Annotated in this window: 46 protein-coding genes and 1 pseudogene (1 of these 47 only partly in view); 28 read left to right on the top strand and 19 right to left on the bottom strand. The window is 44.9% G+C overall.

What is annotated here, in order from left to right; all coding sequences use genetic code 11:
• The 6 genes from QT992_RS00485 to QT992_RS00465 all read left to right on the top strand — a co-directional run.
• Positions 1 to 167: the final stretch of a 2OG-Fe(II) oxygenase gene (locus QT992_RS00485; protein WP_333340390.1), read on the top strand. 436 nt of this gene lie to the left of the window's left edge; the window shows 167 of its 603 coding nt (coding positions 437-603); its start codon lies off the left edge, out of view; it ends in the stop codon at positions 165 to 167.
• 216 nt (positions 168 to 383) lie between these two features.
• The gene (locus QT992_RS33470) at positions 384 to 827 is read left to right on the top strand and encodes a deaminase domain-containing protein (protein WP_445305788.1); all 444 of its coding nucleotides are present in this window, start codon (positions 384 to 386) and stop codon (positions 825 to 827) included.
• Between the two features lie 17 nt (positions 828 to 844).
• A complete protein-coding gene (locus QT992_RS00480) occupies positions 845 to 1714 on the top strand; it encodes a hypothetical protein (protein ID WP_333315075.1) in 870 nt (289 codons plus the stop codon).
• A gap of 68 nt (positions 1715 to 1782) precedes the next feature.
• Positions 1783 to 2172 (top strand): hypothetical protein, encoded by a 390-nt coding sequence (locus tag QT992_RS00475; RefSeq protein ID WP_333315077.1) that lies wholly within the window; start codon positions 1783 to 1785, stop codon positions 2170 to 2172.
• A gap of 138 nt (positions 2173 to 2310) precedes the next feature.
• The gene (locus tag QT992_RS00470; protein WP_333315079.1) at positions 2311 to 2445 is read left to right on the top strand and encodes a hypothetical protein; all 135 of its coding nucleotides are present in this window, start codon (positions 2311 to 2313) and stop codon (positions 2443 to 2445) included.
• Between the two features lie 221 nt (positions 2446 to 2666).
• Positions 2667 to 3941: an alpha/beta hydrolase gene (locus QT992_RS00465; RefSeq protein WP_333315080.1), complete on the top strand. Its 1275-nt coding sequence runs from the start codon at positions 2667 to 2669 to the stop codon at positions 3939 to 3941.
• An 87-nt stretch (positions 3942 to 4028) separates the two neighbouring features.
• Here the strand turns inward: QT992_RS00465 and QT992_RS00460 are convergent, their stop codons facing one another.
• The 4 genes from QT992_RS00460 to QT992_RS00445 form a co-directional block, all read right to left on the bottom strand.
• The gene (locus QT992_RS00460; RefSeq protein ID WP_333340395.1) at positions 4029 to 7058 is read right to left on the bottom strand and encodes a CHAT domain-containing protein; all 3030 of its coding nucleotides are present in this window, start codon (positions 7056 to 7058) and stop codon (positions 4029 to 4031) included.
• A 58-nt stretch (positions 7059 to 7116) separates the two neighbouring features.
• On the bottom strand, positions 7117 to 7878 hold the full coding sequence (locus QT992_RS00455) for a DUF1822 family protein (RefSeq protein WP_333340397.1): 762 nt from the start codon (positions 7876 to 7878) through the stop codon (positions 7117 to 7119).
• On the bottom strand, positions 7875 to 8570 hold the full coding sequence (locus QT992_RS00450; RefSeq protein ID WP_333340400.1) for a hypothetical protein: 696 nt from the start codon (positions 8568 to 8570) through the stop codon (positions 7875 to 7877). The genes QT992_RS00455 and QT992_RS00450 overlap by 4 nt, the downstream gene beginning before the upstream one ends.
• Positions 8571 to 8704: 134 nt before the next feature.
• Positions 8705 to 8968 carry an HNH endonuclease gene (locus QT992_RS00445; RefSeq protein WP_333314590.1) on the bottom strand — a complete coding sequence of 88 codons (264 nt, stop codon included), beginning with the start codon at positions 8966 to 8968 and terminating at the stop codon, positions 8705 to 8707.
• 1052 nt (positions 8969 to 10020) lie between these two features.
• Between QT992_RS00445 and QT992_RS00440 the strand changes: the two genes are divergently transcribed.
• The 5 genes from QT992_RS00440 (at position 10021) to QT992_RS00420 (ending at position 18124) form a co-directional block, all read left to right on the top strand.
• Entirely contained in the window at positions 10021 to 12195 is a 2175-nt protein-coding gene (locus QT992_RS00440; RefSeq protein WP_333340403.1) for a glutamine synthetase III, read from the top strand.
• Between the two features lie 771 nt (positions 12196 to 12966).
• Entirely contained in the window at positions 12967 to 14664 is a 1698-nt protein-coding gene (gene kaiC / locus QT992_RS00435) for a circadian clock protein KaiC (protein ID WP_333342848.1), read from the top strand.
• A gap of 90 nt (positions 14665 to 14754) precedes the next feature.
• Positions 14755 to 15027, top strand: a complete 273-nt coding sequence (locus tag QT992_RS00430; RefSeq protein ID WP_333342847.1) for a circadian clock KaiB family protein — start codon at positions 14755 to 14757, stop codon at positions 15025 to 15027.
• A 24-nt stretch (positions 15028 to 15051) separates the two neighbouring features.
• Positions 15052 to 15444 carry a circadian clock KaiB family protein gene (locus tag QT992_RS00425; protein ID WP_333342846.1) on the top strand — a complete coding sequence of 131 codons (393 nt, stop codon included), beginning with the start codon at positions 15052 to 15054 and terminating at the stop codon, positions 15442 to 15444.
• Positions 15404 to 18124 (top strand): PAS domain S-box protein, encoded by a 2721-nt coding sequence (locus QT992_RS00420; RefSeq protein WP_333376302.1) that lies wholly within the window; start codon positions 15404 to 15406, stop codon positions 18122 to 18124. Before QT992_RS00425 ends, QT992_RS00420 begins: the two co-directional genes overlap by 41 nt.
• A 250-nt stretch (positions 18125 to 18374) precedes the next feature.
• Here QT992_RS00420 and QT992_RS00415 read toward each other — a convergent pair whose 3' ends face one another.
• The 6 genes from QT992_RS00415 to QT992_RS00390 form a co-directional block, all read right to left on the bottom strand.
• Positions 18375 to 19784: a cation:proton antiporter gene (locus QT992_RS00415; RefSeq protein ID WP_333342844.1), complete on the bottom strand. Its 1410-nt coding sequence runs from the start codon at positions 19782 to 19784 to the stop codon at positions 18375 to 18377.
• Between the two features lie 343 nt (positions 19785 to 20127).
• Positions 20128 to 20901: a 1-(5-phosphoribosyl)-5-[(5-phosphoribosylamino)methylideneamino]imidazole-4-carboxamide isomerase gene (gene hisA, locus QT992_RS00410; RefSeq protein WP_333314581.1), complete on the bottom strand. Its 774-nt coding sequence runs from the start codon at positions 20899 to 20901 to the stop codon at positions 20128 to 20130.
• 146 nt (positions 20902 to 21047) lie between these two features.
• A complete protein-coding gene (locus QT992_RS00405) occupies positions 21048 to 21725 on the bottom strand; it encodes a TIGR02117 family protein (protein WP_333376300.1) in 678 nt (225 codons plus the stop codon).
• 143 nt (positions 21726 to 21868) lie between these two features.
• Positions 21869 to 23071 carry a glycoside hydrolase family 10 protein gene (locus QT992_RS00400; RefSeq protein WP_333376298.1) on the bottom strand — a complete coding sequence of 401 codons (1203 nt, stop codon included), beginning with the start codon at positions 23069 to 23071 and terminating at the stop codon, positions 21869 to 21871.
• A gap of 131 nt (positions 23072 to 23202) precedes the next feature.
• A complete protein-coding gene (locus QT992_RS00395) occupies positions 23203 to 24342 on the bottom strand; it encodes a serpin family protein (RefSeq protein WP_333376296.1) in 1140 nt (379 codons plus the stop codon).
• 113 nt (positions 24343 to 24455) lie between these two features.
• Positions 24456 to 25865, bottom strand: a complete 1410-nt coding sequence (locus tag QT992_RS00390) for an amidohydrolase (protein WP_333376295.1) — start codon at positions 25863 to 25865, stop codon at positions 24456 to 24458.
• A 209-nt stretch (positions 25866 to 26074) separates the two neighbouring features.
• Between QT992_RS00390 and QT992_RS00385 the strand changes: the two genes are divergently transcribed.
• The 4 genes from QT992_RS00385 to QT992_RS00370 all read left to right on the top strand — a co-directional run bounded on the left by QT992_RS00385 (position 26075) and on the right by QT992_RS00370 (position 29811).
• Positions 26075 to 26845, top strand: coding sequence for a cysteine hydrolase family protein (locus tag QT992_RS00385; protein ID WP_333376293.1), 771 nt, complete (start codon positions 26075 to 26077; stop codon positions 26843 to 26845).
• A gap of 160 nt (positions 26846 to 27005) precedes the next feature.
• Entirely contained in the window at positions 27006 to 27458 is a 453-nt protein-coding gene (locus QT992_RS00380; protein ID WP_333336373.1) for a cupin domain-containing protein, read from the top strand.
• Positions 27459 to 27851: 393 nt separating this feature from the next.
• Entirely contained in the window at positions 27852 to 29444 is a 1593-nt protein-coding gene (locus QT992_RS00375) for a CocE/NonD family hydrolase (RefSeq protein ID WP_333376290.1), read from the top strand.
• Between the two features lie 19 nt (positions 29445 to 29463).
• Positions 29464 to 29811 carry a DUF952 domain-containing protein gene (locus tag QT992_RS00370; RefSeq protein WP_333336368.1) on the top strand — a complete coding sequence of 116 codons (348 nt, stop codon included), beginning with the start codon at positions 29464 to 29466 and terminating at the stop codon, positions 29809 to 29811.
• 189 nt (positions 29812 to 30000) lie between these two features.
• Here the strand turns inward: QT992_RS00370 and QT992_RS00365 are convergent, their stop codons facing one another.
• A complete protein-coding gene (locus tag QT992_RS00365) occupies positions 30001 to 31251 on the bottom strand; it encodes a CCA tRNA nucleotidyltransferase (RefSeq protein WP_333376409.1) in 1251 nt (416 codons plus the stop codon).
• 107 nt (positions 31252 to 31358) lie between these two features.
• On the opposite strand from QT992_RS00365, the gene QT992_RS00360 reads away from it, so the two are divergent.
• From QT992_RS00360 to tsaB, 3 genes are all read left to right on the top strand, one after another.
• On the top strand, positions 31359 to 31607 hold the full coding sequence (locus QT992_RS00360; protein WP_333314568.1) for a Ycf34 family protein: 249 nt from the start codon (positions 31359 to 31361) through the stop codon (positions 31605 to 31607).
• Between the two features lie 287 nt (positions 31608 to 31894).
• Entirely contained in the window at positions 31895 to 33607 is a 1713-nt protein-coding gene (locus tag QT992_RS00355; RefSeq protein ID WP_333336365.1) for a serine/threonine-protein kinase, read from the top strand.
• Between the two features lie 2 nt (positions 33608 to 33609).
• Positions 33610 to 34368, top strand: coding sequence for a tRNA (adenosine(37)-N6)-threonylcarbamoyltransferase complex dimerization subunit type 1 TsaB (gene tsaB / locus QT992_RS00350; protein ID WP_333336362.1), 759 nt, complete (start codon positions 33610 to 33612; stop codon positions 34366 to 34368).
• A gap of 43 nt (positions 34369 to 34411) precedes the next feature.
• Here tsaB and QT992_RS00345 read toward each other — a convergent pair whose 3' ends face one another.
• Positions 34412 to 34741 (bottom strand): hypothetical protein, encoded by a 330-nt coding sequence (locus tag QT992_RS00345; protein ID WP_333314562.1) that lies wholly within the window; start codon positions 34739 to 34741, stop codon positions 34412 to 34414.
• Positions 34742 to 34825: 84 nt separating this feature from the next.
• Here QT992_RS00345 and QT992_RS00340 point away from each other — a divergent pair, with 84 nt between their 5' ends.
• Positions 34826 to 37648 carry a CHAT domain-containing tetratricopeptide repeat protein gene (locus QT992_RS00340; protein WP_333314559.1) on the top strand — a complete coding sequence of 941 codons (2823 nt, stop codon included), beginning with the start codon at positions 34826 to 34828 and terminating at the stop codon, positions 37646 to 37648.
• Positions 37649 to 38206: 558 nt separating this feature from the next.
• Here the strand turns inward: QT992_RS00340 and QT992_RS00335 are convergent.
• Together QT992_RS00335 and QT992_RS00330 are read right to left on the bottom strand one after the other, a co-directional pair.
• Positions 38207 to 39028, bottom strand: coding sequence for an SDR family NAD(P)-dependent oxidoreductase (locus tag QT992_RS00335; RefSeq protein WP_333314558.1), 822 nt, complete (start codon positions 39026 to 39028; stop codon positions 38207 to 38209).
• A gap of 697 nt (positions 39029 to 39725) precedes the next feature.
• Positions 39726 to 41159: a carotenoid oxygenase family protein gene (locus tag QT992_RS00330; RefSeq protein ID WP_333336358.1), complete on the bottom strand. Its 1434-nt coding sequence runs from the start codon at positions 41157 to 41159 to the stop codon at positions 39726 to 39728.
• Between the two features lie 73 nt (positions 41160 to 41232).
• Here QT992_RS00330 and QT992_RS00325 point away from each other — a divergent pair, with 73 nt between their 5' ends.
• From QT992_RS00325 to QT992_RS00290, 8 genes and pseudogenes are all read left to right on the top strand, one after another.
• Entirely contained in the window at positions 41233 to 42246 is a 1014-nt protein-coding gene (locus tag QT992_RS00325) for an LD-carboxypeptidase (RefSeq protein ID WP_333336390.1), read from the top strand.
• A gap of 104 nt (positions 42247 to 42350) precedes the next feature.
• Positions 42351 to 43109 carry a class I SAM-dependent methyltransferase gene (locus QT992_RS00320; RefSeq protein ID WP_333336355.1) on the top strand — a complete coding sequence of 253 codons (759 nt, stop codon included), beginning with the start codon at positions 42351 to 42353 and terminating at the stop codon, positions 43107 to 43109.
• Positions 43110 to 43330: 221 nt separating this feature from the next.
• On the top strand, positions 43331 to 44332 hold the full coding sequence (locus QT992_RS00315) for a cytochrome c oxidase subunit II (protein ID WP_333336352.1): 1002 nt from the start codon (positions 43331 to 43333) through the stop codon (positions 44330 to 44332).
• Between the two features lie 78 nt (positions 44333 to 44410).
• Positions 44411 to 46216, top strand: a complete 1806-nt coding sequence (gene ctaD, locus QT992_RS00310; protein WP_333314548.1) for a cytochrome c oxidase subunit I — start codon at positions 44411 to 44413, stop codon at positions 46214 to 46216.
• Between the two features lie 290 nt (positions 46217 to 46506).
• Positions 46507 to 47130 carry a heme-copper oxidase subunit III gene (locus QT992_RS00305; protein ID WP_333314546.1) on the top strand — a complete coding sequence of 208 codons (624 nt, stop codon included), beginning with the start codon at positions 46507 to 46509 and terminating at the stop codon, positions 47128 to 47130.
• A gap of 193 nt (positions 47131 to 47323) precedes the next feature.
• Positions 47324 to 47704 carry an HNH endonuclease gene (locus QT992_RS00300; RefSeq protein WP_333102328.1) on the top strand — a complete coding sequence of 127 codons (381 nt, stop codon included), beginning with the start codon at positions 47324 to 47326 and terminating at the stop codon, positions 47702 to 47704.
• Between the two features lie 233 nt (positions 47705 to 47937).
• Positions 47938 to 49216: pseudogene (locus tag QT992_RS00295) on the top strand (RNA-guided endonuclease InsQ/TnpB family protein).
• Positions 49217 to 49278: 62 nt separating this feature from the next.
• Positions 49279 to 50511 carry a hypothetical protein gene (locus QT992_RS00290; RefSeq protein WP_333336346.1) on the top strand — a complete coding sequence of 411 codons (1233 nt, stop codon included), beginning with the start codon at positions 49279 to 49281 and terminating at the stop codon, positions 50509 to 50511.
• Positions 50512 to 50525: 14 nt separating this feature from the next.
• Here the strand turns inward: QT992_RS00290 and QT992_RS00285 are convergent, their stop codons facing one another.
• The 4 genes from QT992_RS00285 to QT992_RS00270 form a co-directional block, all read right to left on the bottom strand.
• Entirely contained in the window at positions 50526 to 50825 is a 300-nt protein-coding gene (locus tag QT992_RS00285; RefSeq protein WP_333314541.1) for a (2Fe-2S) ferredoxin domain-containing protein, read from the bottom strand.
• Between the two features lie 123 nt (positions 50826 to 50948).
• Entirely contained in the window at positions 50949 to 51923 is a 975-nt protein-coding gene (locus QT992_RS00280; RefSeq protein WP_333146687.1) for a cysteine synthase A, read from the bottom strand.
• 65 nt (positions 51924 to 51988) lie between these two features.
• Positions 51989 to 52570 carry a Uma2 family endonuclease gene (locus QT992_RS00275; RefSeq protein WP_333314538.1) on the bottom strand — a complete coding sequence of 194 codons (582 nt, stop codon included), beginning with the start codon at positions 52568 to 52570 and terminating at the stop codon, positions 51989 to 51991.
• Positions 52571 to 52870: 300 nt separating this feature from the next.
• Positions 52871 to 53509 (bottom strand): peroxiredoxin, encoded by a 639-nt coding sequence (locus tag QT992_RS00270; protein WP_006632618.1) that lies wholly within the window; start codon positions 53507 to 53509, stop codon positions 52871 to 52873.
• A gap of 160 nt (positions 53510 to 53669) precedes the next feature.
• Between QT992_RS00270 and QT992_RS00265 the strand changes: the two genes are divergently transcribed.
• The gene (locus tag QT992_RS00265; protein WP_333145777.1) at positions 53670 to 53945 is read left to right on the top strand and encodes a hypothetical protein; all 276 of its coding nucleotides are present in this window, start codon (positions 53670 to 53672) and stop codon (positions 53943 to 53945) included.
• A gap of 201 nt (positions 53946 to 54146) precedes the next feature.
• Here QT992_RS00265 and QT992_RS00260 read toward each other — a convergent pair whose 3' ends face one another.
• On the bottom strand, positions 54147 to 57242 hold the full coding sequence (locus QT992_RS00260) for an esterase-like activity of phytase family protein (protein WP_333336342.1): 3096 nt from the start codon (positions 57240 to 57242) through the stop codon (positions 54147 to 54149).
• Positions 57243 to 57671: the final 429 nt, after the last annotated feature.

Here is a 57671-nt window from a genome sequence, read left to right as displayed (position 1 = left end):
CGCTGATCTATTTTCAAGGAGATTTGACTCACTCTGTCAACGCCGTTAAAAGTACCGGAACTCGTTTGAGTTTGGTTTGCGAACAGTACAGTTTGAGCGAAACAGAACTGCAAGATATTCCAGGATTCACAGTGGAATCTAGGGCCGTGAAAGCAAAAATTAAGTAAGGTTTATTCGAGCCTGGGAGGATGATAAATTCAGGACACGCTTAACCAGCCACTTGCATCAAGGGTTCCATAACCGCCAACTTATGTGCTGGGAGATTATCCATAACCACTACTGCGACCCGAGTGGGTTAAGACCGAGCATTATGGGCGAAAGCCTTGAAGGAAAAAAAGAATGATGCTAGCTTTATAAATATAGTTTTTTGAGGAGCTAAAGTTCTGAGAAAAGAGGACTTAAAAGCTGATGCTGTTTTAATCCGACAGCAGTACCTCAAGAAACCAGTCGGCAAAGGAAATGTCGCACTTGCTGAGCTACAGGTTAAGGGAGGTGTAGCCTTTTGTGCAGCAGCAACATCTAGAGGTGGCAGCAAAAGTCCAATTAGGGAAATACCCAAGCCGAAGTCAGCAGGAGGACAATTCGAGCCAGCTATTGATTCTCGAACCCAGCGTATGATGGATACTGATGCTGAGTACAAAGTTTTGTCACAAATTGCTGATACTCTTGAGATGTTCTATGATCTTGAAGTAGAAGGCCAACTCTACCTGTATACTGAGTTCCAGCCATGTGAAAGTTGTAATAGCATTTTGAGACAGTTTAAGGAGAAGTTCCCGCACATAAAGATAGAAGTTTTCTGGGATTACCCGTATCCACCCGAATCTTAAAGAGGAAGAAATCAGTTATGACTTTGGAATACAGCAGTCTTACAGAAAAAAGGTTGTCCTTGTTGCGCCAATTGCCTGAATCCATCCAAGGTACCCTAAGTAGGGTAGGGCAGCAACATTATGAAGAACTCTATGAACCAGAAGCAGAGGATGCAGCTTCACTTCAAGATGCTTTAGATGAAATTCTGGAAGTGTTTCAGAGTAACAACCAAACACTGAGCCACATTCGTTATGTTTGGATGGCGCTGATACTAGCTTCAGTTGTAGAACCAACAGTTCAATATTATCAACCATTAAACTTGATTCCACAAAAAACTATTAGTAAGATAGAACTATGGCTCCTAGAAAATCTTGAAAAGATGCTGGATTCTCAAAGAAAGTTTTCTAATGCTCTAAGAGAGGAAGAGTTTAAGGCTCTAGTAGATGTGATTAAAATTGATTATACAAAAGATAAAAAGTTGGAAAATTTTCAAATAATATTTGAAGCATTAGATGTTTATAGGAGTGCGATTAAAACTTTGGATTACAATCAATCCTTAGAATCATTACTAGATATATTAGAGAATTGTTTAGAGGGCTATGCAATCTTCCCCGGTTCCCACGGACGACGTGAGTTATTCGATTGGTGGCTACTAGAGGTTGTACCAGCAAGCTGGTATCTAATGCCTCCCAGTTCTATCTACTCGCTAGATAAATTGGGGAATGAAAAAAATAATGGTTTTTGTCACATGAATAAATTGAATGAAATTAGCTCTGCCATGTGGAGCATTATCTTGACAGCTTCTACCAGTAGACAGAGGTCAAAGCTGCGAACTTTCCCTAACAACTTTGAGGATTATTTAAACACAATACCAGGGGATGTTAGACTTGATAAGTGGGCAAGTTAATCTAAGTAACACTGCAAGTATATATAAAGATAGCGTTGAAACTATTTTTAGTTAAAGGAAGGACTGCAATGAGTAAGCCAGAAGATATTATAGCTGAAATAATGAAAAATCTTCACGAAAAAGAGCGCGATCAAGATGTTAATGAAAAGGAAGAAAGTAACTATGGAGAGGAATATATTTCCCAGCTTAAATCAGTTTGTAAAAGTTTTCTCAAAAAAGAATCTTTGGAAGTTGGACAAATCGTGAAATGGAAAGAAAACTTAAAAAATAGAAAGCTTCCCCACAAGAATCAACCAGCAATTGTTATTGCCATATTAGATAAACCTGTCATCAGCACTGATGATGAAGCTGGTAGCCCCTACTTCTTAGAAACTTTAGATATCATTCTGGGGATCGTAGTTGAAAACGGCACATTTTTAACTTATTACTATGATAGCAGAAGGTTTGAGCCTTATTAATTTATGTTTATATATTAATGGGAAACCTTTGAGGAAATGCCCCTTTAGTCAGCATAAATATTGAAAAATTAACGAGAAATCATGTGAGATTTGCTGATTCAAAACGGGTAAATTTTTGAGGGTTTAGGCTCTGCACCGATGCGGGGGGATATTGGTATTCAAAATGGTAAGATTGTGGCGATCGCATCCTCTCTTACCTCCAAGGCTCATCAAGTGGTAGATGCTTCTGGCTTGTGGGTGACACCGGGATTTATCGACATTCACACCCACTAGGCTCTAGAGTTAGAAATTGCACCCGGATTAAGCAAATCACTTCGTCATGGCGTTACCAGTGTTGTAATTGGCAATTGCAGCTTGTCTGTTGCAGTTGGTAAACCCCAAATGCTGGCAGATATTTTTCAGACAGTCGAAACTTTTTCCCACCAACTGATTGCCAAAGGGCTGAAACAGCCAGATTAATTTAAACTGATTAAAAATTAGGCTGCGAAAATCCGATGATCCACAAGAAGAACCGCAAAAAGTTACCTTTATTAGCAGCATTCTTAGTCTCGCCATTTATTTCTTGGTTTCTGAGTGCGATCGCCCTATTTCTCAGTCTCTGGATCATCGTACCAGCACCCACGATGTTCCTGTATCCTTTGGCGGTAGGAGCACCAGAAATCAGTCCTTGGTTGGTCGGTATCAATACGATCGCCCTTGTGCTGAACCTGCTCAGACGGCATCAAGGCAAAGTCTACATTATTTTACTCATTTGTAACCTGTTCGCCCTCATCCTGGGCCTGCTACCCCTGATTCAGTTCCCAGCAGCCAATGCAGCCATAGCTACTCAAATGCAAGCAGTTTTAGGGCAAAACTATTTAGCAGCCGTTCCTCAAACCCATCGCGCGCAGCTACGCCCTCAACCGTTTATCCTCGCAGATGCGTTCCGAGGAATTCCGATTAGAGACGTTAGGATCGATCGGGCTATTGTATTTGCCAACCCTGACGGAGTTTCACTGCAACTCAACGTTTATCGGCCGATGCAAATTGGCAAATATCCGGCGATTATCACACTCTACGGGGGAGCTTGGCTCAGAGGCAATCCCGATTCCCATGAGGAATTCAGCCGCTACATGGCCGCCCAAGGCTATTGTGTGGTTGCAATTGCTTACCGCCACGCTCCCAAATATCGCTTTCCTGCTCAGCTTGAGGACGTACAAGCCGCTCTTTCCTATATCAAAACTCATGCTGGTGATTGGTCCATCGATCTCGATCGAATTGCTTTGATGGGAAGATCAGCAGGTGCCCATTTAGCAATGCTAACTGCTTATAATTCTAGTGTGCTTCCAGTTCGAGCAGTGGTGAACTATTACGGGCCAAATGACCTGATCCGGGGATACAATGACCCACCTTTTCCTGATGCCATAAATGTTCGAGCCGTCTTGCGTGCCTTTTTGGGAGGAACGCCAGACGAACTCAACGAGCTTTACCGTCGGGCTTCTCCCATCAATTATATTAAACCGAATCTTCCCCCTTCTCTACTGGTTTATGCAGGCCGCGACCATATCGTTCAGCCCAAGTTTGGTCGATCGCTCTACCAACGATTGCGAGCCACGGGCGATTCCCTACGGGATAGCTTCGCTTCACGGGCTATTTTGCTCGAAATTCCTTGGGCTGAACACGCCTTTGATGCCGTTTTTAATGGCCCGAGCAATCAATTAGCTTTGTACTACACAGAACGCTTTTTGGCTCATACTCTGAAGTCTTCGGATTACCAACGAGTTAAATAAAAATTATCAACTTACTCATTAATTGTCGCACCAACTTTGTAAGGATGCGGGGATGAGTTTTGTTGAGGATTTAAATGTGATTGAATTTTACCGAATCCCAGTGCAGGTAAAAGCAGCCCAGTAAAAAGGGTGAGAGAACGGCTTTAATTCTTGACAATATTTATCTAAATTTTTGAGAGATAAATAAATTTGTTTGCCAATTTTATCATACTTTTTGTATTCTTCATCCCATTGCTGATATTCTGAGGAACCGGAGGAGCAAGCTTTTCGTTCTGCCTCGGATATTTTGCGGAGCGTGTGGGTTTCTTCACGTTTCTGTTTCAAAAGTTCTGTGAGTTGGGGTTTATAACTAGCCGCTAAGGTATTGCCCGTAAGCTCTCGCAACTTAACTTGAGCTTGTCTAATAGCCTCTGGGCGATTCTTTCCCTGCTGCCACTCTTGATAGTAAAAAATGGAGAAAAGCGCCGTAGCTAAATCATCGACAGCCCAAAGCGTACTGATAACACTTCTGGCTCCCGCCGACAAAAAAGCAGTTGAAAAAGTGAGGATATCACCAGTAATTTCACTCAATCCCAATCCAGTTTCGCAGCAGGAAAGAAATACATCCGACAACTGAGGGAGACGCCATGCAGGAGTCATTAGCTGACCTAAAGTAATGCAGCCATCTCCTAAAATTAATGTCGATTCAAAGGGATTGTCAAAGCGCGACTGGGCGTGGTGGCTAGAGTGGAGGATTTGGACGGTTTGCGCCAGTTCTCGATAGTTACTAACAGTAGCTTGATGGCGACCTTTTAAGCGTTGATTGTCTGGGATACTATAAAAAACTGCGATTTGCTCTCCTTCAAAGCTGGCGCAAGGCAAGTCGCCCGTCGCATCTTCAATAGTGCCACAGTTTAGATTATTGCCGGGGGAAGGGCGTTGCTGGCAGAATTCTAAGACTTGACAACTAGGTGCGTAACGAATGAGAAACTTGTCTCCTAAATATCGGTTGTCTCCGATGGGTAGTGCAGCGAAGGGGATTTGGTGAAGGGCAAAATGAGGAACTATAATCAGTTCCGAAATTCCTTCTAAATGCCATAAGATTAGATCGTTTAAATTTAACTGTTGTGCCAGTTTAGTTAACATCCCAACGAACTCTTCTTTCCAAGAATTGTTATCTTCAACATATTGTCCTAACCAATTTTGGAAAATCCATCCGTGCAAAGTCTCAAATCCTAAATCAGCGCAACTTTGCAGGGTAATCTCGTTTTGCCGCACGACGAAGATAAAGGTGTCGCTAACAGTGGTGTAAAAGCTAATAATTGCAGTGGTGGGTTTGTCGATAAGCTTCTGGATGGATGGGAATTTGAGAGGATTGACTCGAATTTGACCCGCAAGCACCGGATCTAAGCGACGAAGTTGTTCCCAAATTAGGAGTTTTTCAGCTTCCAGATCAGCTATTATTTGATTGTAAGCTGCTAGTGCTGCACGGCTGTTATCAAGTTTGCTATTATCAAAGTCGTTGCTAGGTTGATTGCGCCCTCGTTCCTTGTCAATTTGCTGCTGTAGGCGTTCAAAATCCTGTAAATACTCTAGAATTTCAGCAGAAATTTCTGCACTTGAGTAGAGATCATTGCTTGCCATTAAGTCTACGAGGCGTTTAGAGCGCGATCGCTCTACATATTCAACAGCTTTATCTAACTGCTTGTTATTGATGCAAGCTTGCACGATGTTTGCATAAATGTCGATCGCCTCTTCCAAAATTTCTTGGCGGCGAAATTCAGAAGTTGCCCAAGTACGCCTGGTTTCTACGGCTTCGATCGCGATGCCGTATCCATCAATGGCTAATTTCCAATCTTTTATTGCAAATCCTATTTTTCCAAGGGTTTCTCCAGCCCCCGAGCATTCAAATGGGAAAGCAGTTGGCGTACAAACTGTTAAAGCCAATCGATAACAAGCGATCGCTTTTTCGTGTGATTCAACCATGAAGTAACATTTACCCAGATTCATTTGAGCCATAGCCCACTCTCTAGGAAACTCATCCGGGTTAAAGACTTTTAAAGCAGATTGATGGGCGACAATAGCCATTTCTAAATTCTCATTTCGATTGCCCTCAAGTCGATGCACGTAAGCGTTGCCCAGATTCGTCTGCACTCCTGCCCAATCTGCGGGGAAAATGTCTTGAGTGTAAACTTGCAAAGCTTCGAGATTAGCTGCGATCGCCTTCTCAACATTTTCTACCGGATCGCCGTGAATTCGGTGGCGGTAAGCAGATGCCAGATTCGTTTGAGTTTGCGCCCAAAGTTCCGGGAATTCTTCGCGGGTGCGGAATAACAGGGCATTTTCATAACAGGCGATCGCTTGTTCCAAGTTTTCCGCCTTGTCGTCGCAGATGCGCTCGCGATAGATAATACCCAAATTATTTTGTATTTTAGCCCATGTTTTAGGCTCTGCTTCGCGGGTGTAAACTTCCATTGCAGCTTTGGAAGCCTCGATCGCCAATTCTTCATTTTCTAACCGATCTCCTCGGATTCGGTTGCCATAAGCAATAGCCAAATTATGTTGGATTTCTGCCGACATTTCAGGAAAGGATTCGCGGGTAAATACTTGTAGGGCATTTTGGCAGCAGGCGATCGATCGTTCTAGATTTTCGGCGCGATCGCCCTTAAAACGGCGGTGATAAGCATTACCGAGAGAGTTTTGACAAGCTGCCCACTGTTCTGGAAAAGCTTCGTAGGTTAAGACGGTGACAGCAATTTCATAACCTGCAATGGCAATCTCTAAATTATTGGCTTCATTTCCTTTTTTAAATTCATGGATGCAGTAGCTCAAAATCATAAGGCGAGCAGCGATTCCTTTTTTCCCTGCGGGTGGTGCTTCAGATAGTATCGCAGACGAGTGATATCGCAACACCTTAACAAAGTGTTCATCGAGTTGAGCTTGATTAGCTTCAAGCACGACGTTAATTTCTCGCACTATCCTTTGGTCAACCGTTTGGAAATTCCTGCGACTCTCTGAAATAGCGTCTAATAATTGAAAGAATAAACGAAACCGAGTTTCCTCTTGGATGGAATCCCATTGTGCTTTCTGGCGTTTTGTCGCTGGGGGAGCTTTCTTCGGGCCGAATCCTTTTGCCATATTCTTTACAGGTTACGAAGGGGATACTACATATACACATCAGCCATCCGCTCCAAAATTACGCAGCATCCCTCCATATTTCTGCTAACTTCTCCAGCAGTGCTTCGGCTAAATCTTCTAAATCAGTGTCGGCGCGATCGGCACTTTCACGAGTAAACTCCCCTCCTGCGGTACTCCCTGCTAACATCTCTCCCCCTGCGTACCGCCACTCGTACTCGTCGCAAGTTCGATAAATACGCTCTAATTGGGCAACAATATTGCTCTGCGATTGAGTTTGGATCGTAGAGCGTACCTGTACCGCCACTGGATCGTCTGTTTCTAAGAAGGCGATCGCTTCTTCTAAACGAGTAATCTGTTCAATTAAAGTGTCGATCGGCATCAGTTCTGCTACCGCGAGTTGTTGCGGTGGATTTGAGCTATCTAAGCTGGGAGCAAATCCCAATAGTTGCACGGAGTCCAGGCGATCGCTAAATTGTACTCCCACATATCCAATCCGATTTTCTATTACTTCTTCGGGTAAGAGAATGGTTGTTTCACCAGGTAAAACTGGGCGGCATTCTAAGGAGCCAATGCCAGGAATTACCAAGTCAGCGACATTAGCTAGTGTCGTTTTTACTTGATTGAAGCTATCAGAACCTTCCAAATCTGTTTCAATTTGCAGCCATTTTAAATAGCTGTGAACCGCGTAAACTGCCAGTGCATTCAAGTAAACTCGTTTTCCTTTTTGGACTGTACTTTGAACGGCTGCCAACTGTCGCGCCCTTTCGTGAGCTTTTAACTCTATTGGTACTGTTAACAGAGGTAGTTCTGCGATGTTCATGGTTGTGGTTCCTGTTCATATCCTAGAGTGCGGGCTATTTCTTGCAACGAGGGTTTGCATTTTTTCTGCCAGTGAGAATTCAGCGTTGTGTAATTAACCTTTAACTCTTTTGCTAAGTTTTTAAATTTGTCAGGGGGTTCTTTTAATACTCTTCTCATGCTGAGGAATTGGCCGTTGCACTCCGGGTTAGAACGAGGGTAGCTATTTTTTAGCTTGCCTTCTGGATCTTGTTCTATGTAAAGTTCAAGTTCGAGACCAATCCGCTGAATAGTTTCTTTCTGAGAACTTTCAATCATGCCATCCAACCCGCTGAGCGTAAAATCGGGTAATACTTCAAGCCGAGTTGTTTCCCCAGCATCCACCGCAATCGGTGCATCTAAACTAATTGGAGCATCTGTGTCAGGAGAGTACAAATCTTGAATTCGCCAACCCAGGTAGCCGTTGATCCAGTTGACAAAACTTTTTGAAACAGAAGGCGATCGCGGTTCAAATTTAGCAATGTCGCGGCTGACCCATGCTAAAGTAAGGTTGAGGGCTTCAGGATAATTTTGATGGGCTGATTTTTTGACTCCTGGTAGTTGCTGAATTTGTAATAACAGCTTGTTCATGGCTGTTCGGCATTTTCTACTGTTAGCTGGGTTGTGGCGCACCTCTGCAATTAGAGCGCTTAACCGTCCATCTAGGTCATCCATGCGACTTTTTTGAGGAGCAAGTTAGTTTGTTAGACATCTCCCATAATTGTTGTGGAACAGGCATCCTGCCTGTTCTTGACAGGCTTTTTGGGAGATGTCTATTAGCTATGAAAATTCGCGATCGTGCGAAAATCCTAAGCTATTTTCTCATGTGGTTGAGCTCTTTGTGTGCGTAAGTTCTTGCCGGGAGGAGGCAAGAGGCTATTTCCACGCGAATTATTGCAACTGAAGCAGGCTAAACGCAGGTTGGAGAGTGCGTTAGACCCGCCTCGGCTTTTCGGGAGTAAGTGTTCGATGGTTGTTTCTGATTTCTGCATCGACTTGTTGCACCAGTGGCAGCGGTTTCCGTACAGTTCCAGAAGTTGGCGTCTTTTGTTGCGTCTTGAAGCTGGGGACATAAAGCTTTGGGATGCTCACGGCTGTTACGTGTTCATTTACGTATCAGCTCCCTGCTAAAAATTTACGCAGCAGTTTCTAACAGAGGGATAACATTTGCCTTAAGTCTTTTCATCACCTTGAAATGAATTTAAATATCCAGCTATACGTCTGTCGCTTGTTGTATAAGAGAGTCGGTGATTTTGTGAGAAGTTAAATTTTTAATTTGATGACGATTGCTCAAAAGTTTGAAAAAGCGAGATCCCTTTCTTGGTACACTATATATAGTATCCCTCGATAAGTCCTGTAAATGTACGATCGCCCCCCTGTTTTAGCGCCCCATGCCCTGTTAAACTGAAATCCTGCGGTTGTGTGCGATCGGCGCGATCGACCTTTCTAAAAAAAACCTAAAATTCTGTAGTCTAGGATACATTTATTTAGTTAATGATTGTTTAAACTCTCCAAGTGTAGATTGTGTACTCTCCATAATTCTCCAAAACCCCTAAACGAGTGCGTTGTTTGCTGGACTGCGATTTATCGATCGTCGAACCGTTAAAAACCATAAGTAGTTTTGACCTGAATTCATCGGAATTGATTTGCACAAAATTTTTGAGCTGACCAGAGTGAAGATTAGCTACTAAATCTGTGCAGCGCAGGCATCTATCATGTTGACTCAAATTAGTACAGGGTCTTGTCATCTATTTTATTGCTAATAACCGAAATCCAACCGCATCTCACACTGGATTGTCACACCCGATGGACGGCGGCGAAGTCATTGAGCCTCGCTCCTCCAATCTTTTCGAGCCTGCCAAAAAAGGCCTTCTCGCAAAAGTTAGCTTTGACAAAAAATGTTGGGTAAATCTCATATGTTGCACCATTCTCAATTAGCCTTTTATGAACAGGCTGGACGGCCTGTGAAGCGAGAAAATTGATCTCTTGTGGAACGGGCCGGAGAGCCCGTTCTTGAGAATGGTGCAAAACGTTGGGTAAATCCAACATATTCGTCAATCGTTAGACTTTTGCTAACATCTATTTTTTCTCAACTACTCGTCCTGCAATCCCAATAAAAATAACCATGAGTGGAAACGAATCGCGCGTTCAAGCAATTTCTCAAATCGTCAACCGCCAACTGATGCCTGGTCGGCCTCCCAAGCGGCTCGAAGATATGTGGGCTACAGACGTTTTTACTCTGAGCAAGATGCAAGAAAGTCTGCCCAAAAGCATTTTCAAATCAGTAAAAAACACCGTTCAAACCGGTCAAAAACTCGATGCTTCCGTAGCTGATGTAGTTGCAGTAGCAATGAAAGATTGGGCTATTTCCAAAGGAGCCCTCTACTACGCCCACGTATTCTACCCGCTAACCAACGGCACCGCCGAAAAGCACGACGGTTTCATCTCAGTGCAAGGCGACGGTTCCGTCATCTCAGAATTTGCAGGGAAAGTTCTCGTACAAGGCGAACCCGATGGCTCCTCATTCCCCAACGGCGGCATCCGTTCCACCGCCGCCGCTCGCGGATACACAGCCTGGGATGTCACCAGCCCTGCTTATGTCATGGAAACAGACAACGGCATGACATTGTGCATTCCTACTGTTTTCATCTCTTGGACAGGTGAAGCCTTAGACAAGAAAACGCCGCTTTTGCGTTCCATTGCCGCCATGAACAAAGCAGCAACCCGAGTGTTAAAGCTATTAGGCAATACCGAAGTGGCTCCGGTAAATTCCAGTTGCGGTTCCGAACAAGAATACTTCCTGGTAGATGCCAATTTCACCAACAACCGCCCCGATTTGCTGCTAGCAGGTCGCACCTTGTTTGGCAAAGCTCCTGCGAAAGGTCAGCAATTTGACGACCACTATTTTGGAGCGATACCAGAGCGCGTTCAAGTCTTCATGCAGGAAGTAGAAGAAAGAATGTACCGTCTGGGAATTCCTGCCAAAACCCGCCACAACGAAGTAGCTCCCGGTCAGTTTGAAATTGCACCAGTTTTTGAAGCTGCAAACGTCGCCAGCGACCACCAACAATTAACCATGACAATTCTCCGCAACACTGCGAAGAAACACGGTTTTATGTGTTTGCTGCACGAGAAGCCTTTCGCCGGCATTAACGGTTCTGGCAAACACGTCAACTGGTCGGTCGGGAATGCCACCCAAGGAAACTTATTAGACCCAGGCGATACACCGCACTCGAACATACAATTTCTAGTTTTCTGCGGCGCTGTGATTCGCGGAGTTCACAAATACGGCCCGCTGTTGCGCGCGGTAGTTGCGACTGCCAGCAACGACCACCGATTGGGTGCAAATGAGGCTCCACCAGCAATTATCTCTGTCTATTTGGGTTCGCAATTAGAAGATATCTTCGGGCAAATTAGCCGGGGAGAAGTTAAGGACTCTAAAGGTCGGGGAATTATGAACTTAGGTGTAGAAACACTGCCTACTTTCATGAAGGATGCTGGAGACAGAAACCGGACTTCGCCCTTTGCCTTTACTGGAAACCGATTTGAATTCCGGGCAGTAGGTTCCGGTCAGTCTGTTTCCGGGCCGCTGGTGGCGATGAATACAATTCTTGCAGATTCTTTGGACTGGATTGCTAACAAATTAGAAAGCGATTTGGCTAACGGAACTGAACTGAATGCTGCCATCCAAACCATTCTCAAAGAAGTGATGGACGAGCACGGTGTGGTTGTATTTGGTGGCGACGGCTATTCCGAAGAATGGCACAAAATGGCCGTTGAGGAACGGGGTTTAGCTAACTTGCGGACTACGGCCGATGCTTTACCCGTGTTGAAGGAAGGATACATTGAAGACTTGTTTGAAAAGACAGGTGTTCTGACTCCAGTTGAATTGGAAAGCCGTTACGATGTTTATGCTGAGCAGTATTTGCTGGCAATTGAAGTCGAAGCAAAACTGGTAATAAGCATGGCAAAAACCATTATTTACCCCGCAGCTTTGAGGTATTTAGCTGAAGTTTCTGGAACGATTTCTAAATTGAAAGAGATTGGGATTGAGCTGGAAAAGGAAAGTGCGGAAAAAGTAGCGGTGTTGCTTAAGTCCATGATGGATACTGCGAGCAAATTGAGTGCTGCTTTGAGCAAGCACGATTTTGCTTCGACAGAAGACCATATGCAGTATGCTTCGCAAACAATTCGTCCTTTGATGGATGAGGTTCGCAAGTATGCCGATGCTCTGGAAGGTGAAGTGGCTGATGATTTGTGGCCTCTGCCTACTTATCAAGAAATGCTGTTTGTTAAGTAATCGTAAATCGGGTTAATTTCCGGTGATATTTGTAGGGACACGGCACTGCCGTGTCCTTACTTGTTTTTGAGCTTAAATGAGTGTAAACTCTTGCTGGGACGGGCTTTGGGGCCCATCTCACAAGAGTTATTTTTTCTTGTGGGATGGGCCCCAGAGCCCGTCCTAATTATTTTTGCAAGAGTCTAAGCTGTGGAGCATTTAAACGACTAACGAACCAGGTAAGGTGCGTCAGCTAGAACGGGAGCATCTCAGTTTTGCATTTACAGTGCGAGCGTCCCCGCTCGCGTATTGTACAATACGCGAGCGGGGACGCTCGCACTACAAAAAAAATGCTTTTTACAAAACTGAGATGCTCCCGCTAGAACACTTACGGTAGATGCGGGAAACGCTTATGTACTGACGCACCCCACAATCGTCCTTTAAATGTCGAACAGCTTATTGCCTGCCGACACTTTTTTGCCACGATGGAGAGCATCTTCTATGTGTAACAACACTTCTTCTGGCTCCTTCCTTCTTCCTCCTGCATTCTGCCTCACAACTTAAATGTCTAGCTTGCTGGGCTACCAAAGTGAGAGGCTCCCCCACGATGTAATCCGCCACATGCTGACGATTCCATGAAGAAACGAAAAGCTATGGATACTCAAGTGAGAAACAGTGCTATTGTTGATTGTATACAGTTAGTCAACACAAGAGCACTTTTTCCTCAAGTGTCGCAGGTATGATAGTTGTGCGCTTATGTAATTCCTATCAAAAAGGGATTTTGAATCTTTTATGGAGAAAATTCAAGAGTTAAAATTATCCAAATGCCCAACGGGAATTCAGGGACTCGATGAAATCACAGATGGAGGCTTGCCCCAAGGCCGACCTACCTTAATCTGCGGGTCAGCGGGTTGCGGTAAGACCTTATTTGGTGTGGAGTTTCTCGTGCGCGGAGCAACGCGGTACGGAGAACCAGGCGTTTTAGTCACCTTTGAAGAAACTGCGTCAGAAATTACCAAAAACGTCGCCTCTTTAGGGTGGAATTTAAATCAGTTAATTGCAGAAGGTAAAATATTAATTGATCATGTTTATATTGAACCCAGCGAAATTGAGGAAACAGGAGAATATGACCTTGAAGCCCTATTTCTTCGTCTAGGCTATGCGATCAAAAAAATTGGTGCTAAACGGGTACTGTTAGACACGATTGAAGTCTTGTTTTCTGGTTTAGCCAATTCCCACATTGTCCGAGCAGAAATACGCCGTTTATTTCATTGGTTAAAAGACCAAGGTGTGACAGCCGCGATCACAGGGGAGCGAGGAGATAACACCTTAACCCGTCAAGGTTTAGAAGAATACGTTTCGGATTGTGTGATCAAATTAGATCAAAAAACCTTTGAAGATATCGCCACAAGAACCCTTCAAGTTGTCAAGTATCGCGGCTCTCGTCATAGTAATAATGAATATCCTTTTTTAATTGAAGAAAATGGCATTTCGGTCTTACCCGTTACTTCCTTAAAATTAGACCATGTGGTTTCTAATGAGCGCATCTCAACGGGCATCGCGCAACTTGATGAAATGTTTGGCGGGCAGGGCTACTATCGGGGTAGCAGTATTCTTGTCACAGGCAGGGCTGGAACGGGGAAAACAACGCTTTCATCTTATTTTGCCCAAGCAACCTGCCTCAGAGGCGAACGGTGTTTATATCTCGCCACTGAAGAATCGCCCCAACAAATTATTCGCAATTTAAACTCGATTGGTCTTGACTTAGCCCTCTATGTAGAGCAGGGATTATTGCAATTTGATGCGGTACGTCCCACTAACTACAATTTAGAAATGCGTTTGTATAAAATCCATCGCTGGGTGCAAGACTTTCAACCAAGCACGATCATCATCGATCCGATGAGTAATCTCGTGTTGAGTGGGAGTTTGATTCAAACAAAAAACTTTTTCATGCGTTTAATTGACTATTTAAAGAGTAAGCAAATAACCGTTTTTATGACCAACTTAACGGCTGGTGATGCTGACCATGACCACGAACAGACAGAAGTGGGTGTTTCCTCTCTGATGGATACTTGGTTAGAGCTCCAAACGCTCAAGGTGAATGGGGAGCGCAATCGGATTCTCTATGCCCTCAAATCTCGCGGCATGATGCACTCAAATCAAGTACGGGAATTTATCGTCACCAAGGAAGGTGTAAAGTTGGTCGAGGTTTACTTGGGAGATGGCAAGGTATTAACAGGAACGGAAAGAGTCAATCAAGAACTAAAGGAAAAATCTGCCTCTCAAAAACGCCGACAGAATTTTGAACTCAAAAAACGTGAGTATGAACAAGAGAAAGAACTCGTACAAGCTCAGATAAATGCTCTACAAATGCAATTGCTCAATCGAGAGGCGGAGTTAGATTTGCTGCTTGAAGAAGAACAAGAGGAAGAAAAAGCGGTGCAGGAGAATCGAACCTTTATGGCAAGGTTACGTCATCTTAATCCCTAAAACATATCTCAAAGGATAAAAAACATGGCAGATCATCTAACAGATAATTTCTCAGATCCCACTAACACAAAAGGGTCAGAGATTTGGCAAATGCGATTATATGTGGCGGGACAAACACCTAAATCTTTGGTGGCTTTTGCCAATTTGAAGAAGATATGTGAGGAATATCTTCCGGGTCAATATACCATTGAAATTATTGACTTAAGTCAACAGCCGCAGCTAGCCATAGAACATAGCATCGTTGCTATACCCACTCTCGTTAGACAATTGCCAGAACCGATTAAAAAGATTATTGGTGATTTATCAAATACTGAAAAAGTTCTGGTAGGACTGCAAATTCTTCGTCAAGTCGATGAACAATAACTCATTAAGATATAGGTACTAACAATGATTGACTCCGAAGATGTTAAACCAACAATCACAGAACTTTTTGAAGAGGCTCTTTCTTCATCAAAGGAAGACCATTATATCCTACGTCTTTATATTTCAGGTACAACGATTCAATCGGTGACGGCGTTGCAAAACATCAAAAAGATTTGTGAGGAACATCTGCAAGGGCGTTATGAGTTAGAAGTTATTGATATTTATCAACAGACAGAAGCTGTTATTTCGGAGAACATTGTGGCTGTTCCCACCTTGATAAAAAAGTTACCTCTGCCCTTACAAAAGATGATTGGCAATTTATCGAATACAGAAAAAGTCTTACTTGGTCTTAATCTGGTGCAGAAAAAAAATATAATTGGAGAGCAAAATAATGAAGGATTCTCTGACCCCTCTTGAAAAAATGAGCCAAGAAGTCGAAACCCTACATGGGGAATTGGCCCAGGTGGAGGAACGCCTAAATATAGCGGAAGAAACGTTGCAGGCGATTCGTTGTGGGGAAGTTGATGCTGTTGTTGTTTCTACTCCGCAAGGAGATCGAGTTTTTACGCTTCAGGGGGCAGATTATGTTTATCAGTGTTTAGTGGAACAAATGGGCGAAGGAGCGGCTACCGTATCTTCTGAAGGTTTGATTTTGTACTGTAATAAGCGACTCTCAGAACTATTAAATTGTCCTTTAAAAAAGCTGATAGGCTCTCACTTAGAAACCTTTATTGCGCCCAAGGATAAAAAAGCATTTATACTATTTTTGCAGCAGGTTCAGACCGATGGAACTTTCACTAGAGAATTCTCTTTGCTCACAGCAACGGGAAATAAGGAAGTACCTGTTAAATTATCGTTGAAACAACTTCAGATAGATGAGGTTTTAGTTAATAGTATTATTGTTACTGATATTACAGAATCTAAAATAAAAGAAGCTGCGAAAATCAGTCAAATTCTCAACAGCGCGATCGCGGTTATTAAAAATTTTCGTCTTTTGACTGATGGTACTTTAGAGATTGATTCTTGGACAGGCGGAACTCAACAGATTTTTGGCTATAGCTTAGAAGCAGTGCAAGCAGATTCTGCCTTAATCCTAGCGAATATATTGCCCGAAGATCGAGAAAAAACGATCGCCTCATTGATCGAAAATATTCAAGCAGGGCGATCGGGTATTATCGAATATCGGTTTTTGCATGGCGATGGCACCCTTCGATGGCTTGCCTCAAACTATGTTGCTGAATGGGATAAAGAACAAGATTGTTGGGTGGGCGTAGAAATTATTACGGATATTACCCAAGGTAAAGAAACAGAGCAAAAAATTGCCGAACAAGCAGCCTTAATTGATATTGCTAGTGATGCCATTTTTGTAAAGGATTTAGACGATCGTATTTTATTTTGGAATAAAGGAGCTGAACGTTTATATGGTTGGTCAGAAGCCGAAGTTATAGGGCAGAAAACTCAAACCTTATTTAATCAACCCTGTCAACTAACTGAGTCGCTCCAAATCACTACCGAGGAAGGCAGTTGGCAGGGGGAAATAGAGCAAGTTACTAAAACAGGTAAGAATATAATCGTAGAATCTCGTAAAACACTGATAAAAAATCTATTTTTCCAATCCCGAGCTATCCTCGTTGTTAATAGTGATATTACTGAAAAAAAACAACTTGAAAAACAGTTTTACCATGCCCAGCGATTAGAGAGTTTAGGAACGTTAGCAAGTGGAATTGCCCATGATTTAAATAACATTCTCACCCCGATTTTGGGAGCTAGTCAAATGCTTCCTCTCAAAATTACCAATATGAATGAACCGACACAAAGACTGTTAAAACTCCTTTCGGGTAGTGCTAAACGTGGGGCTGAGTTGGTCAAGCAAATTCTTCTTTTTAGTCGAACAAGGGATGGTGAATCTGCAATATTACAACTAGGCTATTTGCTCCTAGAAGTGCTCGGTATTGCTCAACACACATTTCCCAAATCAATAACTATTTCGACTAAAATTCCCGCAAGGGAACTATGGACAATATCGGGTGATGCTACCCAGCTACACCAAGTATTTATGAATCTGATGATTAACGCTAGGGATGCCATGTCATCAGGAGGAACTTTGACCATCTCTGCCGAAAATTGCCCATTGGATGAAGATGATGCCCTGATGAATTTGGAAGCAAAAGCAGGCTGTTATGTGGCTGTGACGGTGGCTGATACAGGAATTGGTATTCCGCCAGAATTGTTAAACCGAATTTTTGACCCCTTTTTCACTACCAAGGAAGTTGGCAAAGGAACAGGGCTAGGATTATCAACAGTAATGGGGATTGTCAAAAATCATGGCGGTTTTATCAAGGTTTATAGCGAGTTGGGTAAGGGTACGGAATTTCAGGTTTTCTTTCCAGCTATAGAGGGAGAAGTGAGCCTCACAACCGTAGAACAAGCAATGCCTAGAGGTAAGGGCGAGTTGATTTTAATTGTTGATGATGAAGCCTCTATTCGAGAGATAACACAGACTTCTCTAGAAAACTATAACTACAGAACAATACTCGCTAGTGATGGGCTTGAAGCCATCGCTCTCTATAGGGAACATCAACAGGAAATTAGTGTCGTTTTAATGGATATGATGATGCCCAACCTAGATGGTGTTTCCGCAATGCGCGCGTTGCAAGAAATTAATCCTGGGGTGAAGATCATTGGGACTAGCGGAATCATTGCTAACAGAAAGCTGGCATTAGAGGCTAATGTCAAAACATTTTTGTTAAAACCTTACACGATCGCACAGTTATTACCAATGTTAACGGAGATACTGCCGCGAGACGAGAATAAAGCAAATTGCATCCCGCCCCGTACCTCTCAAGAGTCTTCTTCACTGCCGAGGGTTGAATTGTCTAGAGATGCTGTAGCAATGATGCCCCGCGAATGGGTACAGAAAATGTATGATGCGGCGTACTATTGTGATGGGGATCTCATGCTGCAATTAATTGAACAACTACCTACTTCTCAAGTGGCGATCGCGAATGCTCTCAAAGATTTAACGCTGAGTTTTAAAACGGATATCATTATGGAATTAACTGATTTATCTAAATTAGGGTTTACGAAAGATCCCTAGGAAGAGAAGGATATTAAAGTTGCTGAATAAAAAGTATTACGGGTAAAACAAGTTGGGCGATCGATTGACCATAATATCCCGGCCGGGGCGGGTTTTTGAGATTGTCAATTATTGGCAGATATGGGCAGGTTTACCCGCCCCTACCTGATGAAGGGTAATCGAGGGGACAGGATATTACGGGTAAAACAATTGGGACGATCGACATTTGTGTTTGTCCATCAGTCGATCGTCCAGACTCAAATTCCCTCAATCAAACGATTTTCTCGCTAGAAAGTTCCCCACTAGCAGGAGGCTCTACCGTATCGCCAAAGGCAACCCGCAGAAAAGGCGGCGCTAAAAATGTCGTCAGAATCACCATGATAATAATCGAGACTTCTAACGGTTTATCCAAAATCCCACTCGCCGAACCGATGCCGGCAAAAACTAACCCGACTTCGCCCCGAGGCACCATCCCCACTCCGATCGCCAATCGATTGATTCCCGGCAGACCAAACACCACCCAACCAGTCACCAGCTTGCCCAAAATCGCAACCACAACCAAAAATACGGCAATCAAAAGACCAGCCCGATTATCCGGCACTGTTGGGTTCAAAACCCCCACATCCGCCCGAGCTCCCACCGTTACAAAAAAGATAGGAACCAGCAAATCCGCGATGGGCTTCACCAATTCATCCAACTCCTCGCGGGCTTCGCTTTCATCCAACACCAAACCAGCCGCAAACGCACCCAAAATCGCTTCGAGATGAATTGCATTGCCCAGAAACGCCATGAAGAAAGCAAAGACAAATGCCGGGATGACTATATTGCCGCGAGTTTTGAGTTTCTCCACCACCGCAGTGAAGCTTTTGTTGAAGATGCCGCCCAACAGAATAGAACCCAACAGAAACGCAGTTGCACTGACAATCAAATAGATGACATTAACAACATCAATTTCACCGGTTTTCGCTAAACTGGCGACAACAGCCAGGACAATAATTCCCAGCACATCATCAATCACCGCCGCACCGACAATGATTTGACCTTCTTTAGATTTCAGCCGTCCTAGTTCAGACAACACTTTAGATGTAATTCCGATGCTGGTTGCCGTCAAAGCAGCCCCCGCAAAAATCGCCGGAATCGCCGCCGTGTGGAAAATTATCATCAAGCCCGCAGTACCTGCTGCAAAGGGAACTGCCACCCCGACACAAGCGACAACGACGGCTTGAGCCCCCACTTCTTTTAGTTGTCTGATATCCGACTCTAAGCCAATTTCAAACAGCAGAATAATCACGCCTATTTCAGCCAGCACTGAAATGACTTCACTCTGCGATTCAAACACACTGGTGAGGGCGGCAGGAGACAGATGATTAATCGATTGCACAACTGTCATAATCCCTGAGTCTGAGGCTGACAGCCCTGCTTCGGGAAAAACGACTAGGTGTAAAGCAGATACGCCAACAATTACCCCTGCTACAAGTTCACCCAAAACCGGCGGAAAATCGAATTTTCTAGCCGCTTCCGCGCCTAATTTACTGGCGAGATAAATCACTACCAAAGTGAGCAAAACTCCGCTGAGGACGATCGGCGAATTTTCTGCCTCGACTGTTGCTAACAGAGGTATGGGAGCAACTAGGGATGCCATCCCAGAACTTAAAGCTGTAATTGTATGGTTCAAAAACATGGTTACGATGATGGTAAGAAAGACGATTCTACGTTAATTGATGATTGAATTTATGAAGTGTAGTAGGGACACTCCAAGAGCCCATTAGTGTCAACTTAAGCCGAAAGACCGCCAGGGACTGAAGTCCCTGTCTAATAGCGAAAGTCCTCGCTATGAGGACTGATGAGTTGTTACCCATTTCTTTAGTCCTCATAGCGAGGACTTGTGCTTTGAGACAGGGGTTTCAACCCCTGTCGGACTGCGGGTTTGACGTGGAAAGTTGACACTCCTTGGGCGAAAGCCTTTGTCCCTACGGGGATTGAGCCATAGGCGGGTATACTTCATAAATGTGGAATTTGCTATATCAAGCAAAGCTTGAAGAACCCAAATCGGGCGGTACATCCTGCCACCGCCCTTGTCCGACTGCTTGAATTGCTTCTTTTAGCAAGATATCGCCGGTATAAATTGCCCTACCAACGATCGCACTTTTGACACCAATTGGTTCCAAAGCCAGCAAACTCAACAAATCGGCGATCGAACTAACGCCGCCGGAAGCAATCACCGGAATCGAAATAGCGTTAGCAATCTCGCGCAAAGATTCCAAATTCGGCCCTTCCATAGTACCGTCACGGTGAATGTCGGTGTAAATAATTTCAGCCGCCCCTAACTCGGCCATTTTTTGCGCCAATTCTGTGGCTAAAACTTCCGAAGTTTCTAGCCAGCCTCTAGTAGCAACTTTACCATTTCTGGCATCGATGCCGACCAGAATTCGATCGGGAAATTCGGCGCACAATTCGCCGACTAATTGCGGTTGTTCGACGGCGACAGTGCCGAGAATGACGCGCCGCACGCCTAAATTGAGGATACCAGCAACCGAGGCGCGATCGCGCATTCCCCCACCTACTTGACAGGGAACGTCTACCGATCGGACGATCGCTTCAATGGCTGCTTGGTTGACTGGATGACCTGCTTTGGCACCGTCGAGGTCTACTAAATGCAGCATTGTCGCGCCTTCATTTACCCACTGTCTCGCGACTTCGACGGGGTTGTCGTTAAAAGTTTGAGACTTCGCGTAGTCTCCCTGATACAATCTGACGCATTTTCCATCCAATAAGTCGATCGCTGGAATTACATTCATAATTTTTCCTCAAATTGCTAATTATACCAGTTAAAAAAAAGAATGCAACTTTAGGCAATATCCAAACCCATACATAATCATTCATTCCGAATTCTAAAATCTAAAATCTCAAATCTAAAATCTAAAATCGTATTACCTAATACCATTTATTTGGGACATTCGCAACCGCTATTTAAATGAAACATAATCGCCGAAGAAAGCGTTGACCATAAAGGAGTATTGACATCGGTTTTTTGCAAAGCTTCGGCAGTCCAGTCGTTGCAAGTTCTCAAAATAGAGTAACTGCCTTTTGCTTCATAAAAACTATCGCTGTTGCCGTAGCCGTAGCTAATTTTAATTCTATTACCGGCTGCGTCTAATAGGAATGAATTTTTAATAAAATTTACCATATTACGATAATTTTCGCCGCTGATTTTAACACATTTGGTTTCTATAATTGAGGGGAAAACCCGATAACTTTGAACGTGTACGGTAGACGGAGTAGCGAGAAATAGCGCCTTGAAAGCTGTAACTGGGTTGATACTTCCTGATGTGGGAGTTTCCAACATAAAAGCTCTATCTCCCCAGCCAAAAGACAAATATTGATAATCAGAAGTGGCATCCCGCCCTATTTCTGTTAGCGGTAAAAATTGATTCCAGTCAAAATATTCATTTTTAACTGGAACGATGATTTCGGTGTGAATGCCTTGGTTGGAAATGTATAGAGAGATTGTGCAATCTGCTTGCGAGTAATTTCCCCACTTTCGGGGAGTGAGATAGCCAATTATTAGGAAAGCGGTCAAAGATAAGATGACAATTCCTAAGCGCTGTATGATTTTTCTCATTTTAACCGTGGGTTTCAAATTCGGGAGCATCTCAGTTTTGTAAAAAGCATTTTTTTTATTGTAGTGCGAGCGTCCCCGCTCGCGTATTGTACAATACGCGAGCGGGGACGCTCGCACTGTAAATGCAAAACTGAGATGCTCCCTCAAATTCTGCCTTCGGATGGCGGGCGCTGCATCTTTGTGGGAAAGAATTCTTGCAAGGCATAATTGCGCTGTTCGGGGGTTTCCCTAGCCCAATTCGACAAACTTTCGTAGAAAAAGAACGACACGCCAGCGAAATCTCTTTTTCGCACTTCTTGCACTTGTTCTTGAATTTGTTTGAGGGGAACGGAATTATTTTTAAGACCTGTTAAAATGCCGATCGCAGTTGGAATGTTAAGTTTAGCCAGTTTAACTTCTTCCCGTTCCAGTTCGGCACTAAAACGCTTGATATCGCTGCGATAAACCTGCAACACAATTTCGTCGATGAAGCCGCGTCTTTCCCAGGTAAACCAGTCCTGCAAGTGGGCGGGTAAAGCAAAGTGAAAAGGGTTCGGAGATAAGCTGACAATACATTTTTCTTTGCGGGATTTGATGGCGCGGGAAACTCGCCCCACGAAGTCGTTGATTTTGTCAGCGCGCCAGCGCACCCAAAAGGTTTCGCGGGGGTCGTTGGAGGGAGGGCTTTTGATTTGTTCCTGATACATTGACACTGTTAGCGGCTCGTAGCCAAATTCTACTGGCAAGCCAAAATGGTCGTCAAATTGAATGCCATCTATATCATAATTATCGACAACTTCTAGGATTAAATCTAAGATAAATTGCTGCACTTGGGGATGAAAGGGATTCAGCCAAACTCGATCGTGTTTGCCTTCTTTCCAAATAGTTGAACCGTCGCGCCGCTGCGCCAGCCAGTCGGGGTGAAGTGTGGCTAATTCTGATTCGGCGGGAGCCATGAAACCAAACTCAAACCAGGGGATTACTGCTATACCTTTTTGGTGGGATTGTGCTATAATTTCTTTGAGGATGTCTCGGTCTTTCAATCCGGGCGATGGGTCGATCGACTGTCCGAATACTCGTTGGGCTGCAGCACTCGGATAAAGCGTATAGCCTCCTTGCCAAACCGTGGGATAGATGGTATTAAAATTGAGTTTATCCAGTCGGTTTACAGCGTCAATGATGTTGTTGCGGGAGAAGATAACGTCGCTGTCAATGTTCGTCAGCCAGACGCCGCGCAATTCGGTTGTTGGGGTGGTGGGCGGGGTTTGGGCCAAGAGACGCGGGGATAAAATCGCGGAGGAGGTAAGGGCGATCGTAAAAACAACTATTAAACCCAGTATCCGCTGCCATTTGTGTACTTTAATCATCAATTTGTCGCAAATATGATTATTTTTAGACTGATATTTTACCGTATAATTAGCTTGTTAGGGTGCTTCAGCGAAGGTTATTTTATTAAAAGTCACTCGAACATTTCCTGACGCACCTAATATTTTTGATATTATTGGGGGTCAACGATGTTACCCATAAATAATATTGTTCCTGTAGTATTGTCTCGAATGGCACAAAAGAATGGACGGTTGACATTCATTTCAAAAGCCGGCATAGATCTCGTCATCTCTATTACAGTCACGGCTGCTGCTTCTGTACCTTCTTCGTTAACTTCGACAAATGTCTTGTGTTTTACCGATTCTACTGCTACTTGGCTATCAGTCATCGGGGAAAAGTCTGTTTTCAATCCACCGAAAAATTCTGCCATTCCCAAAGCTATAAGTGTGTCTTTCAGTTGAACTTCATACTCCATTTTGAAGCGCGGTATTTCAATCATTCCACTTTTAACTCTAAATTCTTGCATCCATTTATCCCAGTTTTCTGGTGTTAATTGCTGCGAGAAAGTTGCCAAATTGGTATGGGAGTTTGGCAAGAAAATATACATACTCAGAGCGCCTTTTTTGCCGTAAGGTAAACTGACTGCTTGAAAAGTGTCTGTTTCGTAGCACCGATAAGAGCCCATCTGGGACATCATTGGATGCTGTTTGGAACTGCTGTCTGTTAAATAAAAAGTTTTGTTGGCAGTTTCAGATTTATCAAAGGGCGTTTCCCAGTTGCCTTTGAAATAGATGGCGTTAATCAAAAACAAAAGTGTATTAGGGTTGATTTTAGTGACTATTTTATCAATTTTTCCGTGAGTTTTTTCGCTCACCCAGTTGTTAATGATGCTGAGAGCTTCTTGCGGACTATCAAAGTCTATTTCGGTAAGATTGGCTTGGTAGTATTGTTGATTTATTTGCAAAAATTCGGGTTTTAATGAGAAGCCTTGTCTGACCAAAAGCGCGTTGGCAATTGATACTTGAACCTTGGGGTCATCTTTTTGCAAACTCTTTTGCAAATTGTGATTGGCTGCGTTGATTGCTTTTGGACTCATTTTCGTTAATTCGAGAGCTTTTGTCATTTCTTGTTTGGTTTCTCCGCTGACTCCGTTGTATGCCATTGACAGTGCGAGGGCGACAGAAGTAGGGGAAATAAAGATATTTTGATTCGGCTGTTGTTTGCTGAGGGTGTTGAACAAGTTAAAGCCAAATTTAATATTAGCTGCAACAAGTCTGGCGTCTACATTTATCTGGTTGTTAGGGGGTGTCATGGCTAGAAGTTCTAAGTGATTGGGATGTGGGAGGTTGATTGCGTTAATTTTTAGTTGCCGCGCTAATTATGTGATTCAACCGGACATGATATCATATTCTATTGGTTGTTTTTTTAAGAATAACCTTGCAGGTTCATGACTTTTCGATAGTGGGCTTCTATTTCACTTACTGTTTGCGATTGACGCTTGCTAGTCCACTCGCTGCGATCGAATAATTCCCGCCTCAAAGCATCAACATCGATCGTTTTCACCTTACCTTCGGCGACAATTTGCTTGCCGTTTACCCAAACGCCGTCTACCGCATTAGTCGGGCGTCCCAAAATCAGCAAGCCGATCGGATCGGTGCGCGGCAGCAATGATAAACTGGTTAAATCATACAGCACAAAATCGGCTTTTTTACCGACTGTCAGCGAACCCATTTCATCGGCGAGATTCAAGCCTTTTGCTCCTCCCAGGGATGCCATTTCTACAGACTGGCGCGGTGTAATCCATTGGCGGTAATCCAAATCCGTGATATTGTGCAAAATCGAACCAATTTTAATGGCTTCCAGCAAATCTTGAGAGTCATTGCTAGCAGCGCCGTCGCAGCCAAAAGATACGTTGACTCCCGCTTGACGGTATTTCAAAATCGGTGCAATGCCGCTTCCTAGCCGCAAGTTGCTGAGGGGATTGTGTACGACTGTCGCTCCCGTTTCTGCCATAATCGCAATGTCGGAATCGTCCAGCCAAACGCAGTGCGCTAAGGAAGTCCGGGGACTCAAATAACCAATTCTTTGCAGGTGTTCGACAGCGCTACAGCCGTATTTTTCATGAGCTAACTGTTTTTGAGCGGGGGTTTCCAAGAGGTGGGCGTGGCGGCAAAGATTGTAGCGATCGCTCAATTCGATGCAGCCTTCAAACAAAGCATCGGAACACAGTTGAATTCCCGTCGGCGCCAACAACATATTAACACCTTTTTCGGGATTGTGAAACTGTTTTATGGCTGTTTCCATTAATTCCAAAGTTGCCTTAGTCGATCGAATGTAAGCCGCGTGTTCGATGCCGCTCTCGCCCGCCGGCATTCCCGCCGTCAGGGATTCATCTTGAATTAATGGCCCGATAAAAGCGCGGATGCCGATTTCTTGATAAGCGCGAACTGCGGCGGCGATTGTCTCTAATTCTTGCCCCGGAATCAAAACTAAATGATCGACTACGCTTGTACCGCCCGACAGCAATGTTTCTACCGCAGTTCCCAAGGCACTCAAGTAAACTTGTTCGGGATCGAGAGGTGTAAAATCGTATAATTCGGCAATCCATAATTCCAGCGGCAAAGGGGGAATTATGCCCCGTTGCCACATTTCTGAAGAGTGAGTGTGCGCGTTGACAAAACCGGGTAGCAGCAGCTTATTTTTGCCGTTAATAACTGTTCCCGCAGGTTTTAACTTAGGCCCGATCGCACTTATGCAATTATCCACCACTTGCACATCTGCGGTTTCATAACCGCTCTCAACCGGAATTAAAGCATTTTGAATTGTAAAGCTCATAGATTTACCCTTTTTATAAATTTACCGTGATTTTTATTTGATGATTCCCAGGCGTTAACATTTGCGATCGCCTGTAATAAAGTTAATAAATCCTAAAATTTCTCAAAAAGTTGCCACGGATACTTAATTATAACAAAGATTTAAGATATGACAAGTTAGTAACAATCAAATAGTTATAAGATTGAAATTGTTTTTGAGCCAAAATCCCTATGAATCCTGATTCTCTCCGCACCTTGGGCGTACCGCCGAATGCTTGGAAAGTTGATGCAAAAATTGCCGATATCACCCGATCGCCGATCGCGCCTCAACCTGTTACCCTGGAAACAGAAACTAAAACCCTGCGTTTGGACTTAGCAAAAGCAGCAATGTTGGTGATAGATATGCAAAACGATTTCTGTCATCCCGACGGTTGGCTAGCACATATTGGCGTAGATGTAACGCCCGCCCGAACTCCAATTAATCCTTTAAAAAATTTGCTGCCAAAATTGCGATCGCACGCAGTACCAATTATTTGGATTAACTGGGGGAACCGCCCCGATTTGCTCAATATTAGTGCAGCTTCCCGTCACGTTTACAATCCCACAGGATCCGGCGTAGGTTTGGGAGATCCGCTGCCAAAAAACAACGCACCTGTACTGATGGCAGGGAGTTGGGCGGCCGCCGTTGTCGATGAATTAAAACCCAAACCGGAGGATATTTGCGTTGATAAATATCGGATGAGCGGCTTTTGGGATACTCCTTTAGATAGTATCTTGCGGAACCTCGGTAGAACTACACTTTTCTTTGGAGGAGTAAACGCCGATCAGTGCGTCATGGCTACGCTGCAAGATGCTAATTTTCTCGGTTACGATTGTATTTTAGTCAAAGATTGTACAGCTACGACATCTCCAGAGTATTGCTGGCAAGCTACTCTTTATAACGTTAAACAATGTTTTGGCTTTTTGTCAGATTCTCAGGCTATGTTAGAAGCAATTAAATAGCAGTCAGCAATGATTCCTAGAATGAGTGTAGGGGCAATCCCCCCGTGGTTGCCCCTCTTGATTAAGAAACTGAGTAGGCGGGTACGGGGCTGGGCGGGCACGGGGCTGGGCGGGCACGGGGGCACCGCCCCTACGATAATTAACAATTAAACACAAAAAAATGACAAACCAGTGCGTGATTCCTGTTATAAAGTCTCCGAAAGACTACCAAGCATTTCGCATCAGTCCGGGCGATACTAATAGATTAGCTATCGTCTTCGATCCGGTAATAGCTAATGTTTCATTAACAGTTTGCGTGGAGATTTTCGATGTGGGGGGCAAAACTCCTCCCAACCGCCATCAATTTGCAGTAGAAATGTTTTTTGTACTCAAAGGAACAGGGCAAGCAACCTGCGACGGCAAAACAGTTAGTATTCAACCGGGAGATAGTTTGTTAGTGCCTCCAACAGGCACTCACGTAATTGAGAATACGGGCAGTGAACGTTTGTACACTTTGTGCATCATGGTGCCGAATGAGGATTTTGTGGAACTAATTCGCAGCGGCACACCAGTCGAACTCGATGAGGAAGATATGAGAGTTCTTGGGCGATCGGATGTCCTCGTATCGTGCTAGGTTTTTAGTATAGCAGTTTTTAATTGGATGAAATACAGGACACGGCATTGCCCAAAGCGTGTCAACTTAAGCTATCAGTCCGCCAGTCCTCCCGCGCACCCGCCATTCCGCCAGGGACTGAAGTCCCTGTCTAATAGCTAAAGTCCTCTAAAGAGGACTAATGAGTTGAAAAGTGTTTTTCTTAGTCCTCTTTAGAGGACTTTAGCTTTGAGGCAGGGGTTTCAACCCCTGCCGGAATATGGGTTGTACGTTAATTGGACACCAATGGGCAGTGCCGTGTCCCTACGAACAATTATCAGGTTTGTAGTAAGGATCTCAGTCCTTTATCAGAACTTTTTTATTTGATGTTTTGTAGGATTTATGCTGAAACTTTGTCCGAAAGAAACAGCGTCAATGCTAACTAAAGATGGCGTGCGTTTAGATGCTGACATCTACCGCCCCGATGCGGAGGGCGAATTTCCAGTATTATTAATGCGGCAACCTTACGGAAGGGATCTCGCCTCTACAGTAGTATATTCCCATCCCGCATGGTACGCCAAACACGGCTACATCGTTGTCATCCAAGACGTGCGGGGACGAGGCACTTCCGAAGGCGAATTTAACCTATTTGTTAGCGAAACACAAGACGGTTTTGATAGCGTCAATTGGGCAGCTAATTTGCCGGGAAGTAACGGCAAAGTCGGAATGTACGGTTTTTCCTACCAAGGCATGACTCAACTCTACGCGGCGGCTGCTAAACCGAGGGCTTTAATCACAATTTGTCCGGCAATGGTAGGCTGCAATTTATACGCAGATTGGGCCTATGAAGGCGGCGCATTTTGCCTGCAATCAAATCTCGGCTGGGCAATTCAGCTAGCCGCAGAAACCGCTCGCTTAAAAGCCGATATTTCTGCCTATCAAGCCTTGTATGCAGCTTCGAGAAATCTCCCGCTATACGATACCGTGCCGGCGCGTCCTGAGATTATTAAAAATCTCGCACCCGACTCATATTATCACCATTGGTTGGATAATTATCTACCCAGCGAGTATTGGGAAAACTTATCGCCAAACATCAAAAATTTAGACTTGCCAATGCTGCACGTTGGCGGTTGGTTTGATACTTATTTGCGGGGAACAATCCATCTTTACAAGGAAATGGCAAGCCAGAGTTCCTGTCCGCAGCATTTGATAATTGGCCCTTGGGCGCATTTACCTTGGGGGCGAAAAGTTGGAGCGTTGGATTATGGTTTTGCAGCTTCAAATCCTGTGGATGAGTTGCAAATTCGCTGGTTCGATCGCTTCCTCAAAGGATTTGATACAGGAATATTAGACGAACGACCGATTTCGCTATTTGAGATGGGGAGGAATGATTGGCGGAAATTTGATAAATGGCCTAATAATAATCATAAATCTTATTTTTTAGCAAGTACCGGACTTGCCGCGATGAGAGAAGATGCGGGTATTTTAACAGAGAGTTGCGCGGATGTTTGCACTGATGATATATTCGTCCATGACCCTTGGCGGCCGGTGCCATCGTCGGGAGGTCACGCTGCGTTTCCTGCAGGTGCGATGGAGCGATCGACTATTGACTGCCGCACCGATGTTTTAACATACACTTCGGCACCGCTAACAGCCGATTTGCACTTAGCTGGAGATATAATTATCGAAGTATTTTGTACCGCAGATGCGCCGAGTTTTGATTTGTGTGCGATACTTTCTGAGGTAAAAGATAGCGGCCGCGTATACAATTTTACTCAAGGTTATGTGCGGGTGAATTCAGGTGAAACACCTGTGAGAATTGTGCTGCAAGCAACTTGTATGCAAATTGCCAAAGGTAATGCCTTGCGTCTGAGTTTGAGTGCGGCTTGTTTTCCCGCTTACGACGTGAATCCGGGAACGGGTGCGCCGGGCGGTGAAGCGCGGGCGATCGATGCTAAAATTATCACACTGACAGTAAGTTGTGGCGGGAATTGTCCCTCTCAAATTTTGCTGCCAATTGTCAATTAAACCTAGAACTTATTCAATTATGAGCATTATTTTTCACATCACCCGCAGCCAACAGTGGGAAGAAGCAAAACAAGTTCAATCTTATCGCGGCGATACGCTAGATACAGAAGGATTTATCCACTGTTCGACACTGCCGCAAGTTCTTAAATCTGCTAATAAATTTTTTGTGGGACAAACAGGATTGCTGCTGCTTTCGATTGACTCGGACAAAGTGGAAGCTGAACTTAAGTATGAATTGGCGGCGGGTGAGAATTACCCGCACATTTACGGGCCGCTGAATGTTGATGCTGTGTTGAAAGTGGTTGAGTTTGAACCGGGTGCAGATGGCAAGTTTGAATTGCCGGAAGAATTAAGGGATGTTGTTTAAGATTCTGATTTTTGAGCATAGTCAACTAACTTTTTAGGGCGGGCTAGAAGCCCAACCCCTACTCCCCACGGGAAATTTTATCTTTTTAGGGCGGGCTAGAAGCCCAACCCCTACTCCCCACAAGAAATTTTATCTTTTGTGGAACGGGCATCTTGCCCGTTCTAATTTCTGCAATCTATCAATTTAAACTTACTGATCAACCAACTCTGCCGCCAATTTCAGCGCCTCTTCGCGAGTCGCAATTCTCCCCTCAACCCGCGCTAATTGAATCTCCATTAAAAATTGACCGATGCGCGGACTTCTCGGCAAATTTAAATATTCCATTAAATCATTGCCGCTAACTAATTGTGTGGGATGAGCAATAATATCATCAGCATCCAGATAGCGATTAATTAACAGTGAAATCTCATCTACCTTAATGCCCGCCGCCACCGCCAAAACCGCTAAAACCGGAAATACTATTCCCACATCCCGAAACAAAAAATACTGTTCTCGCAAAGACATTTGGGCGATAGGTTTTGCTTGCAATTGTGGCAAGTATTTCAAAAGCCCGATCGCACTTTTAATCTCCGCATTGCTGTACTTCAACCGCAGCAACTGCGTTTCAGCAATTGTCGGGTCGGAATCTGCCAAAACAGCCAACTTCGCAACCGCCAACAACGGCGTTTTAATCGTATCTCGAATCGATCGCGAAAATTCTCTCCCTAATTCCGGGTAAATTGCCGCTAATTGGTCAGCAGACGCGTCAATTTTTGTCAAAATATCAAAACGGTCGATCGCACTTTCAAACCAAATCGAAAACAAACCATCTTCGCAACCGCGACAAATCCAAGGAACACCGTCAGGATTGCTCAACAAATAACCCAATTCCGTCCGCACCCGTTCCACGGCTACCCGACTCAACAGCGGCGCCAATTCCCGAATCGCCGATTGAGTTTCAGCTTCGATCGCAAAACCCAACTGCGCCGCTTGGCGGTAAGCTCTTAATAACCTTAGCGGATCGTCCTCCAAATTTGACCGCGAAACCATCCGCAGCAAACCCAACCGCAAATCAGTTTGACCGTCCAAAGGATCGATGATTTCTCCTGTAAAAGGATTGCAGGCGATCGCATTTATCCGAAAATCCCGGCGCAGCAAATCCCCCTCCAGACTCCCCCCTTCCGCCTGCGCCAAATCCACCGTACCGCCCGCAAATACAACCCGCGCAATTTGGCGTTCCGCATCCAACAAGACAAATCCACCATTCGTGCGATCGGCAATTTTTCGAGCAGTCTTCACGGCCCGTGTTAGCATAACGAAATCTAAATCAAAATAGTGCGATCGCCTCCCCAGCAGCGCATCCCGCACCGCACCGCCCACCAGATAAGCAGGCGGTGTCAGCAGTTCCAAATCAAACGGCCAAGAATCAGGAGATAATGAAGAGGGCAAATTAATCGGCATCGCAACAAAAATCAACAAACTTACAAACAATTAAGCTCTTGCTACGCTAGATTAACAGAAAGCTCAAATTTAACCAATCTTTTTGAAATGCACAGAGGATATCAAGAATGTGTATTTGTATTAACTGCCACTATGTAGACCGCTGCTTCACCTACCACGCCGTAGAAGAACAGCACGAACAGCTTCACCTTACCGAAACACCCGATTTCGACCCCGTAGAACCCACCATCAACGTCAACATCCGCCCGCGCCAAGACGCAATTGAAATGGAATGGGATGTCGTTGGGTGTGAGAGTTTCAAGCAAGAGACCGGCAAATGGGCCTCATTGCGGCCAGGCGAACTCGTCCCGACTTAAGGAAGAAGTCATTAGTCATTAGTCATTAGTCATTAGTCATTAGTCATTAGTCATTAGTCATTAGTCATTAGTCATTAGTCATTTGTTGGTTGTTGGTTGCTATTTGTTGTTTTTTATAGGTTTTTTGTGAGTTGTTGGCGATAACAACCAATAACCAATTCCCAATTCCCAATTCCCGATGCCCTGTTTGGCCGATGCCCTGTTTGGCCGATGCCCTGTTTGGCCGATGCCCAATTCCCCATTCCCCATTACAAATCTAAAATCTAAAATCTAAAATCTAAAATCCAATGTGCTATTGCTTAAACCCAACTTGTCAGAATCCGCAAAACCCAGGGGATGCAGAATTGTGCCAAAGTTGTGGCTCAAAATTGTTGTTAACTCTTGATTCAGAAACGCCATCAGCATCTCGCTACCGAACCCTAAAGCCGATCGGGCAAGGAGGCTTTGGCCGAACATTTCTAGCAGTTGATGAAACCAAACCCCTGATTTTTTCGCAGTGCGTAATCAAGCAATTTTTGCAGCAAAATACCTCAGCCGAAAAAGCCGCTCAACTATTTCACCAAGAAGCAGCCCAGCTAGAAACCTTGGGAAAACATCCCCAGATTCCAGAATTAATCGCGCATTTTGAACAAGACGGGAGACAGTATTTAGTACAAGAATTTATAGACGGCAAAAACCTAGCCAGAGAATTAGAACAAAAAGGAGCATTCACCGAAACTCAAACTCGGCAAATCCTCAACGATTTATTGCCAGTGCTCCACTTCGTCCACAAATCCAAAGTTATTCACCGCGATATCAAACCCGAAAATATCATTCGCCGCCGACTAACTCCAACTCCTTTACCCGCCTTAGAAAATTCCTATCAGCCCTCTCCTTTCCAAAAAGATATTGTTTTAGTAGACTTTGGTGCAGCTAAGAAAGTAACAGCAACCGGGTTGCCGCAAACTGGTACAATCATCGGCAGTGCTGCTTATACAGCCCCAGAACAATTGATGGGGAAAGCAGTTTTTGCTAGCGATATCTACAGTTTGGGCGTTACTTGCATTCACTTGCTGACTGAAATTCCTCCCTTCGACTTGTTCGACAGTACAGAGGATTCTTGGGCTTGGCGAAATTATTTGAAGACTGCTGTTAGCGATGATTTCGGCCGCATCCTCGACACCATGCTTCAAAGTGCCACCAATCGGCGCTACAGTTCAGCATCAGCAGTCATCCGGCACTTGAACCCCAAACCGGTGTATTTAGACGCACCGCCGGTGCTAGACGCGCCGGAAACGCCCGCAGAACGGGTGGTTACACCTGCGCCCGGTGTCTCGCTTTTCACTCGCCAACAGCAAGCCGAAATTCAGCAAGCTTTACAAGAGGATCTCGCCCCGTACAATGTTACAATCCAAGTCAGTCAAGCCAAGCAACAGCTCAATATCGTCATCAACAGAACCGAAGACAACCCCGTTTACTATCCGCACTTATCTCAAATAATTGCCACCAGACTCACCGATTTGCAGTTAAATAAAGTCGCAGCCGTAAAGCTGTTGGGAAGACTCAACAATTCTCGCCGCCCGGAGTGGAAGCAAATATTGCAAATCGATCCCAAGATTAAATTGAGAAACAAACTCGTGCGGCTGCAACACAATCAATTACTCAAGAAAGCCGCCTCTGTTACTACCCAAGAATTTTGGCTGCCGAAGTTGAAAACTCAAGATTTTTGGATAGATGCGCTAATGTTTGCCTTAGTTTGGTTTATCTTTGGCTCTCAAATAGTCATTTTTAATTCTTGGTTTGCGCTAATAGTTACGTCGGGTTTTATGACGGTGAAGCATCAAGTTTCCCAACATAAAGAATTTGCTAATAAAAATTTATTTGCAAGTTTAGTAGTGCTGTTTTTGATGACTGGGGGCATGGGTAATTCTAGGATTTTAAATACGGGAATATTTGGCATTCTTTTGGGTTGCTTAGTTGTGGCTTTACCGCTGTTTTTTGTTAAGGAAAATTATCAGTAATCGTGAATAGCAATCCCCAAGACGGAACATCTGTTAAAAAATACGGCTTAGCCCTGCACACAGCTAGTCGCGAACTCGGTTTAGCCATCAGCAATTTTGCCGGGGATTCTCGCTGCCAAACTTGGAATTTGGATCGGGATTTAGCGACTCATTTGCATCAGTATTTAGTCGAGTTTATTGGACCGCAAACTTGGGCGGATTTGGCTTTTATTGCAGTGGCGAAGGGGCCCGGAGGTTTCACGGGGACTCGGATGGGTATGGTGACGGCGCGGACTTTGGCTCAACAGTTGGATATTCCGGTTTTTGCGATTTCCACTTTGGCGGCTGTGGCTTGGGCGGAACCCCCCCAACCCCCCCTTGCTAAGGGGGGGCTTTTGAGTGCAGAACCTTCCCTTGCTAAGGGGGGGCTTTTGAATACGGAACCCCCCCAACCCCCCCTTGCTAAGGGGGGGCTTTTGAGAGATGATATTGCGCTGCAAATGCCTGCACAGCGGGGACAATTGTTTGGGGCGGTTTATTCAGTTAACAAAGATTCTGGTTTAACTGAGTTGTTTCCTGAGACGGTGATGACTCCTGAATCTTGGCAAGAAAAGTTGGATAATTGGGGAAATTGTTATCAGTTAATTGAAGTTGGCAGCGAGTTGGGTTCGTCGGTTTCTAGTGTGTTGGAATTGGCTTATTTGGAGTGGCAAATGGGAAGTCGTCCTGATTGGTCGGATGCTTTGCCTTTTTACGGGCAACATCCGGTTAAGGGACACTGAATATTGGGAATAGGGAATTGGTAATTGGTAATTGGTAAATTGTTTATTTAAGGGCGATACAAACTTCGAGGCAAAAAGTTAATGTTAGGGGGTCTGGGCTTTCGGTTCGCAATCGATCGATCTCAGCTCGATCGCAGCCGCGAGATTCCATAAAATCAAGCATCCAGTTCGTTATTGTAGCGAGATCGATGTATTTTGCTCCGAGACAAACAGGGCAAATTTCTGGGCTGAGGGTACCGGTGCCCCCGCATTCGGGGCAATCCCAGTGGGTTGTTACGGGATCGGGGGTAGTTAGGATGTTGTTCATGCTGGGAAAAAGTACGCGCGGCGTAGCTATCCGGCAGGGAATCGCATTACTCGTTAACTCTAGCAAAAATGCCGATCGCCCTGACTTCTTCCTGCCTTTACACTAAGGGGGCTAGCGACTAAAATTGACAACAATACAAAAGGGGTGGCTATGTTCGATCGCACTCAATGGTTTTTGGCTGGTATGTCGATCGCACTTTCGGTTCAGTTAAGTCAGCCACTTGCAGCAGCCGTGCCCGTTGGTAAAGTCGTACAAACAGCACAAACTAACGGTAACGAGGCTGCTAAAAAAGTATTTGAAGAGGCAGAAAAACTTTACCAGCAAGGAACAGAGAACTCAAAAAGAAATGCGATCGTCAAATATGAAGAAGCATTAAAACTGTATCGGGCAATCCGCGATCACCGTGGGGAAGCTCTCACCCTCAACAACATAGGTAAAATCTACGGACTATTGGGAGAATACAAAAAAGCGCTAGAGTATTACAGTCAGTCCCTTCCCCTATTTCGGGCAATCGGAGATCACCGTGGGGAAGCTCACACCCTCACCACCCTTGGCAATCTCTACGGAGTATTGGGGCAAATACAGAAAGCGCTAGACTATCACACTCAGTCGCTTCTCCTATATCGGGCAATCGGCGATCGCAGTGGGGAAGCTGCCGCCCTCAATAGCATCGGCGGTAAATACTCAGCTCGGGGAGAACACGAGAAAGCACTAGAGTATTACAACCAGTCGCTTCCCCTGAGTCGGGCAGTAGGCGATCGCGGTAAGGAAGCTCAAGCTCTCCTAGGCATCGGCAGTGTCTACTTAGAAGTGGGAGAAAAACAGAAGGCGCTAGACTATCACAGTCAATCGCTTCCCCTGTTTCGGACAACAGGAAATCGCCGTATGGAAGCTTTCACCCTCAACTACATCGGCGGTATCTACTCAGAATTGGGAGAACAAAAGAAAGCATTAGAGTATCACAGCCAGTCGCTTCTCCTGAGTCGAGCAATCGGCTCTCGTCTTTTTGAATATCGCAGCCTCACCAACATCGGCAATGTCTACTCAGCATTGGGAGAAAAAAAGAAGGCGCTAGAGTATTACAGCTCGTCCCTTATCCTGATTCGAGCATCAGGTGGTGATCGCGTTGGGGAAGCTATTATTCTTAACAACATCGGCAATGTCTACTCAGCATTGGGAGAAAAACAGAAAGCGCTAGAGTATTACAACCAGTCACTTTCCCTGACACGCGCACTAAACGATGTCGCTGGGGAAGCAAACACTCTTTACAACATAGCTTCTGTCAAACGCAACCAAAACAATCTTTCTGAAGCCCTCAACTACATTGAATCCTGTCTCAAAATAATTGAAAATCTCCGCACCAAAATAGCCAGCCCAGAATTTCGTACTTCATACTTTGCCACAGTACAAAACTATTACGAATTTTACATCGATTTGTTAATGCAACTGCATAAAACTAATCCTAAATCCGGTTATAATATCAAAGCACTAGAAGCCAGCGAACGTTCAAGATCCCGCAGTCTTCTCGAACTTCTTTTTGAAAGTAACGCCAACATTCGCGAAGGCATTTCACCCGACTTAGTGCAACAAGAAAAGAGCGTGCAACAAGAACTCGATGCTATTGAAAAGCAGCGCATCAAAACAATCAGCATTCCCAGTCCCAACGCAGCTAAAATTGCTGAAATTGATAAACAGCGCCTCGTACTTTTGGAACAATATCAGCAAATTCAAAACAGGATTCGTACTGCTAGCCCCCGTTACGCAGCCCTCACCCGGCCCCAACCTTTAACGCTACCAGAAATTCAGAAACAGATTCTTGATAAAAACACTATTTTATTGCAGTATTTCCTTGGCGAAAACCGCAGCTATTTGTGGGTGGTAACATCAACAAGACTAACCAGCTATGAATTAGCAAAACGCGCAGATATTGAAACAACAGCTAAGAACTTCTTAGAAGCAATAACTAGCCCAGTCCAGAGAAATATTTCCCAACAAGTTGCCCAAGCAAGTACAAATCTGGGTCAAGTGATTTTGCAACCCGCCGCAGCCCAATTAGGCAATAAACGGTTATTAATTGTTCCCGACGGCGTGCTGCACTATACCCCTTTTCAAGCTTTAACTCTTGCCAAAACCGCCGGAGAAAATACCACTGTTCCCTTAATAGCCGAACATGAAATTATTACCTTGCCTTCGGCCTCAACTCTCGCCATTCTCAGGCAAAACTACGGAGATAGAAAACCACCCAGCCAAACTTTAGCAATTTTAGCAGATCCTGTTTTTAGTCCAGATGATGAAAGAATTAAAGGCAAAATTACCCAAGCAACGACAGAAAAATTAGAAGCAAACAACCTCGGTTTAAATCGCTCGCTTCGTGCTTCTAATCGGCAATGGCCGCCCGAACGCCTCGCATTTACCCGCCAAGAAGCCCAAACAATATCCAGCTTATTCCCCTCAGCTTCTAGCAGTCAAATACTTGATTTTGATGCCAGTCGCACTACGGCTACCGAGGGGAGTTTAGTTAATTATCAAATTGTTCACTTTGCCACCCACGGCCTTGCCAATAGCAAAAATCCCGAACTGTCAGGAATTGTGATGTCGATGGTAGATGACAAGGGCAATCTTGTCAATGGTTTTTTGCGCCTCACGGATATTTTCAACTTGAAACTGTCAGCAAATTTAGTGGTTTTAAGTGCTTGTCAATCGGGCAGGGGACAGAATATTAAAGGCGAAGGAATGGTGGGATTAACAAGGGGCTTTATGTATGCGGGGGCGCAGCGGGTGGCGGTGAGTTTGTGGAATGTGGATGATGAGGGAACTTCTGTGTTAATGCAAAAGTTTTATCAAAAAATGGTGCAACAAAAGTTAGCGCCGGCGGCAGCTTTGAGGGCGGCGCAGATGGAAATGATGCAGCAGGAAAAATGGAAATCGCCCTATTATTGGGCGGCTTTTACCTTGCAAGGGGAGTGGAAATGATATACAGCACTTTTGCTGGTAAGTAAGTACATAGCCCTTGTAGGGACACGGCAATGCCCATTGGTGTCAACTTAACGTTAAACCAGTAGTCCGACAATCCGATAGTCCGATAGTCCGACAGTCCGATAGTCCGATAGTCCGACAGGGAATGAATTCCCTGTCTCATAGCTAAAGTCCTCTGAAGAGGACTAATGAGTTTAAAAATTCGGCGTTGCTGGGCGTTGCTACATACAGGTAGGAATTCAGATTTCCCAATTGCTATAAGACAAGTAGGGTGAGTTTTGTAACATCAAGCAAAAAGTTGATTCCTACCGTGAATCAGCAACGTCAAAAATTCTTTTTCCCAGTCCTCTTCAGAGGACTTTCGCTATGAGACAGGGATTTCAATCCCTGGCGGACTACGGGGTGGGCGGGCAGACTACCGGGTGGGCGGGCTGACAGCTTAAGTTGACACCAATGGGCCGAAGAACCCGCAACGGGCAAGATGCCCGTTCCACAAAGAATGAGTTTTCTTGTGGGGAGTAGGGGTTGGGCCGGAGAGCCCGCCCATAAAAGGGTTTATCGCCCGCTAGCTAAAGCCTCCCGCAATTTGCGGCCCCGCGATTTATCCCGAAGTTCGGGAGTTGCCATCCGCAACACAAAATCCAGCAACCAAGGCGCAATTCGGTGACACCAAACTGCTAGATGACTTTGCCATCCTACCAAGATTTCCGGCGCATCTTTCTGCAATCCGGCGACAAGTGCTAGGGCAACTTTTTCAGGAGTTGTGGGCACTACCCAGCGGAATTGCTCCAAGTCTCGCACCATGTCGGTATCTGTTAGTGATGGCAGCAAAGCTGTGACTCGAACATTGTACTGAGTTAACTCGCTGCGTAAAGCTTGGGTGAATCCCAAAATGGCAAATTTGGTAGCAGAATAAGTCGCCATTGTGGGAGCGGCTATTTTGCCCATTAAGCTCGAAACATTGACGATTGTTCCCTCTTTTTGAGTCGCCATTCGCCGAGCTATCAAGCGGGTAATTGTGTAGGTTCCGAGCAAGTTTAAGGCGATTTCTTCCTCGATTAATGGCAGCGGCGAACGCAAGAATGATGCTTGGTGCGCGACGCCTGCACAGTTGACTAGCAGGTGAATCGGGCCCCAATCTCGCCAAGCTTGGGCGATCGCAATATTCACCGCTACTGACTGAGTTAAATCCAAAGCTAACGGCACTACTTCTGTGCCCAAAACATCGATTTCCTCTGCCAGTTCAATTAATTGCTTGCGGTTGCGCGCCACAATCAACAAGCGTTTGACTCCTTGTCTCGCTAATTCCAGGGCGATCGATCGCCCAATTCCGCGCGAAGCTCCTGTAACAAGAGCCGTTTTTCCTTGAAGTTGCATAGATTAAACCTTTTGGTAGATGCTCACCGCGGCACGGAGTTATGAGTTGTGAGTTGTGAATTATTAGTTATGAGTTGAATGTTTTGGCGGTAACAACTCATAATTCATAATTGTTGAAAAGGCTATCTTGTTTCGATAGACCTCATTTACTTGTGGGGTTAACTCAAAACTAAAAACTTTTGAATCGCTAACGTGCGCGTGAGTTGAACTAAACTTTGGGTTGGCCAGAAATCAGTCAAATATCTGGTCATTTAACCTCATTCAAGCAGACAAACCTGAGATGGGCAAACCTAGTCGAGAATCATGTCAAAGCGGGCTTTATTACCGCTTTTTCTTCAGTCTGCAGAGGCGGACTTTGCCTGTGTAGCCGCGAATTTATTCGCCGGGTATTGGTTTCCTTCAGTCTGCAGAGGCGGACTTTGCCTGTGTAGCCACGAATATACGCCGGGGATTGGTTATTCGCCAGGGCTTAATTACCCCTTTTTTTAGTCCGCAGAGGCAGACGATATCCTGTGCCGCCGCGACTTACAATCGCTGGGGATTCGTGCGAATTGGCACAGGATAATTGAGCAATGCAGATTATCAATTCCACACCTCCTAGATATGAGAATTTCCTATCTACACACACCTTAACAACTTGACAGAGAAGCGGCAACAATTTTTAATAAATCTTCCGCAACACTTCTTTACAATTTTCTCAGACTGCCGATTTCCAAGTGCCGTGAAAGCCCAAAGGTATGACACCGGGCAGTTCTAGCTTGCAAACAGGTTCGCGGGAAAGTCCGTCGCTGTCAAATATCCAGACTTCGCTGCTGTCAGAATTGCCGTCGTAAACAACTGTTACTATCCAACCTTTCTCCGACGAAATATCTGGAACGTAGATGGGCTCTGTGGGATAGCGATTTTCGCCCAAGTCGGCAATTGTGAGATTGCGGGTTTGCGTGTCCAAACGGGCGATCGCACCGAAACGTTCCGGTACAATATCAACGTCAGGGCGATACATTGCCAGATAAATATATCGTGCGTCTTGCCCTATTTCGGCAGCAGGTACGATCGGAAACTCACAAGGTTTATCCAACAATTCTTCTATTCCTGTCACTTTCGCCGTCAGAGGATTGAGATGCACCCGCCACAGAGTCCCCTCCGCATCGGTGCGAGTTTCACCTGTCGCTACTTCTTTGAGCCGCTGATTAGTTTTAAAGTCAGCGAAGCGCACAAAATCAACCGCCACCGAACCATCTTCCTTCACAAAACCATTAGCAAAATGCCACTGGAACCAAGAATCTGTTTCGCCGCGACTAACTAAAGATAGAGTTTCCGAGTCCAAAACTAATATCTGGGTTCCTAACTCGGGTTTCCATTCAAAAGAGTCGCTATAACTGCTAATTCCAGCTAACACTGGTAAAGCTTTTAGTCGCATCGGCGGTACAAAAAATATTAAATACTTGCCAGCTAAAACAAAATCGTGGATCATGGAAATTCCATCTAAAGCCACAGTTGCTTTTTGCTGAATTTTGCCTGTAGCATCGCTTTTATAGAGATTCAACTTTGTAGTAGCACCAATAGTAACTCCAAAGTTGTAAATATTGCCAGTCCTGGGATCGCATTTGCCGTGAGCAGAATAGGGAAATTCTCCTGCAGGATTTCCTAAATTATCGATGCCAATAGTTTCTAAAGTTTGCAAATCGAGGCTGTGAGGCGGGCCTGCTTCCCACAAAGCTAAAAGGCGATCGGGCAAAGCTAAAACAGAAGTATTGGCAGCATTTTTAACAGGTTTGCTCCAGCGCAGCCACACAGGGCCCGGTGCTGTCATGCCATAATTACTGTAGAGAAATTTATCAGCTTTTTCTTCAGCTTGATAGCCCGCTGTCTGCACGTAGCGATAAACAGCAGCAGCACCGGCATCGGTAAAATGTACTGCCAAAATTGCACCGTCGCCGTCAAACCAATGTCCCGCATTCATGCCGCCGCGTTCCAAACGTGCGGGCCCGTTGCGGTAGAGAGTGCCGCGCAATCCTTCGGGAATTTTACCAGTTTTAACCAATAGCTGAGTCAGCGGAAACTCTGCAGCCGGACGCGCTAAAGATTTTGCCCAAGATTTTTTAGCGGAGATTTTAGTGTCGGTTTTCATTGTAAACTCGCAATTTTAAACTGATCTGACAGAAATTTTGCTATACAATTATAGCAAAAATTACCTAACACCTATGACTCTCCGCCGCCGTGCTCTGCTCAGAACTTTTGGGCTGACTGCTATTGGTACTCAGCTTTTGCCCCTCGCCCAAACTAACCTATCTCCCAAAAGTGCGATCGAGCCGCGCCGCCTGCAAGTCGGCGATACTGTAGCTTTAATCAATCCTGCCGCTTTCAACTACGAAAAAGAAGTGCAGCCATTTTTTAAAGTTCTGGATAACCTGGGTTTAAAAGTTAAATTGGGAGAGCATTTTTACGATCGCTACGGCTATTTAGCCGGCAAGGATGCCGATCGCGCCGCCGATGTCAACGCAGCCTTTGCCGATGACTCAGTGCAAGCTATTTTTACCGGGATGGGCGGCTGGGGCTGCGGTCGGATATTGCCACTCCTGGATTACAATATTATCCGCAACCATCCCAAAATTATTATGGGATTCAGTGATATTACGGCGCTGTTATTGGCGATTTATGCTAAAACTAATATAGTTACTTTTCACGGCCCTTTAGGTGTGTCAACTTGGAGTCCATTGACAGTAAAATACGTCAAAAAACTTTTGTTTGAGGGCGGCTCTATAACCATGCAAAACTCCCCAAGCGTGCAAGTTCAAACAATCGGGCGCGGCACAGCTAGGGGAAAACTCATCGGCGGCAATTTATCAGTAATCGCAGCAATGGTGGGTTCTGCATATTTACCGGAATGGGAAAACAGTATTTTGTTTGTTGAGGAAGTTGGCGAAGAAGTTTATCGCATCGATAGAATGTTGACGCAGCTTAAATTAGCGGGCATTCTCGATCGAATATCAGGTTTTATTTTCGGACAGTGTACCAAGTGCGAAGCTGAAAAACCCCAAGAGTCCCTAACCTTACCTCAAGTCTTGTCCGACCACATTCGCCCTTTGAATATTCCTGCGTGGTATGGTTCTATGGTGGGACACATCCGGGAGCAGTTCACTTTGCCGATCGGTCAAGAAGTCGAAATCGACGCTGACTCTGGTAGAATTAAATTGTTAGAATCCGCTGTCAGCTAAATCTTAAACTATTCTGGATATTACCGAGGCAGAGCCTCTGGATCTGCGTTCCCAGGCAGAGCCAGGGAACGAGAAATAAATTTAAACACAAAATCAGAAATATCGTGAAACAACTCGCACAATTCCTTAAACCCTTAACAGTAATAATCTTGACAATTCTTTGCCTGTTGCCGCTTAATGCCTGTGCAGCAGCAAGTAAAACCGCCAATAGCGACTCCATTTATCAGCAGCGAACTGTCCACAATCCCGACGGAATCGGCAAATTTTACATGGGTCGAGAAATTGCCCAAGTCATGGGATATCAAGGCGCTAGTTGGCTGGAAAGACCGTCTCGCGGCATGGAAGAAAAATCAGCTCGATTAGTCAACAATCTCGATTTAAAACCCACCGATATTGTCGCCGACATTGGAGCTGGAACTGGCTATTTTAGCTTTCGCATCGCTCCCTTAGTTCCAGAAGGAAAGGTTTTAGCAGTTGACGTGCAGCCGGAAATGATTAATTTTCTACAAGTGAATAAACAAGAAAAAAATATCGCTAACGTTGAGCCAGTTTTGGGCAGTATCGACAATCCGAATTTACCGGAAAACAGCGTAGATTTAGTTTTGATGGTCGATGCTTATCACGAATTTGCATATCCCAGAGAAATGATGCAAGGAATTGTGAAAGCACTCAAACCGGGAGGCCGCACGGTATCGATCGAGTATCGGGGCGAAAACCCGCTGATTCCCATTAAAGGTTTGCACAAAATGACGCAGAAGCAAGTGAAAAAAGAAATGGCCGCCGTGGGTTTAGTATGGAAAGAGACAAAAGATATGTTACCCCAGCAGCATTTGATGGTGTTTGAGAAAAAATCTCAAATTTAGCAGCCAAACAGAGCGATTATATACCATTTTTAATCATTTTTGTCAAGGTACAAAAGACGTATTTTTGAGGCGCGCGGGCGATCGGTCAAAAATTCTAAGCCTTAAGTAACCCTTAAGAGAGACATTTTACTAAAAATACCATTTACAATTAAAAATTGATAACCCAGAGGCGCTTCCTTCATTTTTCAAGCGAAGAAGTGTCGCTATTAAGAAGTACCAGCGTGAACATTCCAAGTTCCATCCTCACCATGCTCGCCGGCATCGGAGTGACTCTGATCAGTCTCTGGTACGGGCAGAATCACGGTTTGATGCCGATCGCCGCCTCTGACGAAGCATCCGACATAGACGCACTTTTCAATACAATGATGACTATTTCCACTGGACTATTTATCATGGTGCAGGGAATTCTCATCTTTGCTGCAATTAAATATCGCCGCCGTCAAGGAGACAACACAGACGGGCCGCCTTGGCATGACAACTTTCCCTTAGAAATTCTTTGGACAGCCGTGCCGGCGGTGATTATTTTAGGAATCGGAGTCTACAGTTTTGAGATTTACAACTCAATGGGGGGCCTCGATCCGATGGGGAATCACGACCACGGCACCATGCAAGCGCACTCTAAAATGCGGGGAAGTGCGATCGCAGCCACACTCTCAGATACACCCCAAAATGCCCCTCAAATTCCGTCTCAAAAACTGGTTGCTTTAGGCGTAGGCGCTTCCCCAGAAAATGAAGACAAACCAGCAGATTTAGTTGTAAATGTCGTGGGTTTGCAGTACGCCTGGATTTTTAGCTATCCAGAAAGCGGCGTTAGTTCCGGCGAACTGCATATGCCAGCCAACCGCGACGTACAGCTAAATATCTCAGCTCAAGACGTGCTGCACGCATTTTGGCTGCCGGAATTTCGCCTCAAACAAGATGCAATTCCCGGGCGGCCGAGCGAACTGAGATTTACACCAACTAAAACCGGCGAATACCGGGTTGTTTGTGCTGAATTGTGTGGCGCTTATCACGGAGCGATGAAAGCTGTAGCAGTCGTTCACACGCCCGAAGAATTCGACGGTTGGCTGCAAAGCCAGCAAGTTGCTAGCAGTCAAAACTTAGAGCAAGCAGTTGCAGTCAATCCAGGGGAATTGTCAGACGGTGAATTTTTGGCTCCCTACGTCAGGGAAATAAAAATTAATTCCCAAACCCTAGAACAACTTCACCCAACTCATCACTAAAAATAGTCATTAGTTCCTGGCACGGGGTCTTCGATCCTTAGCTAATAACTAATGACTAATAACTAATGACTAATAACTATGACACAAGCACAGTTCCAAGAAAGTGCAAACACTGAGGCTCGCGGAACAGCGCCCGCCGATAGACATTGGCGCGACTACTTCACTTTTAATACCGACCACAAAGTCATCGGTATTCAATACCTGGTAACAACATTTATTTTCTATCTAATCGGCGGCGTGATGGCAACTTTGGTGCGAACCGAACTCGCCACCCCCGACGCCGATTTTGTCACACCCGAACTCTACAACAGTTTATTTACTGTTCACGCGACGGTGATGATCTTCCTGTGGATCGTACCCGCAGGAGCCGGATTTGCTAACTTTTTGATCCCCTTAATGATCGGGGCCAAAGACATGGCATTTCCCAGACTGAATGCGATCGCCTTTTGGATGATTCCCGTAGGTGGCGTGTTGCTGTTGAGCAGTTTTTTGGTAGGAGCTCCGCAGGCTGGTTGGACATCCTATCCGCCTTTGAGTTTAGTTACTGCTCAAGCCGGGGAAGAAATTTGGATTCTCAGCGTTTTGATTCTGGGAACTTCTTCGATTTTGGGGGCGGTGAATTTTGCCATTACCATCTTCACCATGCGGGTTCCGAGCATGGGTCTCAATGATATGCCTTTGTTTTGCTGGGCGATGATTGCGACTTCAGCGCTGAGTTTGATTGCTACTCCAGTGTTAGCCGCAGCTTTGATTTTGCTGTCGTTTGACTTGTTAGCAGGGACGGCATTTTTTAACCCGACCGGCAACGGCGATCCTATCGTCTACCAGCATTTATTCTGGTTTTATTCGCACCCCGCAGTTTACATTATGATTCTGCCCTTTTTCGGGGTGATTTCAGAAGTTTTGCCGGTGCATTCGCGCAAGCCAATTTTTGGTTATTTGGCGATCGCCTATTCCAGTCTCGCGATCAGCTTTTTGGGCTTGATCGTGTGGGCGCACCATATGTTTACCAGCGGCACCCCCGGCTGGCTGCGGATGTTTTTTATGATCACGACTATGATCATCGCCGTACCAACAGGGATTAAAATATTTAGCTGGTTGGCAACTATTTGGGGAGGCAAACTCCGGCTTGTCAGCGCGATGCTATTTGGGATGGGTTTTATCTCAACATTTGTGCTCGGCGGCATCACCGGGATCATGGTAGCTTCCGTACCTTTCGACATTCACGTTCACGACACTTATTTTGTCGTCGCTCACCTGCACTACGTGCTGTTTGGCGGCTCAGTGTTTGGCATTTACGCTGCTTTTTACCACTGGTTCCCCAAAATGACGGGGCGGATGATTAATGAATTTTGGGGTAGAGTTCACTTTGTTTTAACCTATGTTGGCTTTACTGTAACTTTCTTGCCGATGCACGCTTTGGGGATGCAAGGAATGCCTCGGCGGGTGGCAATGTACGACCCGAAATTTACCACAATTAATGTCATTTGTACTGTCGGTTCTTATATGCTGGCAGTGTCTACAATCCCGTTTATCATTAATGTGATTTGGAGCTGGATGTACGGCCCGAAAGCAGGTGACAATCCTTGGCAAGCTTTGAGTTTGGAATGGATGACGACTTCGCCGCCCCCGATCGAAAATTTTGAAGGAGTGCCGGTATTGGCAACAGGGCCTTACGATTACGGCATGGAAAAAATTCAGAATACAGGGGAACGTCTCAGGCTCAAGCTGAGGGAAAATGCCACCCGCAACGCCCAGAAAACAGGTATTCCTGTTGCGGAGGCTCAAGCTTCAACTTTCTTTGGCGGTACTGCCACTTTGGTCGCTCCTGAATCAGAGATAGATGTTGATTCTCCTGCTGATGAAAGTCAAGATGGCGAATAGTTATTAGTCATCAGGCATTAGTTATTAATGTCAACAAACACGTCTAACGTAGTACGGATCTGCTATCTGACGATTAAGCTCTCGATCCCCCCTAGCCCCCCTTAAGAAGGGGGGAACCGGACACACTCTTTCGTCCCCCTTCTTAAGGGGGATTGAGGGGGATCGAGACTCCGCTATAAACGAGAGATACAAAGATTCTCAGGCAATTGTTGGCACTAATGTCCTCTTCCTTCTTCCTTCTTGCCTCTTCCTTCTTCCTTCAACATCTCATTACCAACTAGCAATTTCTTATGCAAATTCCAGCGATCGATCCGACAAAAACAGCCCTAAATTACCACCACGAGGGCGAAGTAGAAGCACACGGTGTCGAGCATCCCGACCACCGAATGTTAGGCGTAATTGTGTTCCTGTGCGCTGAAGGCATGATATTTTTCGGTATGTTTGCCGCGTATTTGATTTATCGGGCGATGGCCCCCGTGTGGCCTCCTGAAGGTACGCCAGGGCGAGAGTTATTGCTGCCGGGAATCAATACGGTGATTTTGATTGCTAGCAGTTTTGTGATTCACAATGCTGATAGTGCAATCAAAAAGAATGATGCCGCCGGAATGCGGAATTGGTTGCTCGTAACTATTGCTATGGGCACAGTTTTCTTGGCAGGTCAGGTTTACGAATACACTCATTTAGAGTTTGGCTTGACGACTAATTTGTATGCCAGTTGCTTTTACGTTTTGACTGCTTTTCACGGCTTGCACGTTACGTTTGGAGTGCTGTTGATGGCGGGGGTAGTGTGGCGATCGCGCACGCAAGGCCATTATTCTAGCGAGCACCACTTCGGAATCGAAGCGACTGAGATTTACTGGCACTTTGTCGATGTGATTTGGATTATTTTGTTTTTGTTGCTGTATATTTTGTGATCCCAGAGGCTTTTCAACCTCTGCCACAAGAGATTTGTATGACCCCCAATTGGGGGTTTTTTTATTGTTTGGAGAGTGCGATCGACTTTCATATCAAGTCCGGTCGAGCGACCGCGATTTTCGTAGGGGCGGGTTCACCAACAATACCTGCCAATAATTGACAATCTCAAAAACCCGCCCCGACCGGGATATTATGGTTAATCGATCGACTTTCATTCACCTCCTCAAAGCCGATCGCGCTAAACTAAAAGTAGCAATTCTCCTATCCAGCAGCATTGAGAAAATTATGCAGTGCGAATTGTGCGATCGACAAATGGAAGCATTAACCGCCCATCACCTCATCCCCAAACAAAACACCAAGCGCAAAAACGAAGATCCAAGCCCGACAATCGACATTTGCTCAGCCTGTCACCGCCAGATTCACTCTCTATTTGACAACAAACACCTCGCCCAAGAGCTCAACACCCTGGAAAAGCTCAAAAATAACCCAGAACTCCAGAAATTTGTCTCTTGGATTAAGAAACAAAAAACCGACAAACGCATTCAAGTACGCGGCAAAAAAGCTCGATCGTAGGGCCATAAATTAGGTATATACTCCTGGACGCAGTTACTGTCTGAGGTCCGGTTTCTTCATTAATTTTTCATTCCCTAACCCAAAATTTAACATATAAACCCGGTTTGTTTGCGTAAATCCTACTATCATAAAACTTCATTAAGATTGTAAGCATCAATAAACAATGGTAGTACCATATAGTCAAGAAAGTAAAATAAAAACTTGTTGCGCTAGTTAAAAAATGGAGAGTCTGGATGCAACTAGCAGAGAGGCACATCATTAAATCTACGGAACACCGTTTCGCCCAGATTGATGAATTAGCTTTTAAATCCAAGAATCTCTACAATGCTGCTAACTACGTCATTCGTCAGAGTTTTGTCTATGGATGGGGTTACATTAATTACAACGAGATGAACCGTTTAATGAAGTCTCATCAAGCCTACAAGGTTTTGCCAGCCAAGGTAAGTCAACAAATCTTGATGATATTGGACAAGAACTGGAAATCGTTTTTTGAAGCTGTCAAAGCTTACAAAGTTGATTCCTCTAAATTTACTGGTCGCCCGAAACTACCGAAGTACAAAGATAAAGTCAAGGGTCGAAATATTCTTGTCTATACGATTCAGGCGATTAGTAGCAAGCAGTTGAACAAAGGAATTATCAAGCTTTCGGGTACACAAATCTCAATAAAAACCCAAATAAAATCAGATAAAATTTGCCAAGTTAGGCTGGTTCCCAAATGTGATTCCTATGTAATTGAGGTAATTTATAATGAACCGGAGTCCACCGTCGAACAGATTCAAACAGAAGCAGTAGCTAGTATCGATTTGGGACTAAATAATTTAGTGGCGTTAACTTCAAATCAGTCGAGTTTTACCCCTCTCCTGATTAACGGGCGACCATTGAAATCGATCAATCAGTTCTACAACAAGCGTAAGGCAAAACTACAATCTCAATTGAAAGGAAGTAGCAAGACATCATCCCGTATTCAACGCCTAACTCGTTGTCGCAATCAAAAAGTAGATAATTACTTGCACTCCTCCAGCAGGCTTATAATTAATCTTCTCGTCGCACGAAAGATTGGGACGCTAATAATTGGAAAAAACCTACAATGGAAGAGCGAGATTAGCTTAGGGAAGCAAACCAATCAGAACTTCGTAAGTGTTCCTCATTCCCGATTAATTGAAATGTTGGAATACAAAGCTGAATTGGTTGGGATAAGGGTGATTGTGCAAGAAGAATCCTATACTTCTAAATCGAACTTTCTAGCTTTAGACCCAATCCCTGTTTATGGGAAGACTGGCGCTAATGATGTCGCATTTAGTGGCAAGCGAATTAAGAGAGGATTGTACAAAACATCGGTCGGTCAATTAATCAATGCGGATGTTAACGGAGCTTACAATATTTTGAGAAAAGCAATCCCAAATGCGTTTAGCTTTCTTGATAGGGAGCTGCGTAGTTCAGCCAAGGCGGGTCAATCCGCTCGAAGTGAAAGTGAAAGGGGAGGGACTTAATGCCTCCCATGTCATGTCATAAATGACTATACTTTTACCAGCTATAGTAATTTACTTATTCGTAACAAGCTGCCAACTATTATCATGAACCTCACCTCCCTCGAACTCGCAAAAGACCGAGCGCGCATCTTCAAAAACTATCTCCAAATGGAAATAGATGCCCAAGCTAACATCAACAAACTAGCTTTTTTAGACCGGGGCATTGAAAAATCTCCTTACCAACAACACATTAAAAACTATCCCGATTATCTCAAACAGAAACCCGACGGCATAAAAGTAATTAGCTCTCTTCCCGGCCCCAATAATCCCCTCAAACTTACCCCATTTCCCAGCCTGGGAGAACTACCTCAAATTAACTCTCAAGCTTTAAGTTTCCTCCACGCAGACATCAAAGAAGCCTGCGTTTGCATTGGTACTTTTGTAGACGGCAAAATTCAGGCACAGTGGCTGGGAAAAAACGCACTTACCAATATTGAGCAGTGGAGTGCCACTAAAATTATCCCACTCCTTAATATCGTCAGTCAAGTAAATACCAAATATCCAGACTGCGACATTGACAACTGCGTTGTTAGAGATGGCAACGGGCTAAGACACGATTTTTACTTTTACGATTTAGCAAAAGATATGATTAGCTATGCCTCAAATATAGCAAGTTCAAACTCCTTAGCTGCGATGTTCAAACGCTTCGATACTCGTATAGGACTAGAGCAATGGCTGAAGAGCGCTACTGGCAATAATGACCTAATTTTTCGCGGCGATTACGGCGAAAATCCTTATCACAACAACCCAAAAATATTTGATCTCAGCAAAAAACAAGTGCTGCTAAGTGCCGCATTAAACAGCACCAAACAAAAAAATTCCGTATCTGCTTATGACTTGACCAGGCTAATTTCCATGTTAGGATGGCACTTCCATATCGAACAGCGATCGCGCATGAAAGGATCTCAGTGGAACAGCTTAGAAAGCATTGTCAGAGCAATGGGACATGATAGCGCTCGATATGTGGACGTAGCAATTAAAACTTTGGGGATGGATAGCCTTATAACTTCTCCAGTAATTATCTCAAAATTGGGTTACGGACTGAGCTCGATCAGGGGAACCCTAGAAACAGTTTATGTGGCTTTAGTGCGGTTTGTTGACGAGCGGCCGAAAGCGGCGGGAAAGCCGGCAAAACTCAGAACTTTAGCCATGAGTTTGCGGGCCGAAAAACCTGTAGGCGGTTCCACCAGTGTCGATCGCCTAGCGATCGAACAAGACGCCAGAGTCGCCGCCGAAGTCACGGAAATTCTCCGTCGGTTGTTTGCCGAAGAATTTTAAACGCGGGCTCACGACTACTTAGAAAGTCGGTGAAACTTGCGATAAAGCATCCTTTCCACTGGCTTTCCTCCCCGCAAATGTTGCTCAGTTATTGCCGCAACTTCTTCAGGGCAAACGCCATTGTACCAAACCTCTTCTGGCAGCACCAACACCATCGGCCCGTTGCCGCACTGTCCCAAACAACTGCTAGCAACAACTTCAACTTCTGAGGGCGACAATTGCTGAAAAGCTGCCAGTACCTTTGCTGAATTTTGCTTGCGACAAGTGCGGTTTTGACAGACAAGAACTTGCCTAGAAGATTCTGTGATTTTCATGTTTTTTTACTTGACATTCTGCTAAATATATGCTATTTTTTTATCATGGGAATAGGTGCGCGCATATACGCCCAGATTTTATATATGCCTAGATTTTAAGGTGCGCCGCAGCGCACCCTACGGTTAATCTGGTGACAAACCTTTGGAAGCCAACCATTGTCGATCGAACAAACGCGACTGATACCGAGCCCCGCCGTCGCAGAGTACCGTAACAATCGTATGTCCAGGCCCCATTTGCTTCGCTAAAGCCACAGCCGCCCCCACATTAATCCCCACAGAACCGCCCATAAACAGCCCTTCTTTTCTCAGCAGTTGGTAAATCACCCGGACAGCTTCAGTATCGTGAATTTGGATGGCGTCATCTACCGGAGCATTCTCCATATTTGCAGTCACGCGGGTGGTGCCAATTCCCTCAGTAATCGAACTACCTTCAGTCTTAATTTCCCCAGTTTTGAAATAACTGTAAAGCCCGCTGCCCATCGGGTCTGCCAAGACAATTCTCACAGCAGGATTTTTTTCTTTCAAAAACATTCCTACCCCAGCAAAAGTGCCGCCGGTACCGGTAGCTGTTACCCAAGCATCAATTTTCCCGTTTGTTTGTTCCCAAATTTCCGGCCCAGTTGTCTCGTAATGAGCTCGGCGATTGGCTAAATTGTCAAACTGATTTGCCCAGACTGCATTCTCCATTTCCTCCGCCAATCTTCCCGACAATTTGACATAATTATTCGGGTCTTTGTAAGGGACAGCGGGAACAGTCCGAACTTCAGCGCCCAAGGTTTTCAAAGCATCGATTTTTTCTTGAGATTGGTTATCGGGAATCACAATCATACATTTGTAACCTTTAGCGTTGCAAATGTGGGCCAAACCGATGCCAGTATTGCCCGCAGTGCCTTCAACAACAGTGCCGCCCGGTTTCAGCAAGCCTTTTTCTTCTGCATCTTTGATGATGTATAAAGCAGCCCGGTCTTTTACAGAACCGCCGGGATTGAGAAACTCTGCTTTACCGAGAATTTCGCAGCCAGTTTCATCGCTGAAGCTGTTTAAGCGAATTAGTGGTGTGTTGCCGATAGTGCCTACAAAGCCGTTTTTAATATCCATATTTTTTGCGTGTTTGCATCCTATTATTAATTTTTACAAGAAGTTGATATTTATTGCTACCACTTTTACCAAATCTTGCTCATATTGAGTACGAATCCCGGCAAAACGGGGTCGCCGCTGACTGTCGCGGGATTCTCCAAACATTCCTCTGGTAAACCAGGACGGTAAATATAAACTCTGCGATTTTTGCGGTCAATTAACCAGCCTAACTGCACTCCTGGTTCTCTCATATATTCTTGCATTTTTTCTTGCAAGGGCTTGAGATTGTCAGAAGCCGACCTCAGTTCTACTACAAAATCCGGGCAAATCGGGGCAAACTTTTGCTTTTGTTCTGGTGACAAAGCATTCCACCGTTCCAGTTTAATCCACGAGGCATCTGGAGACTTGTCACCCATTGCAAGCTTAAATCCCGTACTGGAGTCAAAACAAATACCGGTTCCATCTTGGCGAGCCCAAATATACAACTCTCCAAAGACGCTACCGCTGCGATTTCCAGTCTCCGAACCAGTAGGGGGCATAATTAGCAATTCTCCCGATTTGTTGCGTTCAATGCGTAATTCACTATTGATTTGACAGAACTCGAAAAACTCGTCGTCTGTCATTTGCAATTTGGGCGGTATTCGCAACACAATTGTTGATGACAGCATTTTGCCTTTCCTCCAATCTAAAGTGTTTACACAAGATTGCACAATTTCTTTGTTTGTAGTTAGGACTTGAGTCCTAAAAAATCAGGATTAAGGACTCAAGTCCTAAATGTAAGCTGTTGTGGACTCAATTCCGGTTGTATCGGAATGATTAAACCACAGAGGGCACAGAGGACACAGAGAAAGAGAAGAGAGAGATAATAATTCCGATGTCAACGGATTTGATATGACGCGGGAATTATAGAGGTAAGGTGCTCCGTGGGCACCCTACATAATTAGGTTCTGCTTCCAGGAATGTTAAACCTATTTATTCGGCTGAGGAGTCATCCGCAAATAAGGCTTAATCGGCGTGTAGCCTTTAGGAAATTTCTCTTCCAACTCTTTCGGGTCGGTAATCGAAGGTACGATTACGCAATCGTCGCCATCTTTCCAATCAACCGGAGTCGCAACGCTGTATTTGTCCGTAAGTTGCAAGGAATCAATTACTCGCAAAATTTCATTAAAATTCCGACCAGTGCTCGCCGGATAAGTAATGCTCAAACGCAATTTCTTTTCCGGGTCAATCACAAAAACTGTGCGGATTGTTAAGTTGTTTAGCGAGTTGGGATGGATCATATCGTAAATGTCGGAGACTTTACGATCGCCATCTGCTAAAATCGGATAATTGAGGGTGACATTTTGAGTTTCCTCAATATCTTTAATCCAGCCCATGTGAGAATCCACATCATCGACGCTGAGGGCAATGGTTTTGACGCCCCGCTTTTCAAATTCCGACTTTAGACGGGCCACTGCACCGAGCTCTGTGGTGCACACTGGAGTATAGTCTTTCGGGTGAGAAAATAACACGACCCAGCTATCGCCAGCCCAGTCGTAGAAATTGATTTCGCCTTCCGACGAAGCTTGGGTAAAGTTGGGAACTGTGTCGCCTAATCGCAGAGTCATAACTGATTTCCTCTAATTTTATTTAAGGACTGTTCCTTATCATGCCATAATTCCCCGGTTTCTCGATCGAGCTGTAAAGGATTCTAAACTTTTTGGTCGATCGATCGGCAATTCCACTACTGTAATGTATGTGTGGCTTATACCGCTAAATTTTATTGCTATGCTTTACTTTTTGCTTAAGGCAATACAGCCTATTTTAGTCCCGCTGTGTTTTGTGTCCGCCTGGGGCATAGTTTTTTTGCTGTGTTTGAGTGTCGGGCGTACTGTCACCGACTCGATGCGCCGAGCTCAGCGGATGCACCAAATCCCTTGTGCTAACTGCGTATTTTTCACCGGCGACTACCACCTCAAGTGTCCCGTTCAGCCTACAATAGCTTTATCTGAAGATGCGATCGACTGTCCTGATTATCGAGGGCATTCGGGAATTTACGGTTAAAAAATCCGATCGCTGCTTTACATATTTCTTAACATCTCTCGCTCTTTAGACCTCTCCAGAAAAGAATTATGTGTCATTTAAAGCCCTTGGTGGAAACAATGAGAGCCCGTCTCTACATAAATTAAATTCGGCGATGTCTGATGAATTGCCCCTACAGAAACAGGATTTGCTCTTTTAAACAATACCTGAGTTCGACGGAGACTAAAAAAGCCCCATTCCCAAGGCAGAAAGCAGAGATAAAGAAACATTCTGCTCAGCAGCTATTTGACTGCCCGGTTGGCTAACTGCGCTGATTTCAGCGAGATTTATTGCTGTGGGGTTGATCGCATAATTCTGCTTATCGAACCCCATCAACTCAGAAACTGTCCCGAAGTCTGCAATGAAAGCACTGCTGTCGCGAGTTTCGACACTGATGTTATCTCTCGGCACCGCAGAGATCGCACCACCATCAGTCAGAATATCATCTAGCGACTGCGATCGCCTGGGAGTTTCATTATCCAAAGCCAGCCCAAAAGCTAATATTTGAGTAAACTGGGTAGCGCTAAAATTATTGTCGCTCACTAGCACTAAAGATTGCTGTCCGTTCGGCAACACTGGCCCGAAAGTCATGCCTTCAACATTATCCAAACCTGTCGGCAAACCCAAGGTGTCAAAATTGAGTACCAAGCGTTTCTCAACGGGTCTGACAGTATTAATGTTAATAGCATTCAGCGAATTAATATCGCTAATGTCGCTGGCTCCGTTTAGCCGGACTTCGTAGAGTTTGATGGTATTTCCCGTGCCAGGTGCGCCTGCTGAAAAAGAGCGTTCTAGTGCTAAGAAAGTGCCGCGATTGTCTAAAGCCAACAGTTCCACTAAACCGTTTGTATTAAAGCCTGTCTCTGGAACTGCTGGAACTGCCACCGGGTCAGTTACATAAAGAAACTCTTGTTCCGGCTGTCCTGTGGTTAAATTGTATTTGAGGATGCGCGATCGCGAACCGGTATTAGTTGTTGCGACTGACCCATCTTGCACTAAAGCATTCTCCGTTGCTGTAAACAAGAATTTCCCATCAGGAGTAATTGTCAGGTTTTCAAAAGCTAAATTGTTGCGAATTCCCGCTGTTGGTGCATCTGCTGGACCTATAACTGGTACAAACTTTGAGGGCACGGGTAATTGTCGCAACTGGCGACCTGTCCCTAAAGCAAACTCGTTGACAAATGGACTCTGAAGTCTACCAGCCAAGGTAGTGACTTCGCCTTCTGAGGAAACAAACACAGTGCCGTTACTCGTTAAACCGATGCCTTCCGGGTCGATGGTATTAGTAGCAAAAGGTTGATTGTTTTGGTTGAGCAGAGTTGTCACCCCAGAGAAATTAATCCCCGAACTAGACAGCGAACCAGAACTTAAATCGATGTTGAGAGTATAGAATCGGGCTGGATTTCTGTCCGAACGATCGTCAGAAATAGTGTAATAGCGGTTGTTAATTGCGTCGTAATCAATGCCAGAAAGTCCGCCAAGTTGTGTGCCTTCGACCGTGACGGAACCTGTTGGATAAGTAGCTTGTCCGATGAAGTTGATATTTCTGACACTGGTGCTGGGAGAGCGATCGCCCACAGCAACATCTGCCCAAACTAAACTGTGGTCAGAAGTAGGAGTATTTTCCGCAGTTTGGCGATCGCCCACCAATCTGTACAGCGGATCTGTCGTCAAAGGCCAAAATACCCCAGCATCATTAATCGGCAAGTCAGCCGACGGCAAAACATAATCAACTCGCAGATTTCCTGGGTTATTTCCTGCATCTCCAAAATCCGCCGTATCAAAAGCCGGATTGCCTTTTTGATTGACATTATTGCCGCCATCTGCTACTTGTTGAATACCGCCTAAACTTGCAGGAATTGCGCTAGTGACTCCTGTATTTACTCGCGAGTTATCTAGCAACTGCAAAATCGCATTGTCAAAACTATCCCCATCAACAGGATCGGCATTTTGGTCGCCCATAATTACGAAACTAGCATTGGGCGCAAGTCCGCCAACTGTGCGGCGATCGTCGTAAATATAACTACCTTTGCCGGGAGTAACGTAATCTGCCCAAAAGCGAATTTCATCATGATTTCGCTTGCCGTTTCTGTCTTCAGGGCCGTCAAATACAGGCGGGGTCGGATGACTGACTAAAGCGTGAACAATCTCGCCGTTAATATTAATTGGCACATCCCAGTGACTCTTTGACGAAAGGCGAAATGCGTTTAATTCATCAGGCGAGTAATAGTCATTTGCTGCGGGGGTAGACGGGTCATCCGGCAATAATGCCCCTGGCATATCTTTCCAAAGGAAGTTTTGGAACGTGCGAATATTGGCAGTATCAATGGGATATTTTGAGTACACAGCCATTCCGTATTGTCCGGGAAAATCCCCAAATCCGAAAGCGTCGTTGCCGTATCCGTTTACGCCAATTTGTGTAACAGCGGAACCGTTATTGTCTAAATCTAAACCCGAAGCAATGCCCGTGTTAGAAGGGGCAGTATAGCGAAAGGGATAATTAACAGGAGTTGCGCCATTTTGACTGACAGACAGATAGTTTTGCTGAAACAAATTTAGCGCTGTGCTGCTGCTGTCGTAGTCAAATTCGTTAATTAACAAAACATCTGGATTTACCCGCTGAATTGTTTCAGCGACATTCTTTGCTTGCTGGTTGTTGGGAGTAGATAAATCTGTAATTAACCGACCTGCACTACTGCGGTTCAAAGAAGCGTTGAAGCTAGAAAAGCGAACTCCCGGAACTGGGTTTTGGCCAACAGTGAAATCTCCTGCATCGAAGGAGTTGACTCCCTCCAAAATCGCGAGAAATTCGTTAGTTGCTGTATCTCGCAGAACAATGCTGTTGCTGAAATTACCCGTACCTTGAGAAATTTCGATATTAGCCGGGGAGATTCCACTTAAACTAATTAAATCTTGACCTTTAACAAAATCGGTGATCAGGTCAGCATTTTCTAGTTGGGAACCGCCTGTAGTGCGCGTTCCTATCCGCCCGATCGCGAAAATATCTTTACCGCCACCGCCAGTTAAAATGTCGCGGTCGAGGTCGCCGGAGAGAAAATCGTCTCCTTCGCCACCTTGAAGGGTATCCTGGTTTCGACCGCCGTTGAGTGCGTCATTTCCCGCACCGCCCAATAAAAAGTCATTACCTGAATTACCAAAAAGGCGATCGCTTCCTTCCTGACCGGAGATGGCGTCATCGCCCCCCAACCCAGAAATCAAGTCCGCTGCGATCGTCCCAGTTAATGTGTCATTCCCTGATGTGCCGTTAATTCCTGCCACGTTAAGTTACTCCTCTACACCGCTGAAGTCAAATATTTTCGGCTTTTGGAGTATAGTCTCACGCTAAGATTAAAGACTGACTATTTATTGGTTAAAAACTAGCGCACTTTCCTTCATTGAGTCGATCGCTCCCGACAGCTTGGTATAATATCCATCCGCAGTGGGTTGTCATTATCTGCTCACTAACTCCATCAGTTCGCTATCTTCTTACAATTTCATTTTTAGGCGTTGCTGATTTACGGTATGACCTACTCAATCTACAAAAAATGAAACAAGCTAGTCAGTCAATATAGCTGAATTTTCAAGTTATCCATTTTCATATCCTGATTAAGCAACGCCCATTTGGGAAACTTTATTCTATGCAGCTTCATATTAAATTTGCTCTCAAAGGTGAAGACCCAGTAAAAACTTCTAAGCTTAAATTTAAAT

Origin of the sequence: Microcoleus sp. T3_D1 (assembly GCF_036700405.1) — a bacterium.
Classification (GTDB): Bacteria; Cyanobacteriota; Cyanobacteriia; order Cyanobacteriales; family Microcoleaceae; genus Microcoleus.
The sequence above is the reverse complement of the archived record's forward strand: the minus strand, read 5'-3'. Positions and strand labels throughout refer to the sequence as shown.

What these genes read in the sequence shown, in the direction of transcription:
- QT992_RS00405 (WP_333376300.1), bottom strand. Translation starts at nt 21,725, where the DNA reads ATGAGAAAAATCATACAGCGCTTAGGAATTGTCATCTTATCTTTGACC.
- QT992_RS00375 (WP_333376290.1), top strand. Translation starts at nt 27,852, where the DNA reads ATGCTAACTAAAGATGGCGTGCGTTTAGATGCTGACATCTACCGCCCC.
- QT992_RS00280 (WP_333146687.1), bottom strand. Translation starts at nt 51,923, where the DNA reads ATGGATATTAAAAACGGCTTTGTAGGCACTATCGGCAACACACCACTA.
- QT992_RS00360 (WP_333314568.1), top strand. Translation starts at nt 31,359, where the DNA reads ATGTGTATTTGTATTAACTGCCACTATGTAGACCGCTGCTTCACCTAC.
- QT992_RS00430 (WP_333342847.1), top strand. Translation starts at nt 14,755, where the DNA reads ATGCGATTATATGTGGCGGGACAAACACCTAAATCTTTGGTGGCTTTT.
- QT992_RS00395 (WP_333376296.1), bottom strand. Translation starts at nt 24,342, where the DNA reads ATGACACCCCCTAACAACCAGATAAATGTAGACGCCAGACTTGTTGCA.
- QT992_RS00355 (WP_333336365.1), top strand. Translation starts at nt 31,895, where the DNA reads ATGTGCTATTGCTTAAACCCAACTTGTCAGAATCCGCAAAACCCAGGG.
- QT992_RS00380 (WP_333336373.1), top strand. Translation starts at nt 27,006, where the DNA reads ATGACAAACCAGTGCGTGATTCCTGTTATAAAGTCTCCGAAAGACTAC.
- QT992_RS00445 (WP_333314590.1), bottom strand. Translation starts at nt 8,968, where the DNA reads ATGTCCCCAGCTTCAAGACGCAACAAAAGACGCCAACTTCTGGAACTG.
- QT992_RS00385 (WP_333376293.1), top strand. Translation starts at nt 26,075, where the DNA reads ATGAATCCTGATTCTCTCCGCACCTTGGGCGTACCGCCGAATGCTTGG.
- QT992_RS00425 (WP_333342846.1), top strand. Translation starts at nt 15,052, where the DNA reads ATGATTGACTCCGAAGATGTTAAACCAACAATCACAGAACTTTTTGAA.
- QT992_RS00470 (WP_333315079.1), top strand. Translation starts at nt 2,311, where the DNA reads ATGCGGGGGGATATTGGTATTCAAAATGGTAAGATTGTGGCGATCGCA.
- QT992_RS00300 (WP_333102328.1), top strand. Translation starts at nt 47,324, where the DNA reads ATGGTTAATCGATCGACTTTCATTCACCTCCTCAAAGCCGATCGCGCT.
- QT992_RS00325 (WP_333336390.1), top strand. Translation starts at nt 41,233, where the DNA reads ATGACTCTCCGCCGCCGTGCTCTGCTCAGAACTTTTGGGCTGACTGCT.
- QT992_RS00455 (WP_333340397.1), bottom strand. Translation starts at nt 7,878, where the DNA reads ATGAACATCGCAGAACTACCTCTGTTAACAGTACCAATAGAGTTAAAA.
- QT992_RS00390 (WP_333376295.1), bottom strand. Translation starts at nt 25,865, where the DNA reads ATGAGCTTTACAATTCAAAATGCTTTAATTCCGGTTGAGAGCGGTTAT.
- QT992_RS00460 (WP_333340395.1), bottom strand. Translation starts at nt 7,058, where the DNA reads ATGGCAAAAGGATTCGGCCCGAAGAAAGCTCCCCCAGCGACAAAACGC.
- QT992_RS00370 (WP_333336368.1), top strand. Translation starts at nt 29,464, where the DNA reads ATGAGCATTATTTTTCACATCACCCGCAGCCAACAGTGGGAAGAAGCA.
- QT992_RS00450 (WP_333340400.1), bottom strand. Translation starts at nt 8,570, where the DNA reads ATGGATGACCTAGATGGACGGTTAAGCGCTCTAATTGCAGAGGTGCGC.
- QT992_RS00330 (WP_333336358.1), bottom strand. Translation starts at nt 41,159, where the DNA reads ATGAAAACCGACACTAAAATCTCCGCTAAAAAATCTTGGGCAAAATCT.
- QT992_RS00465 (WP_333315080.1), top strand. Translation starts at nt 2,667, where the DNA reads ATGATCCACAAGAAGAACCGCAAAAAGTTACCTTTATTAGCAGCATTC.
- QT992_RS00290 (WP_333336346.1), top strand. Translation starts at nt 49,279, where the DNA reads ATGAACCTCACCTCCCTCGAACTCGCAAAAGACCGAGCGCGCATCTTC.
- ctaD (WP_333314548.1), top strand. Translation starts at nt 44,411, where the DNA reads ATGACACAAGCACAGTTCCAAGAAAGTGCAAACACTGAGGCTCGCGGA.
- QT992_RS00270 (WP_006632618.1), bottom strand. Translation starts at nt 53,509, where the DNA reads ATGACTCTGCGATTAGGCGACACAGTTCCCAACTTTACCCAAGCTTCG.
- QT992_RS00480 (WP_333315075.1), top strand. Translation starts at nt 845, where the DNA reads ATGACTTTGGAATACAGCAGTCTTACAGAAAAAAGGTTGTCCTTGTTG.
- QT992_RS00400 (WP_333376298.1), bottom strand. Translation starts at nt 23,071, where the DNA reads ATGATTAAAGTACACAAATGGCAGCGGATACTGGGTTTAATAGTTGTT.
- QT992_RS00475 (WP_333315077.1), top strand. Translation starts at nt 1,783, where the DNA reads ATGAGTAAGCCAGAAGATATTATAGCTGAAATAATGAAAAATCTTCAC.
- QT992_RS00415 (WP_333342844.1), bottom strand. Translation starts at nt 19,784, where the DNA reads ATGTTTTTGAACCATACAATTACAGCTTTAAGTTCTGGGATGGCATCC.
- QT992_RS00265 (WP_333145777.1), top strand. Translation starts at nt 53,670, where the DNA reads ATGCTTTACTTTTTGCTTAAGGCAATACAGCCTATTTTAGTCCCGCTG.
- QT992_RS00275 (WP_333314538.1), bottom strand. Translation starts at nt 52,570, where the DNA reads ATGCTGTCATCAACAATTGTGTTGCGAATACCGCCCAAATTGCAAATG.
- kaiC (WP_333342848.1), top strand. Translation starts at nt 12,967, where the DNA reads ATGGAGAAAATTCAAGAGTTAAAATTATCCAAATGCCCAACGGGAATT.
- QT992_RS00340 (WP_333314559.1), top strand. Translation starts at nt 34,826, where the DNA reads ATGTTCGATCGCACTCAATGGTTTTTGGCTGGTATGTCGATCGCACTT.
- QT992_RS00285 (WP_333314541.1), bottom strand. Translation starts at nt 50,825, where the DNA reads ATGAAAATCACAGAATCTTCTAGGCAAGTTCTTGTCTGTCAAAACCGC.
- QT992_RS00335 (WP_333314558.1), bottom strand. Translation starts at nt 39,028, where the DNA reads ATGCAACTTCAAGGAAAAACGGCTCTTGTTACAGGAGCTTCGCGCGGA.
- QT992_RS00440 (WP_333340403.1), top strand. Translation starts at nt 10,021, where the DNA reads ATGAGTGGAAACGAATCGCGCGTTCAAGCAATTTCTCAAATCGTCAAC.
- QT992_RS00365 (WP_333376409.1), bottom strand. Translation starts at nt 31,251, where the DNA reads ATGCCGATTAATTTGCCCTCTTCATTATCTCCTGATTCTTGGCCGTTT.
- QT992_RS00305 (WP_333314546.1), top strand. Translation starts at nt 46,507, where the DNA reads ATGCAAATTCCAGCGATCGATCCGACAAAAACAGCCCTAAATTACCAC.
- hisA (WP_333314581.1), bottom strand. Translation starts at nt 20,901, where the DNA reads ATGAATGTAATTCCAGCGATCGACTTATTGGATGGAAAATGCGTCAGA.